Below are 57,671 nucleotides of genomic sequence, written 5' to 3'. Positions count from 1 at the left end.
GGCGAAACGGATCGCCGCGCGCTCGTCCTGCCCCTCCGCCAGCGCCAGCGCGAAGGCGCCGTGCCAGACATCGCCGGCGCCCAGCGTATCGACCGCCGCGACGGGAAAGGCGGGGATATGCGCGATCTTGCCATCCTCGACGAAGAGCACGCCCTCCTTGCCGAGCGTCACTGCAAGCCAAGTCTTGGCAAGCCAGGTCTTGGCAAGCCAGGTCTTGGCAAGCCAGGTCTTGGCAAGCCAAGTCTCGGCATTGCGGGCGATCTTGGCGAGGCCGAGACGCGGATCCTCCTCCTCCGACAATTCGCGCAGCGCCTGCGCGCTGAAGGCGACATGGCTCGCGGTCGCGACGAGATCGGGATGAGGCGGCTTGCGGTCGGCGTCGAGCACGCCTGGGAGGCCGGCCTTGCGCGCCAGGGCCAGGGCGGCGAGCGCCCCCTCGCCCCAACGCGTATCCGCCAGCACCGCGCCCGCCCCCTCCGGCAGGTTCCCAGGCAGCCAATCCGTCGTCACCGGCATGGCGGGGTCGGAATAGGAGATCACCATGCGCTCGCCTTCGGCATCGACCAGGATGGCGGAGACCGGCGAGCGCAGGCCCGGCGCGCGGAGGGAGAAGCTGGTGTCGACGCCCTCGCCTCTGAGCTCGGCGACGATCTGGTCCCCGGTCAGATCATCGGCGAGCCGCGTCGCCAGCCATGAACGGCCGCCGAGCCGCGCGATCGCGACCGAGGCATTGCCGGCGCAGCCGCCGCCGACCACGGCGAGATCGCGCGAGCGATATTTTTCGCCGCGCGTCGGCATGGTCTCGACGCTGTAGACATAATCGAGCGTGGCGATGCCGAGAGAGAAGACGCCGGTCATGAGCGAACCGGCGGGGTCTCCGGCCCGAAACGCAGCCCGTCGATATCGGTATGGATGAAGTCGTTGCCTTTATAGGCGAGCTTAAGCCCCGCCGTCCGGGCAGCGGCATAGGCGAAGCAATCGCCCATGTTGAGACGGGCGACGTGGCCGGTGAGATGATGGTAGCGGGCAGCGCAGGCATGGGCGGCCCTCATGGCCGGCTCGCCGATGTCAACGATCTCGCCCTTCACATCGCCGATGAAGTCCATAACGGTGGCAAAAGCCTCATCGAACGTCGCCCCGTGCCTCGCCAGCCGGGACGAAGCCTCAAATACCGCCAAAGCCGAGGATCTGATCCGCGCGGATACGATAATCGCTTCGAGAGCAGCGTCGCCCTCCTGCTCCTGGAGCAGAACAGCCAAAATCACCGAGGCATCAAGAAACATCAGGCATCGCCATATTCTCGGTCGAAGAACTCCTTGTGAGACAGTCCATCGCCCTTGAGGTCGAACTTCGCCAGACGGGCGCGCGCTTTCTCGGCAGCGTCGAAGACGAGTTTGCGCCTTTCGGCGCGCCGTTCCAGCTCAAGGCGCACGGCCAAGCCGATCGCGCCTTGAAGCGTCAGGCCATCCTGTTCGGCTAGTTCGCGGACGTCGCGATCGATCTGCGCATCTCTGATGAGAATTCCCATGCTCAGGTCCCCTGATATCAAGCTATGATATCAGGGCTTGATATCAGGGACAATCGCGCGCCTCACCAAGCCCCGGTGTTCGGCATGCTCGTCCAGGGCTCGGCCGGCGGCTTGGGATCGCCCTTCTGCAGGATCTCGATCGAGATGTTGTCGGGCGAGCGGATGAAGGCCATGTTGCCGTCGCGCGGCGGGCGGTTGATCGTGACGCCAGCCTTCATGAGCTTGTCGCAGGTGGCGTAGATATCGTCGACCTCATAGGCGAGGTGACCGAAATTGCGGCCGCCGGTATAGACTTCCGGATCCCAGTTATAAGTCAGTTCCAGCGTCGGACGGCCGCGGCTGCCCTGCTCTCTGACGGTCTCGACCTCGTCAGGCGCAGCCAGGAAGACCAGCGTGAAGCGACCTTTTTCGTTCTCGATACGGCGGGTCTCGACCAGCCCGAACTTGGTCACGTAGAAATCGAGCGCCGCGTCGAGATCGGTGACGCGGACCATGGTGTGGAGATAGCGCATCGTGGACTGCCTCTTGTTTCGATCATGGGCGGGTTGATCTCGATCTCGGATCGGGCCAAACCCTGCGCATTCCTAGAGCATGACACCAAAGAGTGGGAACCGGTTTTCGGACCAAGTCCTGCTTTGACCCCAAATCCTGCTCTGACCCTAGATGACGGCCCGATACGGGATTTGCCATGACGAGAACGGACGACGCAGACGAGCGGCCGGCGCCGACCGCCCTGCAGATCAGCGCGATCAAGCGCCGCGCGGCGATGCTGTCGGTGATGGCCACCATCCTGCTCACGGCCGCGAAGGTCGTGGCGGCGCTGATCTCGGGCTCGCTGGCCCTGCTGACCGACGCCCTCCAGGGCCTGGTCGATATCGGCTCGACCCTGTTCACCTGGTTTGCCGTCCATGCCGCCGACAAGCCGGCGGATGAGCAGCACCATTACGGCCATGGCAAGCTCGAGGCGCTGGCTGCGCTGGTCGAAACCGCGATCCTGTTCACGCTCGCCGGCGCCATCCTCTGGGAGGCCGGCTCGCGACTCTGGCTCGGCATCGCCGAATATGTCGCCGTCACGCCCGTGGTCATCGGCGTGATGCTGCTCTCGATGACGGTCGACGCTTTGCGCTGGCGCTCGCTGAGCCGCGTCGCCAAGGAGACCGGCAGCGAAGCGCTGGCCGGCGAGGCGACGCATTTCTCGGCGGATTTCGTCGGCTCCGCGCTGGTGCTGGCCGGCCTCATCGGCGTCTGGGCCGGCGCGCCGCGCGCCGACACGATCGCCGCCTTCGCGATTGCGGCCTTCACCGCCTTTTCCGCCTTCCGGCTCGGCCGGCGAACGCTGGACACCTTGATGGATGCCGCGCCGGAAGGCGTCGGCGAGCGCTTGAACAAGATCGCGGCCGCCGTGCCGGGCATCGTGGCGGTCGACTGGATCAGGGTCCGCCCGGCCGGCGGGCGAACCTATGGCGAGATCGGCATCCGCGTCTCCCGCACCTTGCCGCTCGACCGGGTCGTGGCGATCAAGCAGGCGCTGCTCGACGCTGTCGAGAAGGAGGAGCCCGGCGCCGAGATCACCATCGCCGCCAACCCGATCCAGGTCGATGACGAGACCGCGCTGGAGAAGGTGCTGCTGATCGCGCTCAAGCTCAAGATCCCGGTGCATCACGTCACCGTCCACACCATTGGCGGGCGGCTCTCGGTGAGCCTCGACATGGAGGTCGACGCCAAATTGCCGCTGGGCGAAGCGCATGACATCGCGACCCGGCTGGAGGCGGCGATCCGGGAGGAATTCGGCGGCGAAACCGAGGTCGAGACCCATATCGAGCCGATGGAGACCGGCGCGCCGGCAGGTCACAACGCTGCCTGGGAGACGGTCGAGGATATCGGCAAGGCCCTGGCGGGCGAAGCCTCAAAACTCGGCGGGCCCATCCACGACATTCACAGCGTCCGCGTGCGCCAGACTGAGAACGGGCTGGTGGTGAACTACCACTGCCGCGTCGACCCCGCGCTCGATGTCGCGGCCGTCCACGCCGCCGTCGACGCGATCGAACGCGCGGTCCGGATCGCCCGCCCGCAGGTCTGCCGGCTCGTCAGCCATGCGGAGCCAGCGCGCATGGCGACGACACCCGATCCGCTGCCCGGGTTGTGACCGCCGTTCACAGCTGATGCATTCCAGGTCCACGTCCCGGTGAGAGGTTGCGGCCGCCAAACGCTGTCGCTTCCGAACAGCTGGCATGACGAGGGACATCACTGATGAAGCCAGCCACTCTCGCGACCGCCGCCGTCGCATTCGCCCTGCTCGCCGGCCAAACCCTGTTTATGGGCCGGGCCGCCATGGCGCAGAGCGCCGATGACGCCAAATGGGTCGGCCAATGCCTGATCGACAATGCCGGCGGCGCGGCCGAGCCGATCGTGCGCAAATACTGCGTCTGCATGAACAACAAGATGAGCGACAACGAGACCCGCTCGATCACGCAATGGGAGAAGAGCAACCCGGCGGCGCGCGCCGCCTGCGACAAGGAAGCCGGCTGGCGCTGACGGCTTTCGGCACTGAGCGCTGGCGTTATTCTCGCCATCATAAGCGGCGTCGAACGCCGTCGGCCTCATCCGTCATGGTCGGGCTTGTCCCACGGCTGTCCGGTTCGCCGTGAGCGCCCGATCGAAAAGCTTCGTTCATTGAAGGCTTTTCCAGCGGGCGGGGACGAATGAGACAGGCGCGGGGAACCCTTCTCCCGTGTGGGAGAAGGGCAGGGATGAGGGCAGGCCAGACAACCAGATCGCGCAAGCCGCTCCGCATCGTCTCCTGCGCTTTCAGGATGAGCCGGCGCTGCGGCGCGGTCGCGCCTCAATAATCAGCGGCAGGCCCTCATCCCTGCCCTTCTCCCATCCGGGAGAAGGGTTCCCCGCGCTCTTCATCCGGCGCTTCGCGTCACCTCCGCCCGCGAGGGGAGAGCCGTGCATGATCCGCTCAGAGACCAAAACCTCAACCGGACAGCCGTGGGCTTGTCCCGACCATCCACGTCTTCGCGGGTCGAGGATCGTGTTCAAGACGTGGATGCTCGCCACAAGGGCGAGCATGACGACCAGGATGCCATTGCGAGGAGCGTGAGCAATGAGGCAATCCAGGAGGGCTCGCACAGACCTCTGGATTGCTTCGCTTACACTCGCAATGACGGATGATAGCAACGGTTTTCGGGACCTGCTCAGGCCGATGCTCCTAGCCTGCGGCGCGCGCGGACTTTCGAGCGGAGGAGGCTCGGGCTACACACGAGGCTCGAGAGTCGCTTCTGTCAGGTCAGTCCATGCGCGCCGAAGACACCCCCTTGATCCGCCTCGAGGACTATCGCCCCTCCGACTGGCTGATCGACACGGTCGATCTCGACATCAGCCTCGCCCCGCAGCAGACCCGCGTGCGCGCCTTGCTCGGCCTGCGGCCCAACCCGGCCGGCCAGCCGGGCGCGCCCCTGATCCTCGACGGCGACGAGCTGGCGCTGAGCGCGATCAAGCTGGACGGCGCGGTGCTCGATGCGAGCGCCTTCACCGCCGGCCCACAATCGCTGACCGTTCATGCACCGCCCCGACGCGGCTTCACCCTGACGATCGAGACCGTGCTCGATCCGTCCGCCAACACCAAATTGATGGGCCTCTACCGCTCGTCCAAGGTCTATTGCACGCAATGCGAGGCGGATGGCTTCCGCCGCATCACCTATTTCCTCGACCGGCCCGATGTGATGTCGGTCTATACGGTCAGGCTGGAGGCGGCGAAGGCCGAGGCGCCGGTGCTGCTCTCCAACGGCAACCGCGTCGCGACCGGCGAAGTGCCCGGCAGTGACCGGCATTTCGCCGTCTGGCACGACCCCCACCCCAAGCCCGCCTATCTCTTCGCCCTGGTTGGCGGTGCGCTCGACCATGTCCGCGAGGACTATGTCACCGCCGACGGCCAGCAGGTCGAGCTTGCGGTCTATGTCGAGCCCGGCAAGGCCGGCCGCGCCGGCTGGGCGCTGGATTCGCTGGTGCGCTGCATGCGCTGGGACGAGCGCGTCTTCGGCCGCAATTACGATCTCGACGTGTTCAACGTCGTCGCCGTGTCGGATTTCAACATGGGCGCGATGGAGAACAAGGGCCTCAACATCTTCAACGACAAATATGTGCTGGCCGATCCGCAGACCGCTACCGATGGCGACTATGCCTCGATCGAGGCGATCATCGCGCATGAGTATTTCCACAACTGGACCGGCAACCGCATCACCTGCCGCGACTGGTTCCAGCTCTGCCTGAAGGAAGGCCTCACCGTCTTCCGCGACCAGGAATTCTCCGCCGACGAGCGCTCGCGCCCGGTGAAGCGCATTGCCGATGTGCGCACGCTGCGCGCGACGCAATTCTCCGAGGACGCAGGCCCCCTCGCCCATCCGGTCAGGCCGCGCGCCTACAAGGAAATCAACAACTTCTACACGCCGACGGTCTATGAGAAGGGCGCGGAGGTGATCCGCATGCTCAAGGTCCTGATCGGCGCGGACGCCTTCAAGCGCGGCATGGACCTTTATTTCGAGCGCTGCGACGGCACAGCGGCGACGATCGAGGAGTTCCTGGCCTGCTTCGCCGAGACCTCGGGCAAGGACCTTTCCGATTTCGCGCGCTGGTACGAGCAGGCCGGCACACCCACCATCGTCGCCTCGGGCCGCTATGACGCGCGGGCGAAGCGCTACACGCTCGACCTTGCCCAGACGACCCCTCCGACGCCGGGCCAGGCGACGAAGCAGCCGGTGGTGCTGCCGGTCGCGCTCGGACTCGTCGGCCGGGATGGCGACCTGCCCCTGACGACCGGATCGGCCGCTTATGCCGGGGATGGGCTGATCGTGCTCGACCAGCCCTCGCTTTCGGTGGTCTTCAGCGATGTCGCGGAAGCGCCGATCCCCTCGCTGCTGCGCGGCTTCTCGGCGCCGGTGCGGCTCGAGCTCGATCTCTCCGATACGGACCTGCTGCGCCTGTTCTCGGCCGACAGCGATTCCTTCAATCGCTGGCAGGCGCTGCAGAGCGTGGCGACGCGGGCCCTGGTCGCGGCCGGGCGCCCCGGCACCGACCGCGCCATCCTCTTGGCGAAGGCCAACGAGATCGCAGATGCGCTCGACCGCTTCCTGCGCGAACAGGGGCTTGCCGATCCGGCCTTTGCCGCCCAGGTGCTGCGCCTGCCGGCCCCCGCCGACATCGCCCGCGAGATCGGCGGCGATGTCGATCCCGATGCGATCTATGGCGCCCATCGCAGCCTGTCGGGCGCGATCGGGCAGGTGCTGGAAGTGACGTTGGCCGGTCTGCGCGACACGCTTGCCACCAAGGCCGCCTACGCGCCCGACGCGGCCGCCGCCGGCCGCCGCGCCCTACGCAACGAGGCGCTCGGGCTGATCGCCATCGCCACTCCCGAGATGGGAGCCCGGCTGGTGGAGCAGCAGTTTTCGAGCGCCGACAACCTGACCGACCGACTGGCTGCGCTCGCGGCCATGACGCTGATCCCCGGCGAGGCGCGCGAGCGCTTGATCGGGCGCTTCGCCGCGCTCTATGCCGACGAGCCGCTGGTGCTCGACAAATGGCTGATGGCGCAGGCTCTGATCGCCGAACCGAATACGCTCGACCGCGTCAAGCGATTGATGCAGCACAAGGCCTTCTCGCTTAGCAACCCCAACCGCGTGCGCGCCCTGATCGGCGGCTTCGCGGCGAACCTGACCCAGTTCAACCGGGCCGACGGCGCGGGCTACGAATTCGTCGCCGACATGGTCATCGCGCTCGACCGGACCAACCCCCAGGTCGCCTCGCGCCTGCTCGGCTCGTTCAAGAGCTGGAGGATGCTCGAACCCATCCGCAAAGATCTCGCCCAGGCATCTCTGGCGCTGGTCGCGCGGACGCCAGGATTGTCGCGGGACGTCGCCGATATCGCCGAGCGCGCGCTCGCCTGAGCGACGCTGAGGGCTGGTCTGAACCGCGTTAAGGATTCGCTTGCCCGAAACGTTAACGTTTCATTACCCGCACAGGATTCATTGATTCGGTCACTACAACCATAGGGCGAATTCTGACGTTCCGATTCAACTCAAGGCTAGACAAACCGGCCCGCGCGGATTCAACTCAAAGTGATTCGAGGGGATGCGGCACGTCTCCCGATCTTACTGACGGTACCGATTATCCGAAGGGGGACGGGCATGACGCGTGCCAACGCGAGCTGCGCATCTATGCGCGCAGGCACGATTCTGGGGGTCGCCAGATCGCTGACGCATCCGCTCTATCAACGCTTCGAGAGCCTCGAACCGATCTTTCGTAAAGTCTTGCCGGCGCTCGTCGCTGTGTTCATGCTCATCCTGGGCGCCGGGGCGCTGGTTCAAACCTCGGCCATGCGAGATGACGCATTACTGGACGCTGCTGGTGACATCGACCTCGTCTCCGCGCTGATCGTGCGAGAACTTGAGGTCGCCGTTCAGACCGGTGCCTCCCCCTCATCTCTTCTTGCAACGCTGGCCGCCAAGCACCTCGCCCCCCACGGCCGCATCGTCCATGTCAGCACGGCCGACGGGCAGGTCATCGCCAGCGAGCCCGTCATCGGCCAGACCCAGCGCACGCTGGTCGACCTCCTCGGCCAGACCCAGCCGCTGACCGTGTTCGGCGACCGCGCCGGCGTGATGCGCATCACCCTGCCGGGCGCGACCGAGGTGTTCGCGACCGTCCGCAATCTTCCCGCCCCGCTCGGCCAGGTCGCGGTGATACAGCCCGTGTCCCGGGCGCTCGCCACCTGGCAGCAGCGCCGCAGTGCGCTGCTGGCGCTGATCGGCTCGGCCGCGCTCGTGCTCATCGCCATCACCCTCGCCTTCATCCTGCAATCGCGGCGAGCCTCGGCCGCCGACGAGGATTGCGACCGCGTGCGCCAGCGCATCGACTCCGCCTTGAACCGCGGCCATTGCGGCCTGTGGGACTGGGATCTGGCGCGCGGCCGGATCTACTGGTCGGATTCGATGTACGCCATGCTCGGCTATGACCGCTCCGGCGACTACATGTCCTTCGGCGAGGTCAGCGCCTTCATCCATCCCGACGATGTCGATCTCTACGCGCTCGCCGATGCGATCAGCCGCGGCGAAGCCGAACATCTCGACCAGGAGTTCCGCGTGCGCGGCGCCACCGGCGAATGGGTCTGGCTCAAGGCCCGCGCCGAGCTCGTGATCGACCGCCGGACCCATTCGCAGCATCTCGTCGGCATCGCCGTCGACATTTCCGAGCAGCGCAACATGGCCGAGCGCACGGCGACCGCCGATGCCCGCCTGCGCGACGCCGTCGAGGCGATCTCCGAGGCCTTCGTGCTCTGGGACGCCGATAACCGCCTCGTCCTGTGCAACGCCAAATACCAGCAGCTCCACCAGCTCCCCCCGGAACTGCTCCAGGTCGGCATCGGCCATGATCAATTGATGGCGCTGAGCGCCCAGCCCAATATCGACCGCGAGCCGGTGCGCACCATGCGCGGCACGGTCGGCTCCTCGTCCTATGAGGCGCGCCTGTCTGACGGCCGCTGGCTGCAGATCAACGGCCGCCGCACCAAGGATGGCGGCTCGGTCTCGGTCGGCACCGACATCACCAAGCTGAAGCAGCAGGAGGAGCGCCTGACCCAGTCGGAGCATCAGCTCCTGATGCATGTCACCGACCTCAAGGCCTCGCGCCAGAAACTGGAGGCGCAGGCGCAGCAGCTCGCCGACATGGCCGAACGCTATCTGGAGCAGAAGGCCGCGGCCGAGAGCGCCAACCGGGCCAAGTCGGAATTCCTGGCCAATATGAGCCATGAACTGCGCACGCCGCTCAACGCCATCATCGGCTTCTCCGAGATCATGGAGAACGGCCTGTTCGGCAGCCTCGGCTGCGACCGCTATATCGACTATGTCCGCGATATCCGCTCCAGCGGCGGCTATCTGCTCGGCGTCATCAACGACATCCTCGACATGGCCCGCATCGAGGCCGGCCGGATGCGGCTCGAGAAATCCGACGTCGCCGTGGGCCTGGTCATCGACGAAGCCATCCTCAAGGCGCGCGGCGAAATCGACCGCAAGCAGCTTGCCCTTCGCATCGAGGGGCCGCGCGACCTGCGCCTGGAGGCCGATCCGCACGCGCTCTACCAGATCCTCGGCAATCTCATCGACAACGCGGTCAAGTTCACGCCCGAAGGCGGGCAGGTCGCGGTGCGGCTGCGCCAGGTGCCGGGTGCGCTCAACATCTATATCGAGGACACCGGCATCGGCATTCCCAAGGAGAAGATCGACCGTATCGGACGGCCTTTCGAGCAGGTCGAGGGCGACCTCACCCGCAGCTATCAGGGCTCGGGGCTCGGCCTCGCCATCGCCCGATCGCTGGCCGAACTGCATGGCGGCTCGCTGCGCCTGCGCTCATCGATCGGCGCCGGCACCATCGTGATGGTGCATCTGCCGCTGGACGGCGGCACTGGGCGCATCACCGCCCAGGCGGCCTGAGCCCTCACCCGGCGCGGGCCGCGCCGAGCAGCTTCTGGAACAGGGCGCGGACGCCGGCGCGCATCTCGTCCAGCTCCACCCGCAGCACCTTGGCGTCCGGCCGGCCCACAGCCGTCGCAATCCGCTTCAGCACGCGCGGCGGCACCGCGGCGGGATCGAACGCCTCATCGACGGTGAAACGCTGCCAGAGCTGAACATCGCCGATCAGCCTGTGCGCCTCGATCAGGAAGGCCGCGTCAGCGGGCGACAGCAATCCAGCCTCCCGCGCCGCGGCAAAGACCGAGGCGGTATCGGGCGCGACCAGGCCAGGGTGGCGCGCGGCATGGGCCAGCACCAGGAACTGCGCCAGGAAATCCAGATCGGTCAGGCCCCCAGTCACGAGCTTCAGATCCCAGGGATCGCTCTCGCCCTTCTCCTTGGCGATCAGGGCGCGCATCTCCAGCACCGCAGCTGCGACCTTCGCCGGCTTGCGCTCGCGCCGCAGGATCTGGGCAATCGCTCCTTGCGCCCGGCGCGCCAGCCCGGCATCGCCGGCGACGACGCGAGCGCGCGTCAGCGCCATCTCCTCCCAGATCTCGGCCTCGCCGGTGTGATAGGCCTCGAAACCGGAGAACTGGGTCGCCGCCGGGCTTTTGTTGCCGGTCGGCCGCAGGCGCATATCGACCTGGTAGAGCCCGCCGCGCCGCGTCGGCACCGTCAGCGCCGCCACCAACCTCTGGGTGAAGCGGACATGCCAGGTGACGGGGTCGAGGCTCTTGGCGCCGTCGCTCGGGCCGGCGTCCTCCGGCCGGTCATAAAGCAGGATCAGGTCGAGATCGGAGGATGGCGTGAGTTCGCCCGCGCCGAGCCGGCCTAGCCCCAGCACCACCGTCTCCGCACCCGCAATGATGCCATGATCAGCGGCGAAGGCGGCCCGGGTATCGTCGAAGGCGACGCGCAAGCAGCCTTCGGCTACGGCACAATAGGCCTGGCCCGCCTGCTGGGCCCGGTAGACGCCCGAAATCAGGCGCGCGCCGACCAGGAAATTCTCCTGCCGCGCCGCATCGCGCAAGCGGTCGAGCCCGTCCTCGACGCTGGGCGGCGGATTGCCGACGACGGCCCTGATGCGCCCGGTCAAGGCATCGGTGTCGAGATTGGCCGAGGTGAAGGCCGGGTCGATGATGCCGTCGAGGACATGGGGATAGAGCGCCGCGACCTTGGCGAGCCTGGGCGCGCTGCCGAGGATGTCGGCGAAGATCGTCAGCAGCGAGGCATGCGAGCGCAGCAGCGTCAGCAATTCGACCGCAGCCGGCATGCGCACGAAGGCGTTGTCGAGATGGGCGAGCGCGCCGTCGGGGTCGACGGTGCGGCCGAGCGCCACCAGGAGCGCCGGCGTGAGTTCCGTCAGGACCTCGCGGGCGCGGGCGCTGGTCACCGCGGCGCGGCGGCCGAAATGCCAGCCACGCACCGTCTCGGCGGCAGTGCCGGGGTCGCGGAAGCCGAGCTTGCGCAGGGTCGCCAATGTATCCAGGTCGAGCTCGGTGCCGGTGAAGCTCAGCGTGCCCGCTTCGCTGGCCAGGCTCGGCCCCTCCTCGAAGAGCAGGGCGTAATGCCCCTCGACGCGCCTGGCATGCGCCGTCAGCGCCTTGCCGAAGGCCGCAGTCGAGGGATAGCCGCAGAAGCGCGCGAAGGCCTCCAGGTCGGCTTTCGCCTTGGGCAGGGTCTGCGTCTGCTCGTCATGGCGCATCTGCAGGCGATGTTCGATCACGCGCAGATAGCGATAGGATTCAGCCAGCTCGTCGCGCGCCTTGGGCGTGATCCAGCCTTCATGCGTCAGTTCGCCGAGCATCTCCAGCGTGCGCGGGCCGCGCAGGGCCGGACGCCGGCCACCGAAGACGAGCTGCTGCGTCTGCACGAAGAACTCGATCTCGCGGATGCCGCCGCGCCCGAGCTTCACATTATGGCCCTCGACGGCGATCGTCTCATGGCCCTTCACCGTCTGGATCTGGCGCTTCATCGCATGGATGTCAGCGATCGCGGCGAAGTCGAAATATTTGCGCCAGATGAAGGGGGCGAGATCGGCGAGGAAGCGCTTGCCCAGCGCGAGGTCGCCCGCGACCGGCCGCGCCTTGATCATGGCGGCGCGTTCCCAGTTCTGGCCGACGGTCTCGTAATAGGAATAGGCGCTGGGCAAGGCGACCGCGACATGGGTCGAGGCCGGATCGGGCCGCAGGCGCAGATCGACGCGGAAGACATAGCCGTCGGGCGTGCGCTCCTGGATGATGCGGGCGATGGCTTGCGTCAGCTTGACGAAGAAGCTCGACGGCTCGGCGACGCCTGCGGCCTCGGCGGCCGCGGGATCGAAGAAGACGACGATGTCGATGTCGGAGGAGTAGTTCAGCTCGCCAGCGCCATGCTTGCCGAGCGCGAGCACGACGAGGCCGCAGCCCGCGCCGGGATCGGCCGGATCGCGCAAGTGGATGCGGCCGAGATCGGCCGCCTGCCGCAGGACATGCTCGGTTGCCAGACGCACGGCGGCATCGGCCATCGCCGTCAGCGCGGCTGTGACCGTCTCGACATCCCAGACGCCGCCGATATCGGCGAGCGCGATCAGGAGCGCCATCGCCTGCCGGAAACGGCGTAGCGCGCGCATGAGTTCGGCCGTCTCGACGCCCGACGCGGCGATCGCCGCAATCTCGGCCAGAAGCGCGTCGCGCCGCGCCTCCGGCGCTGTCGTCAAGGCCAGGACAAGCCCAGCCGGATCGAGCCGCATGATCTGCGTCAGGAAGGGCGAATGCGCCAGGATGCCGGCGACGAGATCGACTGATGCCGGGTTGGCGGCGAAATGCTGCGTCAAGGCCTCAGCGGCGGCATCGTCGCGCAGGCGCTCGATCAGCTCGCGCGTCAGCAGCACCTCGCGGCGGGCTTTGGCCGGCAGCACAGGCGCGGCCTTCAGTCGATCGCAAAGCCGCCCGTCCATCGTCTCAGTCCCGCTGTTCCTGGAGCCTCCTGGTCATTCCCTGAGCCCTCATCCTGAGGAGCCATTCCGCGAGGAATGGCGTCTCGAAGGATGCTCCAGGAGGCTCCGGAACTATCTGGAGCATCCTTCGAGACGCCGCTGCGCGGCTCCTCAGGATGAGGGCTAGAGTTTCCAAACGGACTCAAGCCGATTGCAAGCCAGCAGGGTTCGGCTGCGCTGTCGAGGCCGGGAGCGCGCCGCCCTCATGCATGTCCACAGGCTTCGGCTGCGCTTGCGGCAGGGAGATCACGACGCGCAGGCCCGGCGCATTGTCCTCCAGCCTGAGCTGGCCGCCATGCAGCCTGACGACGCCAGCCGCCAGCGCCAGGCCGAGCCCGAAGCCCGGCTTGCTGCGGCTCTGGTCGAGCCTGACGAAGCGCTCCAGCACGCGGCCGCGATCGGCCTCCGGGACGCCCGGCCCGTGATCGGCGACGACGAGCTCGATCTCGGAGCCGACTGGGGCCGCCGAGACCACGACCGTCGCCTCGCCCCCCTCGACCGGCTGGCCGTATTTCAGGGCGTTGTCGATGAGATTGGCGAGCGCCTGGCCAAGCAGTTCGCGATTGCCGGAGACATGCAATTCCGGCGCGACTTCGGTGACCAGCGCGAGGCCTGCTTCCTCGGCCAGCGGCTCGTAAAGCTCCGCCATGCCGGAGACGATCTCGGAGAGGTCGAGCGTATCCATGCTGTCCTGGATGCGGCCGGTCTCGAGCCGCGCGATCATCAGAAGCGCATTGAAGACGCGGATCAGGTTGTCGGCCTCGTCGATCGAGCCGTCGAGCGCGGCGCGCAATTCGTCGGGGGATTTCGCCGTGCGCAGCGCCTCCTCGGCGCGGTTGCGCAGCCGGGTCAACGGCGTCTTCAGGTCATGGGCGATGTTGTCGGAGACCTGCTGCATGCCGGCCATCAATTCACCGATGCGGTCGAGCATGGCATTGAGGTTCAGCGCCAGACGGTCGAGCTCGTCTCCCGTGCCCGAGATCGACAACCGGCCCTTCAGATCGCCGGCCATGATCGACTGGGCCGTGTCGGTCATGCCGTCGACGCGCTTCAGCACACGGCGCGCCACGAACCAGCTCGCAAAGCAGCCGAGCACGAAGACCAGCAGCAGCGACCAGCCGGCCGCGCGCCTGATCACCACGCCGAGACGCTCGCGCTCCTCGACATCGCGCCCGACCAGCAGCCTGAACCCCGCCGGCAGCACGAAGACGCGCACGATCGCGCGGCTCGGCGTATCGACCGCATCGGCGGAGCGCGCGTATTCGATCTCGCTTTCGCCCGGCCGATCGAGCGCGCCCGGCGGCACGGCCTCGACATTGCCGGCGAGACGATCGCCCACCGGCGTGGTGACGAGGTAGAGCGAGGCGCCGGGCCCGCGCGAGCGCCGCTCGATGATGTTGACGAGCCGCCTGATGCCGCCCTGGCGCTGCTGCTCGGCCAGGCCCTGGATCTCGGCGTCGATGGTCGAGCGGATCTGGTCGTCGAGCAGGCGCTTGGCGTTCCAGGCGACATAGCCCAGCACGAAGCCGGCGAAGAGCGCGAAGATGACGAGATAGACCGCCGTCAGCTTGAAGGCAGTGGTGCGAAACAGGTTCGGCAAGAGATGCGTGGCCGCGGATTGCGTGGTCGTCTTGCGCGAAACGCTCTGCGCAGCCGCGCCCTGCCCGGCCGGATCAGCGCGCCGCGTCACGGACCATGTATCCCGCGCCGCGAATGGTGTGGATCATCGGGTGTTCAAAGCCCTTGTCGACCTTGGCGCGCAGGCGGCTGACATGCACGTCGATGACATTGGTCTGGGGGTCGAAATGATAGTCCCAGACATTCTCCAGCAGCATGGTACGCGTCACCACCTGCCCGGCATGCTTCATCAGATATTCGAGCAGGCGGAATTCGCGCGGCTGCAGCGGAATCTCCTCCTCGCCGCGCGCAACGCGATGGGCGAGCCGGTCGAGCGCGAGATCGCCGACGCGATAGGTCGTGGGCTCCGAGGCCGGCGCGGCGCGGCGGCGCGACAGCACCTCGACCCGCGCGAGCAGTTCGGAAAAAGCATAGGGTTTTGGCAGATAATCGTCGCCGCCGGCGCGCAAGCCCTTCACGCGGTCATCGACCTGCGCCAGCGCCGAGAGGATCAGCGCCGGGGTCACATCGTTCTGCTCGCGCAGCGAGCGGATCAATGACAAGCCGTCGAGACGCGGCAGCATGCGGTCGACCACCAGCACGTCATAGCCGCCGCCCTCCGCCATGGCGTAGCCCTCGAGCCCGTCGGCGGCATGGTCGGCGACATGGCCGGCCTCGCGGAAAGCCTTGGTCAGATAGGCCGCTGCCTCGGCATCATCTTCAACGATCAAGAGTCGCATGGGATAAGCCTATCCTACAAAACGCAAAAACGGCAGGCCGGACGATACGCATCCGGCCTGCCGCGGTGAAGGCTGGTCTCCCGGCGGGGGCGACAGGATACCGTGAGACCCGAGCCTGCCCCTAATTAGGCCGCCGGCTGGCGGCCAACCTCGAAGCTGAGCTGGCGCTCCTTGCCGTCACGCCAGACCGTGAGACTGGTCTTGGTGCCCGGCGCGAATTTGGCGATCCGGCGCGAGAGGTCACGCGCATCCTTCACCTGCTCGCCATTGACGGCGACGATGGTGTCTCCGCGCTTGACGCCGGCCTTCGCGGCCGGGCCGTTCTGCTCGGCGCTCGCGACCAGGGCGCCATGCGCCTCCTTGAGACCGATCGCGTCGGCGACTTCGCTGGTCACCGGCTGGATCTGCACGCCGATGAAGCCGCGTGCGACCGAGCCGTCCTTCTTCAGCGCATCGACGACCTGCTCGACGGTGGCGGAGGGAATGGCGAAGGCGATGCCGACGCTGCCGCCCGAGGGTGAGAAGATCGCGGTGTTGACGCCGACGACCTGACCCTGCTGGTTGAAGGTCGGGCCACCGGAATTGCCCTTGTTCACCGGCGCATCGATCTGCAGGTAATCGTCATAGGGGCCCGAGCCGATATCGCGTCCCTGCGCCGAGACGATGCCGGCGGTCACGGTGCCGCCGAGTCCGAAGGGGTTGCCGACAGCCAGCACCCAGTCGCCGATGCGCGGCTTGGCCGAGGCGAGCTGGACGTACTGGAAATTGCCGCCATCCTTGACCTTCAGCAGCGCGAGATCGGTGCGCGGATCGGTACCGACGACCTTGGCCTCGAGCGTCTTGCCGTCATCGGTGACGAGCTGGACCTCGACCGCGTTCTCGACGACGTGGTTGTTGGTCACGACATAGCCGTCCTGGCTGACGAAGAAGCCGGAGCCCTGGGCCATGCCCTGGCGCGGCTGCGGCCGGCCCTGGCGCGGGCCGTCTTGGCCGCCCTGGCCGTCCTGGCGGAAGAAGCGACGCAGTCCGGGCGGCAGGTCGTCCAGGCTGCCCTGGCCGTCCTCATCGGCGGCGGCGACGGTCTGGGTCTTGACGCGGACGGAGACGACGGCAGGCTTCACCTTCTCGACGATGTCGGCGAAGGAGGGGAGCTGCGTCTGGACGCCGGAGAGCTGAATCGGCTGGGCGAAAGCGCGGTGATCGAGCTTCAGCGCGCCATCGGCGATACCGGCGGCAAGGCCGATGCCGAGCGTGGCGGCGCCGGCGATCAGGACGCCGCGCTTCAGAATGGATTTTGAGGTGGTGGTCGTCATGGCGAAACCCTCGGTCAGATCGGCAGGGCCTTCCCTGTCTGTGCTAGGGACCATGACGGGCGCAGCCTTACCCGGATTTGGCGCGAAGATGACGATTTCGTAAGGTTGGGGCTGCGCCGCACGCTTGCACGCTTGACGGGCATTTATGTTGCGGAAACACTCTGTCCGCGAACCGATATTCGCGGGGGGATTGGCGATGAGCGTTCTCAGACATGCGGTCGCCGCCATGCTGCTGCTCGGCAGCAATGCAGCGCTGGCGCAGACCCTGACGGCCTATCAATCCGGGCTGCGGGTCGCCCAGGGGCGAGGATATACCAACGCCGGCTGCTATGCGCAGGTCTTCGCCAAACACGCCGTCGTCGTGGAGAAGGCCGATGGGCGGCGGAACTGGTACGCGGCCTCGACACCCGCTTATAACGCCGAGCAGCGCCAACGCTGCGGGATCGACCGGCTCGCCGATATCTCTGCCCGACGACAGGCGCGGCAAACCGCCGGATATTCCGCGACGAGAGCTGCCGCCCAAACTTATGCCGTCGGACTGAAGGTCGCGGGAGAACGGGGACATAGCGGCGCAAAAGCTGCGTGTTTCGCGCGTACCTATGCGACATTTGCCTCAAGCCGGCCATCTGCGAACGGCAGGGCGGCCTATGCCATCTCCGGCCAGCATGAAACGATCTATGCGGCGGAGCTCTTCAGCCAATGCGGCATCAGCCGCTGAGAGCGTTTTCGAGCGAAGTGGATACCGGTTCGCACGAAGAAAACCCGTTGAAACAAAGATGGGCTCGGGGAACCCTTCTCCCCATCAAAGTCGGCTGTTGCCGACTTTGACACATTGAGTTGCCCATCTCGGGCGAGCCCGAGATGGCTGGGAGAAGGGAAAAAGGGCGCGTCATTCTCGGGCGGAGCGAAGCGCAGAACCTCGAGAAACGGCGTGGTTCCGAGGACGAACGGTGAGCCCGGCTACTCGCCGTCCCGCTTCATCAGCGCCGCGATGCGCGCCTGCTCGTCCGGCGACAATGGCACAGCCGCCTCGCCCAGCGGTTTCATGCGCCGGCCGCTGCGCCAGATGAAGGCGAGGCCCAGCAGCAGGATCAGGAACGGCCCGGCCCAGAGCGCCACGGTCCGGATCGTGAAGGGCGGACGCAGCAGCACGAAATCGCCATAGCGCGCAACGACGAAGTCCTGCACCGCCGCGTCGCTGTCGCCGGCGACGAGCCGCTCGCGCACCAGGATGCGCAGATCGCGCGCCAGGGGCGCGTCGGAATCGTCGATCGACTGGTTCTGGCAGACGAGGCAGCGCAACCCGCCGGAAATCTCCCGGGCGCGGTGTTCGAGCGCAGCGTTCGGCAAAACCTCGTCGGGCTGGACGGCGCGACCGGGAGCGGCCCAGCCCAGGCAGAGCGCAACGATGACGAGGGCGCGCAGCATCGACCTCACTCCGCCGGTTGAGGCGCGGCGGGGACGGGCTTGGCGCGGGCAGGTTTGGCGCGGGCAGGTTTGGCGCGCTGCGGCGCCGCCAGCCGGAAGCGCCTGTCAGTCAGCGACAGCGCGCCGCCGAAGGCCATCACGATCGCGCCGATCCAGATCAGTAGGATCAACGGCTTGTCATAGAGCCTGACGGCGATGCCCCCATCGCTCTCCATCTCGCCGACATTGACATAGGCCTGGCTCAGCCCGTCGGTGCGGATGCCGGCCTCGGTCGTCGGCATGGCGCGGGCGGTGTAGACGCGCTTCATCGCCTCGACGGGCTTGAGCGGCTTGTCGCCGGAGAGGATGCGGAAACGCACCACATCCTCGCGGAAATTGGGGCCAGGGCGCGGGGTGATGCTTTCCAGCACCACGGTATAGCGGCCGCTGGTCAGGCTCTCGCCCGGCTTCAGGATGCCGATCGCCTCAGTGCTCCAGGCGGCGGCGGCGATGCCGATCACGCTCAGGCCCACGCCGGCATGGGCGAAGGCCGTGCCCCAGGCGGAGCGCGGCAGGCCCTTGGCCCGTGACAGAACGGCCCGCAGGCCGCTGGCGCGCGCGGCGATGCGCTCGCCGAGGTCGAAGATCGCGCCGGTGACCAGGAAGACGCCGAGCCCGATGCCGAGCGGCGCCAGCACCGGCCCACCGCGCATATAGGCGAGCACGCCCACCGCAACGAGGATGCCGAGCCCGAAGGCGGCAGCGCTGCGCTGCGCCGCGCCGAGCAGATTGCCGCGCTTCCAGGCAAGCGACTGGCCGAGCGGCAGGATCAGCAGCAGCGGCACCAAAAGCGGCACGAAGGTCGCGTTGAAGAAGGGCGGGCCGACCGAGATCTTGTCCCCGGTCAGCATCTCCAGCACCAACGGATAGAGCGTGCCGATGAAGACCGTGGCGCAGGAGGTCGCGATGAAGACGTTGTTGACGACCAGCGCCCCCTCGCGGGAGACCGGCGCGAACAGGCCGCCCTGCCTGAGCAAGGGCGCGCGCCAGGCGAAGAGCGCCAGCGAGCCGCCGACGAAGAAGATCAGGATCGCCAGGATGAAGAGCCCGCGCGCCGGGTCGCTGGCGAAGGAATGCACCGAGGTCAGCACGCCGGAGCGAACGATGAAGGTACCCAGCAGCGAGAGCGAGAAGGTCAGGATCGCGAGCAGGATCGTCCAGACCTTGAGCGCGTCGCGCTTCTCCATCACCACGGTGGAATGGATCAAGGCGGTGCCGGCGAGCCAGGGCATCAGCGAGGCGTTCTCGACCGGATCCCAGAACCACCAGCCGCCCCAGCCGAGCTCGTAATAGGCCCAATAGGAGCCCATCGCGATGCCCAGCGTCAGGAACACCCAGGCGAGCAGCGTCCAGGGCCGGACCGCGCGTGCCCAGACCGCGTCGATGCGCCCGTCGATCAGGGCCGCGACCGCGAAGGCATAGGTGATGGAGAAGCCGACATAGCCGACATAGAGCAGCGGCGGATGGATCGCGAGACCGAGATCCTGGAGGATCGGGTTGAGGTCCTGGCCCTCGCCCGGCACCGGGTCGAGCCGCCGGAAGGGGTTCGAGGTCAGAAGCGTGAAGGCGAGGAAGGCGACCGTGATCGTGCCTTGGGCGGCGAGCGTGCCGGCCCGCAAGCGCGCCGGCAGCGAATGGCGCGACAGCGCCACCAGCGCCCCGAACAGCGTCAGGATCAAGACCCAGAGCAGCATCGAGCCTTCGTGATTGCCCCAGGCCGAGGTCAGTTTGTAAATCAGCGGCTGGGCCGAATGCGAGTTCGAAGCGACGTTCTCGACCGAGAAGTCGGACCGGACATAGGACGCGATCAGGGCCGCGAAAGACAACGCGACCAGCAGGAAGCAGGTGATCGCCGCAGCGGTGCCGACCGAGGCCAGCGCCCGGTCATGGCGCGCCACGCCCCAGAGCGGCACCAGGGCCTGCACGACGGCGACGCCAAGCGCCAAGGCAAGCGCGAAATGGCCGATCTCGACGATCATGCGCGCCTCATTTGGTGACCGGGGATGGTGTGACGGGGGACGGGTTCGGGCTGGTCGCTCCGGGCTGCCAATGGCCCTGCTTCTTCAGCGCATCGGCGACCTCGCGCGGCATATAGGTCTCGTCATGCTTGGCGAGGACGGAGTCGGCGCGGAAGCGGCCCGCGCCCTCGAAGACGCCTTCGGTGACGACGCCCTGCCCTTCGCGGAAGAGATCGGGCAAGAGCCCCTGATAGGTCACGTTGAGCGTGGTCTTGCTGTCGGTGACCGCGAAGACGACGCGCTGACCCGGGCCACGCACGACCGAACCCGTCTCGACCAGCCCGCCGAGCCGCATGCGCGTGCCGGGCGCGAGCCCCTTCTCGACGATCTCGGTCGGTCCGTAGAAGAAGACGATGGTGTCGCGCATGGCGACGAGCACCAGCCCGGCGGCGAGGCAGAGCACGACGCCGGCGGCGGCGATCAGGGCCAAACGGCGCTGTTTGCGGGTCCAGCGGCGCTTGGCGGCAGCGGGACGTAACGGCTCGGCAGCGGTCATGGCGCCTGCTCCTTCAGCCCGAGTTCACCCGCCAGCTGGTCGAGCTGCACGAGTGCGGCGCTGTCCTGCGACAGCCGCGAACGCGCCGTCGCGACAGCCTCGCGCGCGGCAGCCTTCTCGCCGAGCACATTCTGCGAGCGGATCAATCTTTCCCATTCGGCCAGCGTGCCGCCGCCCGCCTTCAGGCGTTCGGCAAGCCCCTCGACCATGCCGCGGATCGCTGCCTGCTGATCGGCCGCCGGCAGCCTGGCGATCGCGGCCCGCGCAGCGTCTCCGTCGAGCGCCTGCAGCCTCTGGCGCACGGCCGAGACCCAGGGCGCGCCGGGCGGCGCATCCTTGAGCAGGCTTTCGAACGCGGCAATCGCGCCCCGGCTGTCGCCGTCCTGCTCCCTGGCGATGGCGAGAAAGAAGCGCGCGCGCGGATTGCCGGGCTCGCGCTTGAGCGCCTCGGCGAGGGTTTCGCGCGCTTCCGCCGTCACCACGCCGCCGGCCGTAAGGATCTGAGCCTCGCCGAGACCGGCGCGCATCTCCGCCCCGTCCTCGCCATTGCGGATAGCGGCGGCAAAGGCGCGCGCCGCATCTTCGGGGCGGCCCTGCCGCAGATAGACCGGCGCGAGCAGCGACCATCCGCGCCCATCCGCGGGATTGGCCGCCAGATGTGCCTCGATGCGGGCCAGCGACACCGCGAAATCCTGCTGCGACGGATCGCTCCGCAACCGCGCCGACAAAGGCTGGTCGGGGCGCGTGGGCGAGCCATAGGCGCCATAGACCAGCAATGCGAGCAGCGGCACGCAGGACAGGGCCAGCGCCGAGCTGGCGCGGCGGCGGCGCAAGGACGATTCCGTCTCGCCGGCCGGATCGCCCTCCTTGTCGGTCGCGCGCAGGAGACGCCGCGCGGCCTCGACACGAGCGGCTTCAGCCTCGGCCGGGCCGATCAACGTGCGACCGAGGTCGCGGTCGATCTCATCGAGCTGGGCGCGATAAAGGCTCGCGGCATCAGAGCCGTCGGCGAAAGCCGCGCCCTGGCCACGGCCGAGCGGCCAGAGCAGCGCGAAAACCGCCGCCCCCGTCATGACCGCGAAGATGATCCAGATCAGCATCAGGAACTCTTAGACAATCGCGGGCCGCGCTTCACGCACGAAGGTGGCGACAAAGGGTCACGCAGGCGCCTCGCCTCAAACGGCAATTCGTCTTAAACCGAAGGCAGAACGAGGCGCGCCCGCAGGCCGCCCAGCGGCGATTTCTGCAGCGAGAGGCCGCCGCCATAGAGCTTGGCCAGATCGGCGACGATCGACAGGCCCAGCCCCGAGCCTGGAATCGTCTCGTCGAGCCGCCGGCCGCGCTTCAGCACATCCGCCATGGCCTCGTTGGGCAAGCCCGGCCCATCATCGTCGATCAGGAGCGCGATGCGCTCAGACCCGACATCGGATGACGGCGCGAGGCTGACCTCGACGGTCGCGTCCGCCCATTTGAAGGCATTGTCGAGCAGGTTGCCCAGCATCTCCTCGAAATCCTGCTTCTCGCCGCGAAACCGGATTCCGGCCGGCACGCGATGCGAGCCCGTGATGCCGCGTCCCTGCGAGATCTTCGAGAAGGTGCGGATCAACGCATCGAGCGAGGGCGCGGTCTCGGTCACCCCGCCGAGCGCGCCCGACAGCGCGGCGGCCCGGGCGCGGTCGAGATAATACTGAACCTGGTCGCGCATGATCGCGGCCTGCGTCTTCACCATGTCGGGCAGCGCACCCTGCCCGGCCTCCGCCTCGTTCAGCATGACGCTGAGCGGGGTCTTCAGCGCATGCGCGAGATTGCCGACCTGGGTGCGCGCCCGCTCCAGGATTTCGCGATTGGCGTCGATGAGCTGGTTCAGTTCTCCCGCCAGGGGCGCGAGATCGGGCGGGTACTGCCCGGCAATGCGCGGCGCCTCGCCGGTCCGGACGGCCCCGACAGCGGCTCCCAGCCGCACCAGCGGCCGCAGGCCGAAGCGCACCTGGATGAGCGTCGAGGCGACGAGCGCAAGCCCGAGCAGGACGAAGGTCAGCGTCAGGGCAAAGCGGAAATCGCGGATATCGCCGTCGATCTCATCGGCGGGAGCCGCGACCGCCACGGTGAAGCGGCCATCCTCGCCGACATCGATCTCACGTTCGAGGACGCGCAAGGCGCGGTCGTCGGGCCCCGAAACATAGGTTTCGCGCAGGCCCCGCGCATTGGGCGTCAATTGCTGGTCAAGCAATTTCGGCAGCTGGCCGCCGACGAGCGAGCGCGAGCTGCGAATTGTCGGCTTCTCCCCGTCAAGCCGGATGATCTGCCAATACCAGCCCGACAAGGGCAGGTCGAAGCGCGGTTCGCCGAGATCGCCGATCGCCTGCCGCTCCGCTTCGGGCGGCGCGGCAAGATCGGCCACGAGCTCCTTGATGTAGACGCTGAGGCGCTCGTCGAAGCCGCGTTCGGCGGAACGGCGGTAGAAGGTCGTGAGGCCGATGCCCGCCAGCATCAGCACCAGCGCGCAGCAGATCGCCGCCGAAAGGAAGAGCCGCGCGCCAAGCGAATAGCGATGCGACTTCAACGGCATCGCGCGCGATCAGACCTTCTCGGGCGCGGCGGCGATGTAGCCGAGGCCCCGCACGGTCTCGATGACCTCGACGCCGAGCTTCTTGCGCAGGCGGCCGACGAAGACCTCGATCGTGTTCGAATCCCGGTCGAAATCCTGGTCGTAGAGATGCTCGACCAGCTCCGTGCGGGAGACGACGCGGCCCTGGTGATGCATCAGATAGGCGAGCAGGCGGTACTCATGCGAGGTCAGCTTGACCGGGTTGCCGTCGACGACGACGCGGCTGGCGCGCGTGTCGAGCCGCACCGGCCCGCAGATCAATTCGGCGGTCGCATGTCCAGCGGCGCGGCGCAGCAGGGCGCGCACGCGCGCCAGGAGCTCCTCGACATGGAAGGGTTTGACCACATAATCGTCGGCGCCGGCATCGAAGCCGGCGACCTTGTCGCTCCAGCGGTCGCGCGCCGTCAGGATCAGCACCGGCATCGCCTTGCCGGCGCGTCGCCAGCCCTGCAGCACGGCGACGCCATCGACCTTCGGCAGGCCGAGGTCGAGAATGACGGCGTCATAGGGTTCGGTCTCGCCGAGATAGAGCCCTTCCTCGCCGTCAAAAGCCTTGTCGACCGCATAGCCGGCATTCTCCAGCGCGGTAACGATCTGGCGGTTGAGGTCCTTGTCGTCCTCGACGACGAGCAGTCTCACGGTCGCGTACTCCTGGTTAGCAAGGATATCTGCCTCGTCGGCAATGATATCTGCCAGATTGGCGATGATATGTGGCCCGGCCGGGCCCGAATCGCGAGGCCTCGCGCTCAGCGTATGGTCGCAACCTTGCCAGATTGGCCCTCGAGCGTCACCCGGGCGACGCGCCCGTCGCGCTTCAGCGTCGTGATCACATAGACATATTCATCGCCCTGGCGGCAGAGCCGGATGCGCAAGACCTCGCCCGGCGCCGCATTACGGGCATGACGCGAGGCCTGTGCAGGCTGAATGACGCGCCCATCGGCGATGGCCTCGCGCATCTCCTCGGCGGAGAGGCATGAGATCGGCGTCGGGTCGTCGACCCGGACGATCGGCAGCGGGGCCGCGAGCAAAGCGAGAGCGAAGATGGGTTCAACGGGCATCATCGACATGCGCTAATCCCGGCCGACTGAACACACCATGAATACCATGGCGTGCATCGGCGCAGAGTATGTCACGCAATCGCCACCCGTCCACGTCCTTCATGGCTGCGCCCGATCACGGCGTTGACCCGGGCGATCACGAGCGCGACATCAGCCTGCGGCGAGACCTGCCATGATCGCTTCCGATTGCGGGTTCAAATTGGCCGGCGCCCGCGCTATCCAGCCCTCCCGATGAGTAAGGAGCGCGCCATGGGCCTCGGACGATTGATCGCAGCCTGCGGGCTGGCGCTGTCTGCGATGGCGGCGCCGCAAATGGCGGGCGCTGTGGTCGGCGGCCGCGATGGCGGCCCGGCCGCCGCATCGACCCTGATGGTCCTGAATGCGCGCGGCGGCGTCTGCTCGGGCATCGTCCTGTCGTCGCGCACCATCCTGACCGCGGCACATTGCGCCGATGGCGGCACGGATCTGCGCATTCACTGGAAAGAGGGCGGCAGCGACGAGCCCGTGCTGATCGCCCCAGTCAGCGTCGCCATCCACCCCGAATTCAATGGCGGGGCCGTCGCCAATCGCCGGCGCTCGATCGATCTCGTGCTGCTGCGTGTCCAGGTCGCGCTGCCGGCCCGCTTCGTCCCGGCCACGCTGGTCGATGGCGACCTGCCGCGCGCCGGCTCGCCTGTGTCGCTCGCCGGCTATGGCGTGACCCGCGAAGGCGAGGCCCGCACCACCGGAACCTATCGCTCGGCCGGGCTCGTCACTGTGGAGCCCTATGGTCCCGGCCATATCCTGATCTGGGCGGCCGACGCCAATGGCCTCGGCAAGAAGGCGGGCGCCGGCGCCTGCCAGGGCGATTCCGGCGGGCCGATGACATCAGCCGATGGCGGCGTCATCGCCGTCGCCAGCTGGTCGACCGGCCCCTCGGGCAAGAGTTGCGGCCTGTTGAGCCAGGGCGTTCTCGTCGCCCCGCAACGCGGCTGGATCGACAAGACCTTGTCGAACTGGGGCGAGAGCGCCAGCTGGACAACACGCCGCTGACGGGAGGGCCGGAGGCTGTTCGGGACTCCGGGGACGATTTGACGCTGGCGAGCAGCAACCCATACATTGAAGCCAGTTCCAAGCTTGGTCGCCATCATGACATTGCGCGCAATTGCACTTGCCACTGCACTCGTGGCGGCCCTCTTGGCCGCCGCCTCCCCCGCGCTCGCCGTGGTGGGTGGCACGACGTCGCGGGATGCCGGCGGCATGCGCGCCTCGACCTTGCGGATCGAAACCAGCCGGGGCGAACTCTGCTCCGGCGCGGCGATCGCGCCCGAGCTGGTCCTGACCGCCGCGCATTGCCTGATGGGCGGCGGCTCGGTCCGCGTCATCAGCCTCGATCCACGCTTTCGCACGCGCCGCCACCCCGTGATCGCCGTGCTGCCGCATCCGAGCTTCGTGCCGGGAACGACGCCGCGCACGCAGCCCGGCACCGATCTCGCGCTCCTGCGGCTGGCATCGCCGCTACCGCCCGATATCGAGCCGCTTTCGCTCGGCGGCGGCCTCTGGCAGGGTGAGGCCGTCACCATGGCGGGCTTCGGCCTCGCGATCGAGGACAACAAGGGCACGGCGCGGCGCCTGCGCGAGACGCCCCTGGTCAATGCCGGCAACTACACCACGGCCAACACCGTCAAGGTCGCGGTCGATACGCAGACCAAGGGCGAAAGCCCGGGCGCCGGGGCCTGCCGCGGCGATTCCGGCGGCCCCGTGCTGCGCGGTTCGTCCGCTTCGCGCGATCTCGTCGGCATCGTCAGCTGGTCGAGCGGCCCGCTCAACTCGCGGGCCAGGCGCATCTGCGGCGGCTTCACCGCGATCACGCCGATCAACGAGCATCGCTCCTGGATCACGGAAGCCAGCGCGCGCCTGCTCGCGCTCGGCGCCGGCGGGCGGCAAGAGGAACCACCGCAGCCGCCCGCCAGCTATAGCTGGTGGTTCTCGCGCTGATCCCGTTCCGCCCGCTGAGGGGCAAGCTGAATGGACATCGCGGCCTCATTCGGATTGCGGAGATAGGGAGGGATCGCGTCGGGCATGGGCGGCAACCGCCCTCGCCGAGCCCCTCTGCCATGCTCGGGCGGTCGCGAAGATCTGATTGCGAGCCTCGCATGAGACGGCGCCGGTTTATTGCACATCTCGGCGGCGCGGCGCCGGTGCCACGCGCGGCCTTGCGAGCCTTCCAGCTGCAGTGCAGCGTTTTCAGGGACGTCCTGCGGGCGATTTCGCCTCCGGGCTGAACTGGAAGCGCCGTCGTTTCGCGGCGATGCAGAATTTAGTCCGCTATGAGGGCTTAGCGGAGTTGACAGATCACCTCCCGGTAGATTTCTAGTGGCTGGAGCAGCTTAAAATAAGCACCCCCAAGCCCATACAACACGCATTCCCTTTCGGCATTTCGGCGTCTTACTGTTTTCTATCGTAACCCGTCGAGCTTCTGGATCGGGGCTGCGGCCGACTGTCACTTCGTTCATGACGCGATGGGACGCCGATGCCACTCAAATCAAAAGAATTCTCCGGCGATCCGCGGTTGGAGGCCTGCGCGGTCTCCGATCCCAGCCATGTGACGCCAGGCACCATCGGCGATTTCGTCGGCAAGATTCAGCAGGCGCTGATCCGGCTCGGCGCAGGGGACATCGCAGCGGACGAATTGTCCAAGATGCGCTACGGACCATCGACGGCCGCCAGCGTGCGGAGTTTCAAGACAGCGCGCCGCATCCTGAATTACGCCGGGCGGATCGACGATATCGTCGGCAAGAAGACAATCGCCGCACTCGACCAAGAGCTGGCATCGATTGGCCCTCCGCCTCCGCCTCCGCCTCCACCTCCACCTCCACCATCCGGGCCGCCAAGGGTATTCGTCGTCCATGACGTGCGTCTGTTCGGCTGGAAGCCGCTTGGCGACGTGCTTGAGGTCAACGGCGACACGCCGCTGCAATGGATGATCGACAATGTCATCAAGCGGGGCGATGAGGCCGGCGGCAATCTTACGCTGAAAATCATGTCGCACGGCCTGCCCGGCTTCGTGCAATGCTGCAGGGGCGCGTTTCAACATCCGACATTGCCGGAGCGGATTGTCGATCCCGCAAAGGGCAACCTCTATATCGGCCCCGGAAAAGGCGGGATCTGCCGGACCGATCTGGCGCAGCTCGAGCAACTGCGTGGCAAGGTCAAGCGCATCGAATTCCATAGCTGCCTGGTGGCGCGCATCGGGGCGTGTTTCGAGGCCAATGGCCACGTCAGCTATGACGGCAACGAATTCTGCTACCAACTCGCGCAGCGTACCGGCGCCGAAGTCGTCGCCTCCATCCATCTGCAATTTTATTGGACGGGAACACAGCCCGCCGGCATGCATTTCGGCAGCTGGAACGGCCTCAGATTCACCTGGGGACCTGCCGGCAACATCATTGAGACAAAGCAGTTTCCATATAAGGAACTGACCGGCCCGCCGCCGCCTGGAACGCCAGCCACCTGAGCGGTAATTATGCGAGGCCCCAAAAGGCCATCACCATTGGCCTCGCCCCCTGCCCCGCTCGCCTCGCGCCCTACCCCGGATTGCGCAGATAGCTGAGGATCTCGTCGGGCAGGGCGTAGTCGATCTCGCGGCGAACGCTCCAGAACTCCGAGCGCGGCCGGTCCGCTTTTTTGGACAGGCAGGCTTGCGCGCATCATCCGGCGCTGAGCGATGACGTTATCCTCCGCCGTCATTCCCGGGCGATCCGAAGGATCGAGCCCGGAATGACGGCGGAGCCTCAGGATGAGAGCTTAAGTCTCGAACCCGCCGCTCAAGCCTGTTCCTTCTCCACCCATTTGATCGTCGCGGCCGGCACATATTGCTCCATGCGGTCGAGCAGGGTCGCCGGCTCGGTATCGGTCAGCGCCATGGCGCGATGGGTCGGCTTCAGGAAGCCGGCATCGACGGTGTTGTCGAGGAAGGCCGCGAGCGGGTCGTAGAAGCCCGCGACATTGAGGAAAGCGAGCGGCTTGGAATGGATCCCGAGCTGCCCCCAGGTCCAAATCTCGAACAACTCCTCAAACGTGCCGATGCCGCCAGGCATGGCGATGAAGCCGTCCGAGAGCTCGGCCATCCGCGCCTTGCGGATATGCATGGTCTCGACGACTTCGAGCCGCGTCAGGCCGTGATGCCCGACCTCCTTTTCGCGCAGCGCGCGGGGAATGACACCATGAACCTCGCCGCCAGCCTCGAGCGCGGCATTGGCGACGATGCCCATCAATCCCACCGCGCCGCCGCCATAGACCAGGACGAGGCCGCGCCGGGCGATCTCGGCGCCCATGGCGCGGGCGCCCGCCGCATAGACGGGCTCATTGCCGGGATTGGACCCGCAGAAGACGCAAACCGATTTCATGAACCCAATGCCTGCAAGATGCGCGCCCAGGAGCGCTGTCCCTTATGGAAGGATGAGAGGTCGTATTTTTCGTTGGGCGAATGCACCCGGTCGTCATCGAGGCCGAAGCCGACGAGCAGCGTGTCCATGCCGAGCAGGCGCTTGAAATCGCCGACCACCGGCACCGAGCCGCCCGAGCCGATCGTCACCGCCTTGCGGCCCCATTCCTCGGTCAGGGCCGCACGCGCTTTGGTCAGCGCCGGTGAATCGGCGGGCACCGCGATTGCGGGCGAGGCGCTGTAGACGATGAACTCGGCCGAGATGTCGTCGGGCAATTGCGCGCGGACATAGGCCTGGAAGGCGGCGGCGATCTTGTCGGGGTCCTGCTTGCCGACGAGACGGAAGGAGACCTTGGCCGAGGCCTTGGCGGCGATCACCGTCTTGGTGCCCTCGCCGGTATAGCCGCCCCAGATGCCGTTGACGTCGCAGGTCGGGCGCGACTGGATCTGCTCGATCAGCATGCGGCCCTTCTCGCCGATCGAATGCTTCAGGCCGACCTGGCCGAGGAACTCCTCTTCCGTCAGCCCCAGATCGGCCCAATCGGCCTTCTGCGAATTCGACGGCTCCTCGACGCCTTCATAGAAGCCGGGAACCGTGATGCGGCCGGTCTCGTCATGCAGGCTGGCTATGATGCGCGAAAGCACATGCACCGGATTGGCGGCCGCGCCGCCGAACAGGCCCGAATGCAGGTCGCGATCGGCGCAGCTGATCGTGACCTCCTGATAGACCATGCCGCGCAGCGAGGCGGTGATCGCCGGCGTGTCGCGGTCCCACATGCCGGTGTCGCAGACCAGCGCGATGTCGGCCTTGAGCTTGTCGGCATTCTCACGGACGAAGGCCGGCAGGTTGACCGAGCCGGATTCCTCCTCGCCCTCGACCAGGATGGTGACGCCGACAGGCAGATCGCCCGTCTCGGCGATGGTGGCGCGCATCGCCTCGACGAAGGTCATGACCTGGCCCTTGTCGTCGCAGGCGCCGCGCGCGACGATGACCTTGCGGCCGGGCGCGATCTCCTTGACCACCGGCTTGAACGGCTCGGTATCCCAGAGATTCAGCGGATCGACCGGCTGCACGTCGTAATGGCCGTAGAACAGCACATGCGGGGCGCCGGGCTTGGGCCGGTGCGCCAGCACGACAGGCTGGCCGGGCGTCTCGCCGAGCGAAGCCTTGAAGCCGAGCGATTCCAGATCCGCCCGCAGCCACTCCGCGGCGCGACGGCTATCGGGCCAGTAGGCGGAATCCGTCGAGATCGAGGGGATTTCGAGCCAGGACGACAACCGCGCGAGCGAGGCTTCGAGATCGGCATCGAGACGGGAGAGAACGGCAGGAAGCTTGGACATGGCGCTCAACTGGTCTGGGGCCCTCGTCATCCGAGAGCCGATTCAGGTCGCGCCATCATGACAAGGCTTGAGGGCTGCGTCAGCCACCTAGTGAACATGACGCCCCTGCTCCGCAACCGCTGGTAACTGCCGCAGCACTCATCCTGGGGAGCCACTCCTGGACCTCTACAGGCAGCGCGCGGGGAACCCCTCTCCTGTAAGGAGAGGGGCAGGGGTGAGGTGTAGGCCCCTGGACCAGTTGGGTGGAAACTTTGCCGTCATTGCGAGCGTAGCGAAGCAATCCAGGGGGCGTAGAGCGAGCCCTTCTGGATTGCTTCGCTGCGCTCGCAATGACGGTGGAGCAACGGTGAGGTCGCAGCCAAAGCGTCAAACGGCCGACCCCTCACCTTGCCCTCTCCCTACGGGAGAGGGTTCCCCGCGCTGGCTGGACTTCGGGCTTCTCTCCGCCCTACCGCTTCCCGCCCATCATGCTGCCGAGCACCCCGCGCAGGATCGCGGTGCCGACCTGCCGGCCGATCGAGGTCGCGGCCGAGCGGGCCGCCGAGGTGATGATCTTCTCGGTCATGCTCTGCGGCAGGGCGCCGCCACGGCTGCCGGGACCGGTCTTGGGACGCGGCGCGTTCGAGCCGCCACCGAACCAGCCGCCGATCGTGTCCATGATGCCGCCGCCACCCGTGGTCGAGGCTTCGACCGGCGAACCGTCGGGCTGCAGGTTCTTGCGCCGCATCAGCTCCTCATAAGCCGAGTCGGCGTCGATCATGGTGTCGTATTTGCCCTTGAAGCCCGAGGCGTTCATCGCCTGCTGGCGCTCCTGCACGCTGCACGGACCGACCTGCGCCATGGGCGGGGCGATCAGCGTGCGCTCGACCATGGTCGGCGTGCCCTTGCCCTCCAGCGTCGAGGTCAGCGCCTCGCCGACGGCAAGCTGGGTGATTGCCTCCTCGGTCTTGAATTTTGGGTTCTGGCGGAAGGTTTCGGCCGCGGCACGCACCGCCTTCTGGTCGCGCGGGGTGAAGGCGCGCAAGGCGTGCTGGACGCGGTTGCCGAGCTGGGCCAGCACCGTATCGGGGATATCGAGCGGGTTCTGGGTGACGAAATAGACGCCGACACCCTTCGAGCGGATCAGCCTGACCACCTGCTCGACCGCCGTCAGCAAGGCCTTTGGCGCGCCGTTGAACAGCAGATGCGCCTCGTCGAAGAAGAAGACCAGCTTGGGCTTATCGAGATCGCCGACCTCGGGAAGCTGCTCGAACAGTTCTGAGAGCAGCCAGAGCAGGAAGGTGGCGTAGAGCCTGGGGTTGGCCATCAGCTTGTCGGCCGCCATGATGTTGACGATGCCGCGGCCGTCGCGGTCGGTCTTCATCAGGTCGTTGATGTCGAGCGCCGGCTCGCCGAAGAACAGATCGCCCTTCTGGTTCTCCAGCACCAGCAATTGGCGCTGGATCGTGCCGACCGACTGGGCGGTGACATTGCCGTATTTCGTCGTCAGATCGGAGGCATTCTCGGCGATGAAGGAGAGGATCGCGCGCAGATCCTTGAGATCGAGCAGGAGCAGCTTCTGCTCGTCGGCGATGCGGAAGGCGATGTTGAGCACGCCCTCCTGGGTGTCGTTGAGGTCGAGCAGCCGCGCCAGCAAGAGCGGGCCCATCTCGGAAATGGTGGCGCGGACGGGGTGGCCCTGCTCGCCGAAAACGTCCCAGAACACGGTGGTGAACTGGTCGGGCTCGTATGTCACGCCGATTTCCGCGGCGCGCTTGACGAAGGCCGGCTGGGAGCTGCCGGGCGCCGCGATCCCTGACAGATCGCCCTTGATGTCGGCGGCGAAGACCGGCACGCCGTTGCGGGCAAAGCCTTCCGCCATCACCTGCAGCGTCACGGTCTTGCCCGTGCCGGTCGCGCCCGTCACCAGCCCATGGCGGTTGGCGAGCTTGAGCAAGAGGTTTTCGGCCTTCCAGCTCTTGCCGATCAGGATCGCGCCATCCTCCACCACGAGATCTGCTTTCGCCATGCTGTCCGCCTGTTGTGTTATCGAAAAGTCAGGGCAAGGGTGTAGCGAAACGCGCCAGCCGGCGGAAGCCTCAGGGGAATCGCATTTGGATTTTTGAGCCCTCATCCTGAGGAGCCGCGGCATGCGGCGTCTCGAAGGATGCTCCAGTTTGCTCCGGAAACGCCTTTTGGAGCATCCTTCGAGCCGCAGTTCTGCGGAAGCGCTGCTCGGGATGAGGGCTGTTGGGTCACATGCGATCGCTCTGACGGAAGCCCCCGCCCGCTTGATTAGATCGTTAATATGTGAACTATCGCGCAGCCGCGCCGTGCCAACAGAATTTGCCGCCAGAATTTCACGTCACCCCAAATTTCGTACCGCCAAGGACAGGGACAAGACCATGGACGAACTGATCTCCCGCATCATCGCGGCCTCCGGCCTCGATGAGAGCCTCGCCCGCAAGGCGCTCGGCATCATTCTCGCCTTCCTGCAGAAGGAAGGCCCGCCGGCCGAGATCGGCCAGCTGATGACCTCCCTGCCCGGCGCGCAGGAGCTCGCCGATGCCGAAGGCGGCGCCAAGGGCGGGCTGATGGGCATGGTCGGCGGCCTGATGGGCGGTGGCGGCGGCGTCATGGCGCTCGGCGGCCAATTGATGGGCGCCGGCCTCTCGATGGGCCAGATCCAGTCGGTCTCGAAGGAGATGTTCGCGGTCGGCCGCGAGAAGGCGGGCGAGGACACGATGGGCGCAATCGTCGGCGCCATTCCGGGGCTCGGCCAGTTCGTCTGAGCGACGCCCGGGAAACACCCAAGCGAAGCCGCCCGGAATGGGCGGCTTTTTTGTTGGGCGGTGGGCGTTAAGGGGCCGGCGCGGCCAGTGTCTCAGTTTGTGGCAAGCCGGCATTGAGGATTGAAGGATACAGTCCCTCACATCAGAGGGAATGCAGCATGGCCCAACGATCAAAGTCCGACGACCGCAAGGCGCGCAACGCTGCCGAAGTTCAGCTTTTCGTCCAGCGTGCCGGACGCAAAACGCGAGCCGGCGGCCTTGATCCAAACGACCGCAACGTCGATCACCGCGTCGCAGAAGCGGTCAGGCGGATGAAACCGGACCAACTCGACGCGCTCCTGCGCGACGGCGAGGACGAGTAGCCGCAAATGGGTCGGAAGCAGATGCTAACCCTGATCACCAATCGGCCGCTCTTCGTGCTGAACATAAAAACCACTGCGTGCTAAATCCAATTGGCGGGAGGCGGCGGTAATGCTCGATGCGTTGGAGGTCGACGACGACGATTCCGTCTCGATCGTCGAGGAAGTAGAAAAGGCATTCGGCATCACGCTCAGTGATGCCGAAGCGACAGCCTGCAATACGGTTGGAGATTTATTCGCACTAGTTTGCACAAAAGTGCCAACTGTCAGCGGCAGTGATCAGTTGCCTTGTCTTACAGCATCCGCCTTCAGAGCAATTCGTCGAGCAATCCGATTTCGGAAACCGACAAGTCAGATTCGACCAGACACCCGCTTAGATAGCGTCATCGACGGGGACGATCATCGAGCTTGGCGTGACTATCTCACGAGCCACACCGGCTTGCGCCTTCCCGTCCCGTCGCTTCAGAAATCTAGTATCTTGTTCGCGGGGTTCGTCATTATTTCGGGAAGCGCGATTCTAGTGATGGGCCTATCGGTTCCGAAGCTGTTTTTGGCAGGGGTGATTGGGCTGTCCGCAGCCTTAGCGATCCAATACCGATACGGCCGACGGACTTGGAGCGAATTCGATACAATCGGTGATCTCGCGCGAGAGGCATCGGCGTTAAGCATTGCCCAGGCCATCAGGGCTAACGGCTCGGTCCGTAAGGTCGAGGCATGGAGTGCACTTGTCGCTCTTGTCGCCCCGTTCTCGCAGCGAAATGGTGACATTGGCACGCGAACAAGGTTCTTCACAGAGCGTCGTTAAAAGCGACTTTGGGTCGAAGCTTCCGTTAATGCCAACGAAATTAGCTTCTACTATGAGGCGAATGACGATTCTGGGGAAGCGCAGCCGTGATTATTCGGGCAGCCAAGATCTTTCTGACACTAGGTAGTGAACTCATTGCAATGCCCATCTTTTTGGGGCCGTTCATGCTGGTTCCCAGCTGGGTGTCATATACCCTTTACGTCATTGGCGCCCTTTTGATTGGCTGCTACTATCTAATCAGGAAAAATTTTTCGGAAGTTCGATTGAAGGAAATTCGTATCCAAGATGAGATCAAGGCTTTTTATGGACTTTATCCGTGGAGAGCAGCAGGAACAGGAATACTAATCGCATTTGGAATTTTTGTCGTCATTAGCGACGATTACATTGATTGGACCGCCGCCCAAGCGTTCTCTATTGGCATATCATTATGGGCGGTCCCACACCTGATAGGCGAGATTTTCTTCGGTGGTCGGCGCATGCCGCCAGCCTAAGCCCGCTATGGGTCGAGAGCCGACCGTCCCGCCAGGTCGCTGGCTGCTCTCAAGCGTCCGTTGGCGCCCTGTCGATACCGCCTATAGCGTTTCGGCATTGAGGTTGAAACGGCCTAGTCATTCCGGGCGGAGCGAAGCGCAGGCCCGGGATCCATTCCTGAGCCTTGCCGATCAGCGCTCCGGCATGGATCCCGGATCGGCGCCGCTGAAGCGGCTTGTCCGGGATGACACGCCCTGTGATGCGATCGGATTGCAGCCCGACCTAATACAGACGGCCTTCAGCGCTGAGAGATGGGTTATCCTCTGCGGTCATTCCGGGACATGGCGCAGCCATGGGCCCGGAACCCAGAACCGATGCGTGTCGTCGTGAAGCGAGCCGGCGATCCGTGCCTTCCCAAACAGTGACATCGGTTCTGGGTTCCGGGCTCGATCCTTCGGATCGCCCCGGAATGACGGCGGAGGCTCGACCATAAGTCGATCTCAAAACCCGTCGACCTCACCCGTCATGGTCGGGCTTGTCCCACGGCTGTCCACGTCTTCGCTGGTCGAGACCTGCGTTCAAGACGTGCATGCTCGCCACAAGGGCGAGCATGACGACGAGGATGACACTCCGGGCACAGCCGCGCAGCCCGGGGATGACACGCCCGGTGATGCAATCTGATTACAGCCTGCTCTCAAGCCCCAATCGACCTGAAGATCAGCGCGGCATTGATCCCGCCGAAGGCGAAGGAATTCGACATCGCGGCCGGAACCGGCATCGCCCGGCCCTGATTGGGCAGGCAGTCGAAGTCGCATTCAGGGTCGGGAGCGTCGAAATTGGCGGTTGGCGGAACCATCGAGTTCTCGATCGCCATGATCGTCGCAATCGCCTCAAAAGCGCCGGCCGCGCCCAGCGCATGGCCGGTCACGCCCTTGGTCGAGGAGACCGGCGGCAGCGGCTGATCGCCGAAGAGGCGCTTCAGGGCCAGCGTCTCCGTGCGGTCATTGGCGCGGGTGCCGGTGCCATGGGCGTTGACATAAGCGAGATCGCCCGCGCTCAGCCCGGCGTCCGTCAGAGCCAGGCTCATGGCGCGCACCATGCCGTCGGCATTGGGCGCGACGATGTCGCCCGCATCGGCGCTGAAGCCGAAGCCCGCCGCCTCGACCGTGGGCTCAAGGCCGCGGCTGCGTGCATGCGCCTCGGTCTCCAGCACGATGACGCCTGCGCCTTCGGACAGCATGAGGCCGTCGCGCCCCGCAGCAAAAGGCCGGCAGAGGCTGCGCGACATGATCTTCATGGCGTCCCAGGCGATCAGGGTTCCAGCCGAGAGCGGAGCCTCCGTGCCGCCGGCGATGACGATGTCGGCGAGGCCGGCGCGCAGAAACTGCATGGCGATGCCGATGGCGTGGCTCGCGGAGGCGCAGGCGCTCGAGGTCACGAAGCAGGGGCCGGTCGCGCCCGACATGATCGAAACCCAGCTCGCCGAGGAGCTGACCATGACCTTGGGCACGGTCATCGGATGCGGGCGCTTGTTCAGGTGGTAGAGCCTCGAATACTGGTCGTCGACGCTGCATTGCCCGCCGGCGGAGTTGCCGAGGATGACGCCGACGCGCTCGGGGCGCGGCAGGCCGTTTCCCAGCCCGGCGGCAACAAGCGCCTGGCGCGCCGCCGCGACGGCAAACAGGGCGTTGCGGTCGCAGGCCGAGCGTGGGAGTTCCAGCCCCGCCATGAAGTCTTCGCCCGCGACTTCCGCCACGCGGATGCCCTTGCCCGGCAAGGCCGACGCCTCCCCCACGCTCCCGCGCCCCGCCAGCAGAGCCTGCCAGAAGCTGTCAGTGTCGCAACCGATAGGTGAGACGACGCCGAGGCCGGAGACGACGATCCGCGTCGTCCCGCCTGCTTTCATGCCGCCGCCTGCTTTCATGCCGCCCGCTTTTTGGCCACGAGCTTGCCGACTTCGTCGCAAAGCTCGCCGATCGTCTTCACATCGTTGATGTTGTTGTTGGCGTTGTAGTCGATCTCGATGTTGAAATGGTCTTCGAGCTTGAAGATGATCTCGACGAAATCATAGGAGTTGAAGCCGGTATCCTCGAGCAGGGTCTCGGGCCCCCAGGCAACGGGCGCAAGCTTGCCCCGGCCGCGCGATGCGTTCTCCGCAATGACCTGCTTGAGCATCTCGATGAGGACATCGACCGTGACCGCTGGCACCTCACTTGTCATGGTCTTAGTGCTTTCCCCATCCGAAACAGCTTAGTCGCACATTTGCTTGAGTCCGCCGGGGCCGTAAACCGTTTATCGGTTCAACGCGCAACCGGTGCGGCGTATGTGATCAGGCCTGGGACACACCAGCCCTCATCCTGTGATGCTTCTCCGCAATGAAGCCAATGATTTCGACGGCTCTGTTTTGACCTTTTATGCGCCGTCATCCTGGGCGAAGCGAAGCTTCGGGGTCCGAAACGTGTCATGGTCGGGCTTGACCCGAGGCTGTCCGGTTGGGGTTTTGGCCCGTGAGCGGATTATGCACGGCTCTCCCCTCATGGGCGAGATGAAGCGAAATGCCGGATGAAGGGCGCGGGGAACCCTTCTCCCGGGTGGGAGAAGGGCAGGGATGAGGGCCCGCCGCTGATTGTTGAGGGCGCGACCACGCCGCAGCCCGGCTTCATCCTGAAGGCGCAGGAGACGATGCGGAGCCGCTTGCGCGATCTGGTTGTCTGGCCTGCCCTCACCCCTGCCCCTCTCCCATCCGGGAGAGGGGTTCCCCGCGCCTGTCTCATTCGTCACCGCCCACTGGAAAGCCTGCGACGAACGGAGCTTTTCGATCGAGCGCTCGCGGCGAACCGGACAGCAGCGGGACAAGCCCGACCATGACGGCAAAGAACAACGCCGTCGCTCAACGCTGAAGGCCGTCAGAGTCAAACAGTCTCTACGCGATCGGCCCGAACGAATCGTCGAGGTAATACCATTGCGCGAGATGGCGCAGGATGATCGGCTCGATCCGGCTGTTGATGAAGGCGACATCGGCGAGCGCATCATCGCCATCGGGATCCATGAAAAACGGTTCCTCGAAATGCAGCCGGAAGCGGACGCCCTCCAAGCGCTCGCAATAGACCACGACGAGCTGTGCGCCGGTGCGCCGGGCGAGCTTGGCCACCAGCGCAAGATTGCCCTTGATGTGAGGCGGGCGCCCGAACAGCGGCGCCATCATCGTGCCGCCGCGCTTTTCGTCCGGGAAGATGGCGAGGACGCCGTTACCCTTCAGGATGGACAGCGCCTGCAGCGCACCAATCCGGTCGGGGGAAAGCACCTTGACATTGAGGCCGCTGCGCGTCGCATCGGCGATGTCGCGATGGGCCGCATTCTCCGGAACCTCGGAGATCGAGGCGATCGAAACGCCGATCTTCTGCATCGCCGCCGCCATCACCTCCCAATTGCCGAGATGCAGGCACAGCGCGATGGTCGGGATCTTGCCGAGATTGGCGCGGGGGGCCTCGATACCGACGAGCTCCATCCGCCTGGCGGAGGTCAAACGATGGACGATGGAGAACTCGGCCATCAATCGCCCGACATTGTCGACGAAGCGCCAGACCAGCGCCTCGACGTCCGCCTCGGGCATGGCCGGAAAATGCTGCCGGATATTGGCGCGGGCCTTGCGGGCGACATCCGGGTCGATGAAGCGGATCTTGAGCCAGGCCAGGCGGGCGCCGAGATTCGAGACGAACCCAATCGGCAAGTGCCGCATGGCGTGATGCAGCACGCGCTCCAGGGTCTGCATGGGTGACGATCCATACCAGAGGGTCTGTCGGGCAGAACGCTCGACGATGCGGGCGGGCAAGCCACCCTTCGGACGCAGTGTCGACCGGCAGGCCCGCTCGAGCCTATAGCCTCATCGGGGCGACGCTTCAAAGCGCTGGACGCATATCGGCAGGGACAGTGGCGCTTCGCCCAGACCGGAGTTCACGGCCGAGCGTCGCATCGTTGCGGCCAAGGCCGATCGACCCCCTATGGCGCCGCGCACATGCAGTTTGCTGCGGGTATAGCGGGGCCGAATTTGTCGACGACCGGCCTCCTCGTCATCTGAATAAAGCCGGCCGCACCATGTCAAACAGCCCGAGAGCCGGATGATCTCATCTGAGATCATCCGGCTCTCGTCAAAGAGTTAGAGCAGGATCAATGCGAAAAACCGGTTCCCACTTTTTCGCATCCTGCTCTAGCGCTCCCGCACGACGCGAAAGCCGTTGGTCTGGAAGCGCACATCAAAATCATATTTGAAGCGCGAGGCCGAACGGACATATTGCGGCTCGCTGCTGAAGGAGCCGCCGCGCAGGACGCGTTCCTTGCAGCCCGGCTTCACCCAGGCCGAGCCATTGGCGGGCGCGGATCTGTAGCTGTCGTTCCAGCAATCCTCCACCCATTCCGCCAGGTTTCCCGACATGTCATGGAGGCCGAAATCATTGGGCGGATAGCTTGCGACCGCAACCGCAGCTGTCGAGCGCGCGCCATCGCAGCCCGAACAGTTGGCGCGCCCCTTTTCCATCGCCTTGCCCCAGAAATAGCTCGTGGCCCGGCCGGCGCGCGCGGCATATTCCCACTCGGCCTCGGTCGGCAGCCGATAGCTCTGGCCGGTCGTTTTCGACAGCCAGGCGACATATTGCTGCGTGTCCTCCCAGCTCAGATTGCCCACCGGCCGCTTGCCCCGGCCGGCGCCGCGATCATCCGGCGAGAAGGCGCAGCCCTTGGCCGCGACACAGGCATCCCATTCATCATAGGTCACCTCGGTGCGGCCAATATAAAACGGCTTCCTGATGGTGACGGTGTGGACCGGCGCCTCGAAGCGAAACGGTTCTGCCGATCCCATGGCGAAAGCGCCCGCTGCAATCGGAATCATCGGTGGGCACTCCGCGCAATCCTGCAAGGGAGCGTTGGCAGGTGCGACCGGCGCAGGGGGCGGCGCAGCAGGGGGCGGCGCCTTGCCACTCAAGCGCTCGATCCGGGCACGGGCCTCCGCCGCATAGAGCCCGTTTGGCCAGGCATCGAGATAGATCCGAAAATCGCCGAGATCTGTCTTGTCCTTGATCGAGTTCCAGTAGCGGGTCTCGAGGCTGCCCGCATCAGCGGCCGGCGCGGCCGGGGCCGCTTGAGCCAGAACGATCGCGCCGGGAGGGCGCGGCGCCGATGACCCGGCGGAAGCCGGATGCGGCAAGAGCCAGACAATGAGGCCCAATGCGACAGCCATGAGCCTGGATGCACGCGTCAGATACGGAAAGCCGGAGCCCAGGATCACATTCAATTCAGCTGCCATGGACTACCATCGTCTGCGAAATACCGGGAGCGGGGCAAGATTCTAAAGATCTTACAATCATCGGATCAGAGTTACTCGCGCCGCGCCGAAGTTTTTCGACATCCACTCCTGTCTCTCCCGCGCCTGTCCTGCCCGCACCTGTCTTGCCCGCACCTGTCTACCAGCGCCGCTGCCTGTGCGGCCGCACCACCCTCACTTCGATCCGCTGTGACATGACCGGCGGATCATGCGGGATATGGTCTTGATCGCCCAGCACGAGCTGCAGCGTGTGCCGGCCGGGCGTTAGCGTGATCTTCTTCTCAGTCTCACCGCGGCCGAAATGGAGATGGTTCGGATCGCTGGCGATGGGCTCACCCAAAGCGGGAGCGGGCCGGTCGATGATGAGATGGTGATGCCCGGTGCCGGCCTTGACGACACCTGCCGGGGCGACACCCATATTGCGCAGCCCAAACCGGACCGTCAGGTTTTGCGGGACGACCGAGCCGTTGGAAAGGCCGATGAAATAGACCTCCGCATCCGGCAGCGACGCCGTGCGCCCGGGCGCGGTGGCCTTGTCGGACACCGTCACGTGGATCACCGCGGACATGATCGGAGGATTATGCGGCACATGGTCTTGGTCGCCGAGCAGCAGCTGCAGCGTATGCGGGCCCGGAGCGAGGACAAGCTCGGCTTCCGTCTGGCCGCGACCGAAGTGCAGATGGCCGGGATCGCTCGGAATCGGCTCGCCTAACGGCGGCACCGGGCTGTCGATCAGAAGGTGATGATGGCCTGAATTCGCTTTTGCCACCGCCGCCGCAACAACGTCCAAATTGGATGCGCCGAACTTGATGGTGAGCTTCGGCGGAATGACGGCGCCATCCCTGAGATCCGTGAAAAAAACCGTGGCATCAGGCCGGATCGGCGTGCGCGGTGTCTGCGCCGGGGCGAGCGCGGGCGTCAGGAGCAGGATCGAACAGACTGCCAAGGCCCGCAAGGCATAACGATCCAGCATGATCCAGCTCCTTCGCAACCAGCTCGTCACAGGAGTAGCAGAACAGGAGTAGCAAAACGGCCCTGGAAAGGCAAAAAACCTCCGCTCTGGCGATGTCATGGGCAAAGCCGGGCCGGAGCACGGCCGGCGTCGCGCTGTGGCAGCGGCTTAGAAACCTTTTGCTCCCCGCCCGCGCACTTCGTTCGACAGAGGCTCGGCCCCACCTTGTCGCCATCCGCCGGGGATGGAGAGGCACTGACCGGCATCGTGTCCATGAGGGGCTCTCATCACCCTTTGGCAAGATCGGCAAGAGCGGTCTTGGCGTCGCGCGTTCTGACCCTGATCGTAGGTAAGACGCTATGCTGCCCGCCGAACCCGTGCGAGAGAAGCGACGACGCAAGGTCGCCCCAATCTCGACAGTAGGCTGTACGCATCGGTCGCTTCGAACGAGGCGAAATCCTTCGCCGCGCTACTACCGGAGAAGATTGACCGCCCTAGTGGCGCATCAAAACTGCGGAATTGTCGGGCGGCGCAAATGCGCCAACTGCAGACAACGGGCAATGGCCCGCAACCAGACGATCCTGATCGCAACATCTGGTATCTATCGGCCATCGATCTCGGTCGAGGCGACATAGGCGGCAGCGTACACAAGCGCTTCGTCCAGCCGCGCTCGCGAGGTCGCCGCCAAGCGCTCCACGCCCAGTAGACGCGCGAGAGCCAACGCGCAATCGTCTGCCTGAAGCAGGGCCGGCTGGTTGACGACAAGGCTGGCGAGCTCGGCAAGCGGAATGTCCGCGATCCCTCGACGCGCCTCGGCATCGATCGGCGCGCGATAAGCAACGATCGGTTCAACCGTGCCAGGCTTCCAAAGAAACTCGCCACTGGCTTCGCTGGTGCGTTCGACATCCCGCAGATGCAGCTGGATGCGTTCGCGGATCTTGCTGCCGGTGCGCAGCCAGCCATGAGCGCGGGCGATGCGCTGCGCCAGCACCTCCTCGCGCAGCGGGGCCTCGGCGTCCATGACGGCATCCACCATCGCGCGCAGGGTGGCGCAGTAGCTGAACTCATGAAACTGGTCGGGCTCGGCGCGGAAGCGCGCGAGGTCCGCCAGACAGTAGCGGAGCGCCTCGGCGCTGCCGGGCGGCGTGCCCGGTCCGGGGCCGGCGGCAGACAGCCTCATCGGCTCTTTCGCCGGTGCCGCCATGAGATCGACGGCCGGGACCACGCTCGCCTCGGTCGTCTGTGACATCGAATCCTCTCGGCGACCATCATCACGCGCGATCGTGTCTGTCGCCGTTGGAGCAGGCTCGACCTCGTCGCCGAGCTCCCAACGGACGGTCTGATCCGGAGCTGTTTCGATGTCCGTCGCGCGGCTGTCGGCCAGCAGTGCCGTCAGCGCCTCGTGGAGACGAACGGCAGCGCCCTTGGCATCGAACCACCAATCGGTCGACCAGACGCGGAGGATGTTCCAGCCGAGCCCGCGCAGAACCTGCTCGCGCACCTTGTCGCGATCGCGCGCCGTGGCCGAGCTGTGATAGGTCGCGCCATCGCATTCGACGCCCGCCAGATACGCTCCGGCGTGATAGGGATGCTTCACGCCGATGTCGATCCGGAAGCCGGATATGCCGACTTGGGGGACAAGGTACCAGCCGAGGCGAGTTAGCTCTGCCGCGACGGCCTCCTCGAAGGGCGATTCAAGAGCCCCGACTGAACCCTCGTCCTGCGCCGGCAGGGCGATCGCGCCGCGAACGGCGAAGTCGAGGAAGGTCTTGAGATGCTGAACGCCGATCGCCTTGGTGCGGCCGATGTCGATATCGTCGGTGCCGAAGCCGGAGAACACCACGAGTTCCTGCCGGGCGCGGGTCACCGCCACGTTGAGGCGCCGCTCGCCGCCGTCGCGATTGAGCGCGCCGAAATCCATCGTGCGCTTGCCTGCGGCGTCCTTCGAGAAGGTGATCGAGAACAGGATCACGTCGCGCTCGTCGCCCTGCACGTTCTCCAGGTTCTTGACGATGCACGGCTCGATGCGGTCCTCGGAGAAGAACCATTCGAGCGCGGAATCCGTACGGCGTGCTTCGTCGAGAAGGTCCTGGATCAGCGCCTGTTGCTGGGCGTTGAAGGTGATGACGCCGAGCGTCGGGCGGCTCGCCTCCGGCAGCGCCAGCCACCCGCGCATGCGCCTGACCGCGTCTTCGGTCAGCGCACGAGCCTCGGTGCGGTTGGTGCGGCTCTTGCCGCGATCGTAGACGCCGTCGACCCGAACCAGCCTGACCGCCTTGTCCTCGACCGCCGGTGCGGGGAAGGTGATCAGCCGGTTTTGGTAGTAGTGGGCATTGGAGAACGCGATCAACGATTCGTTGCGGCTGCGATAGTGCCAGCGCAGATCGCGCACCGGGATTCCGGCGGCCTTAGCTTCGTCCAGAATGCTTTCGAGGTCCCGCTCATGCTCTGCGATCTCCTCCTCGTCCTCGTTGCGGCCGAAGAAGTTGGTCGGCGGCAGCTGGCGCGGATCGCCGACGATGATCGTCTGCTGCGCCCGGGCGATCGCGCCGACGGCGTCCCAGGTGGTGATTTGCGAGGCCTCGTCGAAGATCACGACGTCGAACAGCGCCTGATTGGGCGGGAAATACTGCGCGATCGACAAAGGCGACATCAGCATGCAGGGCGCGAGCTTGCCGAAGCTGCCCGGCATGGCGCCGATCATGTCGCGGATCGAGCGGCTCGGCCGCTGCAGCTCCATCTGATGGCGCAGCAGCCCGAGCTCCGAGTTGCGCGGCACGCTCTGAACGGAGGGCAAGCCATGCGCCAGGGCGCCGATTACGCGTGCGGTCGCCTTGGCTCGGACGAGATCGTCGATCTCCCGGAACTCCTCCACGGCATGTTCATGCTGGAAGCGGCGGAAATCGCGCAGGGTCGCTTCCGCGTCGAGCGCCTGCGGCAGCCACCAGCGTGCATAGGCGAGATCGAAGGTGGCCCGCGCCTCATGGGGCGCCAGCGCGCCGCTCTCCAGATCGGCGATCAGAGGCCCCAGCCCCTGCTGCTCTCCCTGCGCTCTGACCCTGCACCAGCTCGTCCAGTCGCGCAGCAATTGCCGAGTGTTCGCGAGTTCATGCGCCACAACCGTGAGATCGGACAGCAACGTCTCGCTTTCCGAGCGTGACGGATCCGTTCCGGCTGCCTCGGCAAAATGCGCTCTCGCCGTCGCGTAACCGGCGAAGGCCTCGCTATAGGCCGCAGCTGCCTGCCAGATCGGCTCGGCATCCGCGCCCGGTATGAGGACGGGAGCGATCGCCTTGACCACCGCACGGATATCCTCGGCGACCCGTCCGAGCCGCAGGAGGCTGTCCCGTAACTTCGTCGCGCCGGCCAGATGGCGGTCGATCGCCGAGACATCGGTGTCGAGGCCGGAAAATGCGAGCGGCTTGCCGGCAAGCCCGTTGCTCTCGACGGAAGCGCGCAGCGCCTGCAGCCGGCGCAGGACGGGCAGATCCTTGGCAGGGGCGGACTGGCCGGCAGCAGCATAGCCTTGCAGCAGCTTGCCCACCCGCCGGCGCCCCAGCCAATTGCGCGGCCAGATGGCGGCTTGCGCCTCGCGCCAGTCCCGTTCCAGCTCGTCGACGGGAATCCGGACGACGGAGTCCCGGCTGAACGTTGCTGAGAGCTCCGTTTCAGTCGCGCGATAGGAGCTGATCGAGCCTTCGAGTTCCGCGAGCGCCTGTCTCAGTTGCGCGAAGCCGGGATCGAAGGTGATGCGGTAGTCCTGGCCGGCGCTCTGGTGCAGGGTGACGGCCACGAGTGCGAGGCGCTCCAGTTCGGCGTTCGCGGCATCGCTGCGCGCCGCCAAACCGAGATGGGGGAGAAACGCCGCGAGCGCCGCGCCGAGGATCGTTACCTGTCCCGCTAGACCGCGCGCGGTCGCCAGAAGACGCTCCTGCCAGGCCGAGGACCATTCGGGCGCATCGACGCAGGCGAGGACCGGCGCACGCTCGACGGCTGCGAATACACGGCCGATCTCCTCGGCCAGATCGCCGAGCCCGCGCCGGGCGGCATCGTCATGGAGATCGCGATGCGACCAGGACAGTTCGGGAGCGTGACGATCCCGGCCCAGCAGGGAGATGCCAAGTGCGGCATAGGCGCTCAGCCCATTGGCATGGCGCCGGTGGAGCGCCTCGACATAAGCGTTCAGGACATCTCGCCGCACTTTCAGCCGATGGTTGACCTCGACCCAGTCGGAGGACGAGGCGGCGCGCCCCTTCTCCCACGAGGTGCGCAACTGCGCGAGGAACGATTTGCGGTCCGCCTTGTTCGAATGCAGCTCCAGGCAATGGTCGCCCAGTCCGCGCCCTTTCAGGCGGCGATGGACGACGTTCAGTGCCGCGGTCTTCTCCGCCACGAAGAGCACGGTCTTGCCGTTCGCCAGGCAGTTCGCGATCATGTTGGCGATCGTCTGGCTCTTGCCCGTGCCGGGTGGGCCGATGATGACGAAATCGCGTCCCTCGGCCGCGGCGACGCTGGCGGCGATCTGCGAGGAGTCGGCCGGCAGCACCGAGACGATGTCGGCGGGCGCATAGCGGCGGTCGAGCTCGCGCTCTTCGACGAAGCCCTCGTCGGTTGCGGCGAACGCCTGCTCCGGCGTATCGATCAGGTGCCGCACGACCCGGTTCTGCCGCAGCGCGTCGGTCCGTTCGACGAGATCCTTCCACATCAGATATTTCGCAAAGGAGAAGGTCGAGAGCGCCGCGTCGTCGATTACCTCCATGCCGGGTACGTCGCGCACCGCCTGGCGCATTGCGCCGAGCAGGCGCGGCACGTCGATCCCATTCTCGTCCTGCGGCAGTTCGCCTGCGAATTGCGGCAAGGACAGATCGAACTCACGCTCCAGAAACTGCAGCAGCGTCGCGTTGAAGCGCGGCTCGTCCTCGTGAAAGCGCAGCGTGAATTGTGAGCTGGCACTGAGCCGGTCGAGTTTGACCGGCAGCAAAAGGAGCGGCGCCCGGTAGCTGCGCTCGTCGCTCGGCTTACGTTTCCAACGCAAGAACCCGACGGCAAGAAAAAGCGTGTTGGCGCCGCCCTCGGCGAAATCGTTGCGTACCTGACGATGCAGCTCAATCAGCCGCGCGTCGAGATTCTTGGCGTCTAGCAGCGATGCGAGTTCGCCCCGCGCCAGCGCGTCCGCCGCAAAACCGCGATGCAGGTCCTGGCCGCGGACTTCCCGGTAGAGTGCCTCGTCGCGCTGCCCAAGCGGGTTATGCTCTGGCAGCGAGATCAGCCGCATCGCGGCTCCCTCCGAGAGCCTGTCCTCGAGATATGCGATGTCGGTGCACAGGAAGGGGATCGTCTTCTTCGAGTCGGGGAAGTTAAGCAGCCGGTTGCGCAGCGTCAGATCCAGCAGCTTCTTTTGCCAGCGGTCGATGCGCCCGGCCGCCGTGGTGGGCTTCAGCTCGGCGACCTCCGCCGGCAGGGGGGAGAGTTCCGCCGCAACCGGGAGCGACAATGCGATGTCTCCGTCCTCTTTCTCGTCCGAGACGGCGGCCGGCGCATGGGAAGCAAGCGGCGTGATGCCGCCGCTGCGCGACCTGTGCAAGTCGATCGCCGCCTCGAAGCCCGCGGCTTGCGCTTCTTCGAGGCGAGGCTCGAGCAGCCGGCGGGCATGATCGAGCGTCGCAACCGGTCGATGCGTCACGCCAGTGGTCTCGAAGACGACGAACTCGCGGGCCGCAATGGCCTTGCGGACCTCTGTCAGGTCGTTCTCCACCGCATTCAGGAACGTCCGCTTCGTCAGCCACACGCCGATGGCGGCGTGATCCTTGAAGAGCAGCACGGCGGCATTCAGCCCGCAGCCCTCGAGCGCGGCGGCGAAGAGCAGGGAGCTGTCGAGGCAGGTCGCCAGCCTATCCTGGGCAATGGTCGCAGGGCGACGGACCTTCTGGCCACGCTGTTCGAAACTGGCCGGAGGCTCCGCGTAGTGCAGCTTCATCGCCGCGATGGCAGAGTAGACCGCCGATGTCAGCAGCAGGCTCCGCCGCGGGTCACCGGATTGGTAGCCGTCGAGACCTGGGGAGTGGCCATGCGCCGTCAGCGCCTCGGCCGTGGCGCGCAGGATCTTCGCGACGGCTGGGTCGTTGGGAAGGACGAAAGCCGGCAGCAACTGCGCCATGTCGGCGACGCCGCCCCATTCGTCCCGCGCGAGAAGCCGCACTGGAAACCTAATCTCCGCCAGGCACTCATCCCGTGCGTAGAGGCGGAACGTGATCTCGCCGCGTTCGGCCTCGTTGAGACCGGCAAGGTAACCGGCATCGAGGTCGATCCGCCGGTCGCTGATAGTGATGCGATCGCCCGGCGCTAGGCGATCGAGCGTCCAGAGCTTCGGTCGAAGAAAGGCCGGCGTCGATACCATCGCCAGGCGGCACTGCTCGAAGTGCCTGTCGGTCCGGTTGACGATCGCCAACGATCGCAGCACTGGAATAGCGTTCTGATAAGACGCGTAAGTGAAACTTCTGGCGACCTCAGCATCAATTACAACCGATGGCGGCGCCTCGACGCCACTCGCGTACCCTTGTTCTCGTTTCAGCATGTCGCTCCCCAACGAGTTCAGGATAGAACCTGCAGTTGTGGCACGCCAAGCGGATATATTTCTCCGTCGGAGCCATCATCGCGACGACCAACTGCCGCGGTGCGTCAAAGCGTTACCCCTGGGCGTCGCCCGGATCCCAAACCAAACTGTCCTAAAGCTGACCTTCCCGGAGTCCGGAAGAGGCCAAGAACCGCCGACCCCTCAGGTCCCCGAGCTCACCCCGCCACCCCACTCCACCGCATTCACGCACGCTGTCTGCGACGAACTAGGCATGGCGGTGCGCCTCTCCCCATGGCAATCAGCGCTTCGCGATTGCACAATGGTGGGGCAGAGGGAGCACAAGCGCAGATGAACGCGGCCGCATCGCCAGACCTTCCCCTATCGTCAGATCTGCCTTCACTGTCAGACCTGCCTTTCATGAACGCCTTTCCGTCGCCCTCCCTGGAGCAATGGCGGGGCGCTGTCGACAAGGTCCTGAAGGGTGCGGATTTCGAGAAGCGGCTGGTCGGCCGCAGCGCCGACGGCATCCGCATCGAGCCGCTCTACGCCGCTGCCAGCCCGACGCAGCGACCGCTGCGGGCCGAGGCGGGCCGCTGGCATGTCGCGGCCCGTGTCGACCATCCCGAACCGGCGCAGGCGCAGGCGCTCGCCTTGGCCGACCTCGAAGGCGGTGCGGATTCGCTGGCACTGTCTTTCGTCGGCGCGCGCGCGGCGCGCGGCCACGGGCTCGTCGCGGGCGATGTCGCTGCGCTTGATGCAGCGCTTGACGGCGTCATGCTGGAGCTGATCCGCTTGCGGCTCGACCCGGCCCCGCAGGGCCGCGTCAATGCGCTCATGCTGGCGGCACTGTTCGAGAAACGCGGCATCGCGCCCGATAGCGGTACTGTCGATTTCGGGCTCGACCCGATCGGGCTGCTGGCGAGCGAAGGCGTCTTCGCCGCGTCCTGGCCCGAAATCGGCCGCCGGCTGGCGCAGACGATCCGGGCGCTGAGTGAGCGCGGTTTCAAGGGGCCGTTCCTCACCGCCGATGTCCGGCCTTATCACGAGGCCGGCGCGAGCGAGGCGCAGGAGCTCGGCGCTGCGCTCGCCACGGCGGTCACCTATCTGCGCGCGCTCGAAGCGCAAGGCATGGCGCTGGATGAGGCGCGCGACGCGATCTCCTTCGTCCTCGTCGCTGATACTGACGAGTTCATGACGATCGCAAAATTCCGCGCCGCCCGTCTGCTCTGGGAGCACGTGCAGACGGCCTGCGGGCTCGCACCAAAGCCGATGGTCCTGCATGCCGAGACCGCCTGGCGCTCGCTGACCATGCGTGACCCCTGGGTCAATATGCTGCGCGGCACGATCGCGACCTTCTCGGCCGGGATCGGCGGCGCGGATAGCCTTACCGTCCTGCCCTTCACGGCGGCACTCGGCCTGCCCGACGCTTTTGCCCGCCGCATCGCGCGCAACACCCAGCTCGTGCTACTCGAAGAGGCCAATCTCTGGCGCGTTGCCGACCCTGCAGCCGGCGCCGGCAGTTTCGAGAGCCTGACGCAGGCGCTCTGCGAGCAGGGCTGGAGCAAGTTCCAGGATCTGGAGCGCGAGGCCAAGGGCGGCCTGCCGGGCATCGTCTCGGCCTTGACGAACGGCCATGTTCAGGCCGGCCTTGCCCGCCAGAGAGAGGCGCGCGCCAAGGCGATCGCCACCCGCCGCGAGCCGATCACCGGCACGAGCGAATTCGCCAATCTGAAAGAGGCCCCCGTCAGCGTGCTCGATGTCGCGCCCGGCGCGCGCCGTGCAGCTCGCCCCTCCGCGACCAAGGCGAGCACCCAGGACCAGGGCGACCTCATCGCTCAACTGGCGCAAGGCGCAACACGCGACCAGGCATTGAGCGCGCCGGAGGATGCCTTGAGGGCAGAGCCCCTGCCCTCGCACCGCCTGGCCGAGGCGTTCGAGGCCCTGCGCGACAAGGCCGATGCCTTCAGCGAGCGCCCTACCGTCTTCCTGGCGACGCTGGGGCCGATCGCCGATTTCACGGCGCGTGCCGGCTTCGCCCGCAATCTGTTCGAAACCGGAGGGCTGGCGGCGCCCAGCGATGACGGCTTCGCCAAGGACGGCGCAACCGATCTTGCGGCCCTCCTTGCGGCCTATCAAGCTTCGGGCGCGCACCTCGCCTGCCTCTGCGGCTCGGATGACGGCTATGCGGCGGAGGCAACCGCAGCGGCCACGGCGCTCAAGCAAGCCGGCGCGACGATCTGGCTCGCCGGCCGGCCGGGCGAGAGCGCGGCCGCGCTCCAGGCAGCCGGCGTCAGCGCATTCATCTACGCCGGCTGCGATGTCGTGGCCTTGCTCGAAAGCGCGCTTGCCATCTCGGCATTGCCCGATTAGCGCTTTTTTGCTATGAACCTTGGACAGCAATGGGTGGTTCAAGCGTTGAACCACATTGTCGAACAGGAGCTCGCGGCTCTACCTCCCGATATCCGGGCGCGCTTTGCGCGCTTCACTCAAGTGATCCGGGAAGACGGCCTTCATGCCTTGCCGTTCGGATGGGTCAAGCCGCTGGGCGACAAACTTTGGGAGCTGCGGCTGACCGGTCGCGATGGCATTGCACGAGCAATCTATATCGCCGCGAGCGGGCGGCGCGTCGTTATCGTGCGGGCCTTCATCAAGAAAACCGAGAAGACGCCAAAACGCGAACTCGATCTGGCCCGCGAACGCGCGAAGGAGGTGACATGAGAGATATTCGCGAATGGGTCGCCGAACAAATGCAGGACCCCGAGTTCAAGCGCGAATATGACGCGCTCGAAGAGGAATTCGCCCTGCTGACCTCCTTGATCCGCGCCCGCACCAAGGCCGGGTTGACGCAGGAAGAGCTCGCCCAGCGCATGGGCACGACGCAATCCGTGATCGCGCGGCTCGAAAGCGGCCGGGGCAAGCCCTCGACCCGAACGCTGGAGCGCTACGCCCGGGCCACGGGCACCAAACTCAGGATCACATTGGAAGCCGCCGAGTGAGCACACCGCCCCCCATCGCCCTCACGATCGCCGGCTCCGATTCCAGCGGCGGCGCCGGCATCCAGGCCGATCTCAAGACCTTCGCGGCCCATCAGGTCTATGGCGCCAGCGTCATCGTCGCGCTGACCGCGCAGAACACGACAGGCGTCCGCGCGATCCACGCCGTGCCGGCCGATTTCGTCGCCCAGCAGCTCGATGCGGTGTTCGAGGATCTCGATGTCGCCGCCGTCAAGATCGGCATGCTGGCGACGGCGGAATTGATCGAAACCGTCGCTGCCGGCCTGATCCGCCACAAGGCCCGCAACATCGTGCTCGACCCGGTGATGGTCGCGGCGTCGGGCGCGAAACTGCTGCAGGACAACGCCGTCGACGCGATCCGCCGCCATCTCTTCCCGCTGGCGACGCTGATCACGCCGAACCTGCCCGAGGCCGCCACACTGCTGCACACCGGCATCGCCGAGACCGAGGCGGCGATCGACGAGCAGGCCGGCAAGCTCGCCGCGCTTGGAGCCGCGAACGTCCTGATCAAGGGCGGGCATGGCGCGGGCGACGTCAGCAGCGACCTCTTGCTGCTCTCCGGCGGCGCGCGCCAGCGCTTCAACGCGCCGCGCCTGGCGACGCGCAACACCCATGGCACGGGCTGCACCTTGTCATCGGCGATCGCGGCGGGCCTCGCCAAGGGGCTCGCTTTGCCCGAGGCCGTCGGCCAGGCGAAGAGCTATATCTCGGCGGCTATCGCCGCCGCCGATCAGGTTCAGGTTGGCCACGGCCACGGACCGGTGCATCATTTCCACCATTGGTGGGATCAATCCGACGGGAGACAGCCATGACCGCGATCCCAGAGACCGCGATCCCGGATTTCACGACGCTGGCCTTCACTGAGGCCGCCGCCTCTCCAGCCGCCGCAGCCACGACCGGCGCTGACTGGCTGACGCCGGAGGGCATTCCGGTGAAGCCGGTCTACGGGCCGCAGGATCGCGACGGCCTGCCCTTCGTCGACACGCTTCCAGGCATCGCGCCTTATCTGCGCGGGCCGTATCCGACGATGTATGTCAACCAGCCCTGGACGATCCGGCAATATGCCGGCTTCTCCACGGCCGAGGATTCCAACGCCTTCTACCGGCGCAACCTCGCCGCCGGGCAGAAGGGCCTCTCGGTCGCCTTCGATCTCGCCACCCATCGCGGCTATGATTCAGACCATCCCCGCGTCGGCGGCGATGTCGGCATGGCCGGCGTCGCGATCGACTCGATCTACGACATGCGCACGCTGTTCTCCGGCATCCCGCTCGACCAGATGAGCGTGTCGATGACAATGAACGGCGCGGTCCTGCCGGTGCTGGCGCTCTATATCGTCGCGGCCGAGGAACAGGGCGTTCCGGCGGCCAAGCTTTCGGGGACCATCCAGAACGACATCCTCAAGGAGTTCATGGTCCGCAACACCTATATCTACCCGCCCACGCCCTCGATGCGGATCATCGGCGACATCTTCTCCTATACGTCGCAGAACATGCCGAAGTTCAATTCGATCTCGATCTCCGGCTATCACATGCAGGAGGCGGGAGCGACGCAGGATCTCGAGCTCGCCTACACGCTCGCCGACGGCGTCGAATATATCCGCGCCGGCCAGCGCGCCGGGCTTGGCGTCGATGTCTTCGCGCCGCGGCTGTCCTTCTTCTGGGCCATCGGCATGAACTTCTTCATGGAGGTGGCGAAGCTGCGCGCCGGCCGCCTGATCTGGGCGAAGCTGGTCAAGGATTTCGGCGCGCAGAGCGAAAAATCCCTGCCGCTTCGCACCCATTGCCAGACCTCGGGCTGGTCTCTGACGGCGCAGGACGTCTTCAACAATGTGCCGCGCACCGTGATCGAGGCGATGGCGGCAACCCAGGGCCACACCCAGTCGCTGCACACCAATGCGCTCGACGAGGCGCTGGCGCTGCCGACCGACTTCTCCGCCCGCATCGCCCGCAACACCCAGATCCTGCTGCAGCAGGAGAGCGGCACGAGCCGCATCATCGACCCCTGGGGCGGCTCCTATTATGTCGAGCGCCTCACGGCCGAGCTTGCTGCGAAAGCCTGGGCGCATATCCAGGAGGTCGAGGCGCTCGGCGGCATGGCCAAGGCGATCGAGGCCGGCATCCCGAAGCTGCGCATCGAGGAGGCCGCCGCCAAGACGCAGGCGCGCATCGATGGCGGCCAGCAGGCGATCATCGGCGTCAACATGTTCAAGCCTGAGAACGAGGCCATGATCGACGTGCTCAAGGTCGACAATGCCTCGGTGCGCAAGCAGCAGCTCGACAAGCTCCGCCGGCTCAAGGCCGAGCGCGTCGAGGCCGACGTTCAGGCTGCCCTGACCGCGCTGACCAATGGCGCCAGGGGCGACGCCAATTTGCTCGACCTTGCGGTCAAGGCGGCGCGGGCGAAAGCCACCGTCGGCGAGATCTCGATGGCGATGGAGCAGGTTTTCGGGCGCCACCGCGCCGAAATCAAATCGATCTCGGGCGTCTACAAGCGGGAGGTCGGCACCATGAACCCAGCCGTGACGCGCGTGCAGATGATGACTGAAGCCTTCGAGGAGGCCGATGGCCGCCGGCCGCGCATCCTCGTCGCCAAGATGGGGCAGGACGGGCATGACCGCGGCCAGAAGGTCATCGCCTCGGCCTTCGCCGATCTCGGATTCGACGTCGATATCGGGCCGCTCTTCGCCACCCCCGACGAGGCGGCGCGCCAGGCGGTCGAGAACGACGTCCACATCGTCGGCGTCTCCTCGCTCGCGGCGGGGCATCTCACCCTGGTGCCGGAGCTGAAAAGCGCGCTCGCCAAGGCCGGCAGGCCCGACATCATGATCGTCGTCGGCGGTGTGATCCCGTCGCAGGATTTCGAGGCGCTGTACGAGGCCGGCGCGAGCGCGATCTTCCCGCCGGGAACAGTGATCGCCGACGCGGCCGAGAAGCTGCTCGACAATCTCAATCAGCGGCTGGGCTACGCGCAAAAATCAGCCGCCGAGTAATCCCGGCGGCTGGACATCGGTCGCGAAGTCGGGCGAGCGGTCAGTTATGCCCGTCCGTTCCCTGCCCCCTGGGAGAGGTCTCGTAAGTCTGCCCGCCCGGCAATTGGCCGCCCGGCGGCGTGTAGAAGCTACGCCCGTTCGGCAGAACCCCGGCGCGGCCGAGCCCGTTGGGACCGGCAGGCACGTTGTAACCTCGCCCATAGGCTGGCCGCTGCGGGCGATAGGCGCGTTCGCGATAATGACGGCGCTGGCCGTAATAGGGGCGATCATAGTCGCGCCACTGAGCCTGAGCCGAACTCGGCGCAGCCACGCCGCCCAGGCCGACGAAGCCTACGCCGAGAACCAGCGTCGTCGCGGCTGCGATGAGGGTCTTGCGGATCATGATCGTGGTCCTCGTTTCCATCATAGAAACCTCCCGCTCAGCTCTTTTGTTCCATTTGGCGAAACATGCCGCAACCATGCCAAGCGGCAGGCGCAAGCGCGCCTGCCGCCTGATGCCTTGCGTCAGCGCCAGCCGTAACCATAGGGCGGCGGCGGTGCGCGGAAGCCTTGACCTTCATATTGATGGCGCCAATGGCGCCGGCCCCAAAAGCCGTAAACGACGGGCGGCGCCGGGCGCCAACCATACTCCGCACGTTCGTAGCCGCGCTCATAGCGACCATCGAAGGCGCTCGCGGATGTGATCGGCGCGAAGCTCGCAACAGCCAGCGCCGCAGCGCCAATGGCGAGGGTGGAGAGGCCGGCGAATGTACGGAACATGGTCCCTGTCCTGTCTGACGGCGAAGGACACTCCCTCGCCTGACACGGACAGTCGCATGTCAGGGCTGAACGGGACTTGAGGCCGCCATTCACCTGCTATTTATCCGCGTTGGCAATCTGGAGTTCTTTCCATTCACGCTGACCCGTCATTGCGAGCGCAGCGAAGCAATCCAGGGAGGCGTGGAGCAAGCCCTTCTGGATTGCTTCGTCGCTTTGCTCCTCGCAATGACGTTTCAAGTCGCGTGGGAAACGCCCTACCCCCCGGCCATCCGCTCGCGCTTCAGCAGGAGCGAGGCTGCGACCACGGCAATGGCGACCGCGCCAATCATCAAGGTGCAGGCGGCGTTGATCTCGGGGGAAACGCCGAGCCGCACCGCCGAATAAAGCCGCATCGGCAGGGTCGTCGCGCCCGGCCCGGTGGTGAAGCTCGCGATCACGAGGTCGTCGAGCGAAAGCGTGAAGGCGAGCATCCAGGCCGCCGCGACCGCCGGCCAGATCAAGGGCAAGGTCACGGTCCAGAAGGTTATCAGCGGCGTCGCGCCCAGATCCTGCGCCGCCTCCTCGAGCGAGCGATCGAAACCGACGAGCCGCGCCTGGATGACGATGCAGGCGAAGCCGAGGCTGAAGGTCGCGTGGGCGATCGTCACGGTCCAGAAGCCGCGCTCGACATCGGCCGCGACGAAGAGCAGGAGCAGGGACAGCCCGGTGATGACCTCCGGCATGACCAGCGGCGCCAGCACCATGCCGGAGAACAGGGTCCGGCCGCTGAACCGGCCATGGCGCGCCAGCGCCAGCGCCGCAAGCGTGCCCAGCACTGTGGCCAGCGTCGCCGAGACGCAGGCCAGTCGCAGGCTCAGCCAGGCGGCGTCGAGCAGCGGCTGATTATGCATGAGCGCGCCATACCAATGCGTCGAGAACCCGCCCCAGACGGTGACGAGACGCGAGGCATTGAAGGAATAGGCGATGAGCGCCAGGATCGGCAGATAGAGGAAGGCGAAACCGACGACGAGCGCCAGGATGAGGCCGGGCCCGAGCCGTTTCATGCCGCCCCTTCCCGCGCCAGGCGCGCGCGCTGGAGCAGCGCCAGCGGCAGGACCAGCAGGACGAGGAGCACGACCGCCACCGCCGAGGCAAGCGGCCAGTCGCGGTTGGAGAAGAACTCCGTCCACAAAGCCTTGCCGATCATGATGGTGTCGGGCCCGCCCAGCAGATCGGGAATGACGAATTCGCCGACCGCCGGAATGAAGACGAGCGCGCAGCCGGCGAGCACGCCGGGGATGGAGAGCGGCAAGGTCACGGTCAGGAAGGCCATCCACGGCCTGGCGCCGAGATCGGCGGCGGCCTCGAGCAGGGAGCGATCGAGCTTTTCAAGCGCGGCAAACAGCGGCAGCACCATGAAGGGCAGATAGGAATAGACCATGCCGATCAGCACGGCGGCCTCGGTGTTCAGGAGCCTGAGCGGCTCCTGCGTGAGGCCAAGGCCGATCAACGCCGCATCCAGCAAGCCATCGGGCCGCAGGATGCCGATCCAGGCGTAGACGCGGATCAGGAAGGAGGTCCAGAACGGCAGGATGACGAGAACGAGCAAGGCGCCTCGCCAGCTTTTGGGAGCGGACGCCATCGCATAGGCAAGCGGATAGCCGATGGCGAGCGCAAGTAAGGTCGTCAGGCCGGCGATGCGCAAGGAATAGAGATAGCTCTGCCAGTAGAGCGCGTCATCGGCGAGCAGGCGGAAATTGTCGAGATCGAGCGCCGCCAGAAACTCTCCGATCGCGGCAAAATTTGCGACATCAAGGCTTGCGAAATGCGGTGCATAAGGCGGCAGCGCCGTATCGGCATGCGAGAACGCCATGCGCAGCACGATGGCGAAGGGCACAAGGAAAAAGGCGAGCAGCCAGAGATAGGGCACCGCGACGACAAGGCGGGCGCGCAGCGGGCGGGAGACGGCGCTCATGACACCAGCCCCTCTCTACAGCCCCCATGCGCTGCTTGCCGCGGAACGCGCGGGGAACCCTCTCCCGTAGGGAGAGGGCAGGGTGAGGGGTCGGCCGTTGGACGCTTTGGCTGTGTCCCAACCGCCGCTCCATCGTCATTGCGAGCGCAGCGAAGCAATCCAAAAGGTCTCGCTCTACGTCCCCTGGATTGCTTCGCGGAGCTCGCAATGACGGCAAGACCGTCACGCCACCGGTCTAGGGGCCGACACCTCACCCCTGCCCCTCTCCTTACAGGAGAGGGGTTCCCCGCGCGCTTGCCGGTAAAGTTGCGCGTCGAAAAACGCATAGAAATGCTCATTGCGCCAGCGCCAGCCCGGCTTCGACGTCCCAGGACAGCCAGACCGCATCGTCCCAGGCGAAGGGCCGCTCGATCCGCCTTGTGCGGTTGGCCAGCGCGACCTTCAACAGCGTGCCGCCTTCGCCGCCGACCATGACCTGGATCATGGTGACGTCGCCGAGATAGCCGATGTCCCAGATCTCGCCCCTGACCTTGTTGAGGCCCTGCGCCGGTTCGTCATGGCTGAGCGCGATCTTCTCCGGCCGCAAGCCGACGAGCAGCGCCTCGCCCGGCGCAAAGCGGGGCGCATCCTCATCCAGTTCGAGCAGGCCAGCGACCGCGCTCTCGACCCTGACGAGATCGCCCTCGACGGCTGAGACGCGCCCCTCCAGGATATTGATGTCGCCGACGAACTCGGCGACGTAGCGATTGACCGGAGCCTCGTAGATCACATCCGGCGGCCCGATCTGGACCAGACGGCCATGGTCCATCACCGCCATGCGGTCGGCCATCGTCATCGCCTCGTCCTGATCATGAGTGACGACCATGAAGGCCGTGCCGAGCGTGCTCTGCAGATCCATCAATTCGAACTGCGTCGCCTCGCGCAGTTTGCGGTCGAGCGCCGCCATGGGCTCATCGAGCAGCAGGAGTTTGGGCCGCTTGGCGAGCGAACGGGCGAGGGCTACGCGCTGGCGTTGCCCGCCGGAGAGCTGGTCGGGCCGGCGCGCGCCGAGCCCTTCGAGCTTCACCAGCGCCAGCATCTCGGTGACGCGGCGGGCGATCTCGGGCTTGGCCAGGCCCTCACGCTTCAGCCCATAGCCGATATTCTCGGCAACGCTGAGATGCGGGAACAGCGCATAGGACTGGAACATCATGTTGACCGGGCGCAGATGCGGCGGGACAGTGGTGATGTCGACGCCGTCGAGCAGGATCTCGCCGGAATCGGGCCGCTCGAACCCCGCCAGCATCCGCATCAATGTGGTCTTGCCGCAGCCGGAGGGGCCGAGCAGGGCAAAGAACTCGCGCGGATAGAGCGAGAGCGACAAGCCATCGACCGCCGTCACCGCGCCGAAGCGCTTGGTGACATTGCGGAACTCGACCAGCGGGCGCGCCTGCGGGTCGTTCCAGGGCTGGAAGGCGCGGCGCACGCTGCCGGGCGAGGCCTTGCGCATGAGAGCCGCCCCCTGCCCCATCGCCCCGCTCACTTGCCCGTCTTGACGCGGGTCCAGAGCCGGTTGACCAGCTTTTGCGACTTCTGGTCGTAGGGCGTGATCGTATAGAGCCGTGCCATCA

The 57,671-nt window shown here is 66.2% G+C and carries 46 protein-coding genes and 1 pseudogene (2 of these 47 only partly in view); 16 read left to right on the top strand and 31 right to left on the bottom strand.

Annotation, left to right across the window (positions count from 1 at the left end; all coding sequences use genetic code 11):
• From BMZ97_RS26075 to BMZ97_RS26060, 4 genes are all read right to left on the bottom strand, one after another.
• Positions 1-858, bottom strand: the 5' portion of a protein-coding gene (locus tag BMZ97_RS26075) for a PfkB family carbohydrate kinase (protein ID WP_092176798.1). Its footprint begins 96 nt before the window's first position; only the first 858 of its 954 coding nucleotides appear in the window; it begins with the start codon at positions 856-858; its stop codon lies beyond the left edge, outside the window.
• Positions 855-1,283, bottom strand: coding sequence for a type II toxin-antitoxin system VapC family toxin (locus tag BMZ97_RS26070; protein ID WP_092176795.1), 429 nt, complete (start codon positions 1,281-1,283; stop codon positions 855-857). Before BMZ97_RS26070 ends, BMZ97_RS26075 begins: the two co-directional genes overlap by 4 nt.
• Positions 1,283-1,528 (bottom strand): type II toxin-antitoxin system VapB family antitoxin, encoded by a 246-nt coding sequence (locus tag BMZ97_RS26065; RefSeq protein ID WP_092176793.1) that lies wholly within the window; start codon positions 1,526-1,528, stop codon positions 1,283-1,285. Before BMZ97_RS26065 ends, BMZ97_RS26070 begins: the two co-directional genes overlap by 1 nt.
• 62 nt (positions 1,529-1,590) lie before the next feature.
• Positions 1,591-2,040 carry a VOC family protein gene (locus BMZ97_RS26060; protein ID WP_092176790.1) on the bottom strand — a complete coding sequence of 150 codons (450 nt, stop codon included), beginning with the start codon at positions 2,038-2,040 and terminating at the stop codon, positions 1,591-1,593.
• 176 nt (positions 2,041-2,216) lie between these two features.
• On the opposite strand from BMZ97_RS26060, the gene BMZ97_RS26055 reads away from it, so the two are divergent.
• The 4 genes from BMZ97_RS26055 (at position 2,217) to BMZ97_RS26035 (ending at position 10,014) form a co-directional block, all read left to right on the top strand.
• Complete coding sequence (locus BMZ97_RS26055; protein ID WP_092176787.1) at positions 2,217-3,674, top strand: cation-efflux pump; 1,458 nt, start codon at positions 2,217-2,219, stop codon at positions 3,672-3,674.
• Positions 3,675-3,778: 104 nt separating this feature from the next.
• On the top strand, positions 3,779-4,063 hold the full coding sequence (locus BMZ97_RS26050; protein ID WP_092176785.1) for a hypothetical protein: 285 nt from the start codon (positions 3,779-3,781) through the stop codon (positions 4,061-4,063).
• Positions 4,064-4,827: 764 nt separating this feature from the next.
• Complete coding sequence (gene pepN / locus BMZ97_RS26040; protein WP_092176779.1) at positions 4,828-7,473, top strand: aminopeptidase N; 2,646 nt, start codon at positions 4,828-4,830, stop codon at positions 7,471-7,473.
• Between the two features lie 240 nt (positions 7,474-7,713).
• The gene (locus BMZ97_RS26035; RefSeq protein ID WP_092176776.1) at positions 7,714-10,014 is read left to right on the top strand and encodes a PAS domain-containing sensor histidine kinase; all 2,301 of its coding nucleotides are present in this window, start codon (positions 7,714-7,716) and stop codon (positions 10,012-10,014) included.
• Between the two features lie 4 nt (positions 10,015-10,018).
• Here the strand turns inward: BMZ97_RS26035 and BMZ97_RS26030 are convergent, their stop codons facing one another.
• The 4 genes and pseudogenes from BMZ97_RS26030 to BMZ97_RS26015 form a co-directional block, all read right to left on the bottom strand.
• Positions 10,019-12,973 (bottom strand): bifunctional [glutamine synthetase] adenylyltransferase/[glutamine synthetase]-adenylyl-L-tyrosine phosphorylase, encoded by a 2,955-nt coding sequence (locus BMZ97_RS26030; protein WP_092176774.1) that lies wholly within the window; start codon positions 12,971-12,973, stop codon positions 10,019-10,021.
• Positions 12,974-13,154: 181 nt separating this feature from the next.
• Entirely contained in the window at positions 13,155-14,612 is a 1,458-nt protein-coding gene (locus tag BMZ97_RS26025; protein ID WP_092176862.1) for a sensor histidine kinase, read from the bottom strand.
• Positions 14,613-14,685: 73 nt separating this feature from the next.
• Complete coding sequence (locus BMZ97_RS26020) at positions 14,686-15,369, bottom strand: response regulator transcription factor (protein WP_092176771.1); 684 nt, start codon at positions 15,367-15,369, stop codon at positions 14,686-14,688.
• A 164-nt stretch (positions 15,370-15,533) separates the two neighbouring features.
• Positions 15,534-16,682, bottom strand: a pseudogene (locus BMZ97_RS26015) (trypsin-like peptidase domain-containing protein); the annotation flags it as partial.
• A 196-nt stretch (positions 16,683-16,878) separates the two neighbouring features.
• Here BMZ97_RS26015 and BMZ97_RS26010 point away from each other — a divergent pair.
• Entirely contained in the window at positions 16,879-17,400 is a 522-nt protein-coding gene (locus tag BMZ97_RS26010) for a hypothetical protein (protein WP_139221343.1), read from the top strand.
• Between the two features lie 242 nt (positions 17,401-17,642).
• On the opposite strand, the gene BMZ97_RS26005 is transcribed toward BMZ97_RS26010, so the two are convergent.
• The 7 genes from BMZ97_RS26005 to BMZ97_RS25975 all read right to left on the bottom strand — a co-directional run bounded on the left by BMZ97_RS26005 (position 17,643) and on the right by BMZ97_RS25975 (position 24,338).
• A complete protein-coding gene (locus BMZ97_RS26005) occupies positions 17,643-18,110 on the bottom strand; it encodes a cytochrome c-type biogenesis protein (protein WP_092176763.1) in 468 nt (155 codons plus the stop codon).
• 5 nt (positions 18,111-18,115) lie between these two features.
• Positions 18,116-20,128, bottom strand: a complete 2,013-nt coding sequence (locus BMZ97_RS26000; RefSeq protein ID WP_092176760.1) for a heme lyase CcmF/NrfE family subunit — start codon at positions 20,126-20,128, stop codon at positions 18,116-18,118.
• 7 nt (positions 20,129-20,135) lie between these two features.
• Positions 20,136-20,663 carry a cytochrome c maturation protein CcmE gene (ccmE, locus tag BMZ97_RS25995; protein WP_092176758.1) on the bottom strand — a complete coding sequence of 176 codons (528 nt, stop codon included), beginning with the start codon at positions 20,661-20,663 and terminating at the stop codon, positions 20,136-20,138.
• Complete coding sequence (gene ccmI, locus BMZ97_RS25990) at positions 20,660-21,763, bottom strand: c-type cytochrome biogenesis protein CcmI (protein ID WP_092176755.1); 1,104 nt, start codon at positions 21,761-21,763, stop codon at positions 20,660-20,662. Before ccmI ends, ccmE begins: the two co-directional genes overlap by 4 nt.
• Positions 21,764-21,855: 92 nt before the next feature.
• Positions 21,856-23,232 (bottom strand): ATP-binding protein, encoded by a 1,377-nt coding sequence (locus tag BMZ97_RS25985; protein WP_092176753.1) that lies wholly within the window; start codon positions 23,230-23,232, stop codon positions 21,856-21,858.
• A 9-nt stretch (positions 23,233-23,241) separates the two neighbouring features.
• Positions 23,242-23,910 (bottom strand): response regulator transcription factor, encoded by a 669-nt coding sequence (locus BMZ97_RS25980; protein ID WP_092176750.1) that lies wholly within the window; start codon positions 23,908-23,910, stop codon positions 23,242-23,244.
• 107 nt (positions 23,911-24,017) lie between these two features.
• The gene (locus tag BMZ97_RS25975) at positions 24,018-24,338 is read right to left on the bottom strand and encodes a PepSY domain-containing protein (protein ID WP_092176748.1); all 321 of its coding nucleotides are present in this window, start codon (positions 24,336-24,338) and stop codon (positions 24,018-24,020) included.
• 240 nt (positions 24,339-24,578) lie between these two features.
• Here BMZ97_RS25975 and BMZ97_RS25970 point away from each other — a divergent pair, with 240 nt between their 5' ends.
• From BMZ97_RS25970 to BMZ97_RS25960, 3 genes are all read left to right on the top strand, one after another.
• Positions 24,579-25,361 carry a S1 family peptidase gene (locus tag BMZ97_RS25970; protein ID WP_175525746.1) on the top strand — a complete coding sequence of 261 codons (783 nt, stop codon included), beginning with the start codon at positions 24,579-24,581 and terminating at the stop codon, positions 25,359-25,361.
• A 96-nt stretch (positions 25,362-25,457) separates the two neighbouring features.
• Complete coding sequence (locus BMZ97_RS25965; protein ID WP_092176858.1) at positions 25,458-26,306, top strand: S1 family peptidase; 849 nt, start codon at positions 25,458-25,460, stop codon at positions 26,304-26,306.
• A gap of 694 nt (positions 26,307-27,000) precedes the next feature.
• Entirely contained in the window at positions 27,001-27,825 is an 825-nt protein-coding gene (locus BMZ97_RS25960; RefSeq protein WP_139221342.1) for a hypothetical protein, read from the top strand.
• 310 nt (positions 27,826-28,135) lie between these two features.
• On the opposite strand, the gene BMZ97_RS25955 is transcribed toward BMZ97_RS25960, so the two are convergent.
• The 3 genes from BMZ97_RS25955 to BMZ97_RS25945 all read right to left on the bottom strand — a co-directional run bounded on the left by BMZ97_RS25955 (position 28,136) and on the right by BMZ97_RS25945 (position 32,104).
• Positions 28,136-28,717, bottom strand: a complete 582-nt coding sequence (locus BMZ97_RS25955) for an LOG family protein (RefSeq protein WP_092176740.1) — start codon at positions 28,715-28,717, stop codon at positions 28,136-28,138.
• Positions 28,714-30,096, bottom strand: a complete 1,383-nt coding sequence (locus tag BMZ97_RS25950) for a dipeptidase (protein ID WP_092176737.1) — start codon at positions 30,094-30,096, stop codon at positions 28,714-28,716. The genes BMZ97_RS25955 and BMZ97_RS25950 overlap by 4 nt, the downstream gene beginning before the upstream one ends.
• Positions 30,097-30,544: 448 nt before the next feature.
• Positions 30,545-32,104, bottom strand: coding sequence for a helicase HerA-like domain-containing protein (locus BMZ97_RS25945; protein WP_092176734.1), 1,560 nt, complete (start codon positions 32,102-32,104; stop codon positions 30,545-30,547).
• A gap of 376 nt (positions 32,105-32,480) precedes the next feature.
• Between BMZ97_RS25945 and BMZ97_RS25940 the strand changes: the two genes are divergently transcribed.
• Positions 32,481-32,867, top strand: a complete 387-nt coding sequence (locus tag BMZ97_RS25940; protein ID WP_092176732.1) for a hypothetical protein — start codon at positions 32,481-32,483, stop codon at positions 32,865-32,867.
• A 170-nt stretch (positions 32,868-33,037) separates the two neighbouring features.
• Here BMZ97_RS25940 and BMZ97_RS31390 read toward each other — a convergent pair whose 3' ends face one another.
• Positions 33,038-33,193: a hypothetical protein gene (locus BMZ97_RS31390; protein ID WP_175525745.1), complete on the bottom strand. Its 156-nt coding sequence runs from the start codon at positions 33,191-33,193 to the stop codon at positions 33,038-33,040.
• A gap of 145 nt (positions 33,194-33,338) precedes the next feature.
• Between BMZ97_RS31390 and BMZ97_RS25930 the strand changes: the two genes are divergently transcribed.
• Together BMZ97_RS25930 and BMZ97_RS25925 are read left to right on the top strand one after the other, a co-directional pair.
• Positions 33,339-34,031: an acyl carrier protein gene (locus BMZ97_RS25930; RefSeq protein WP_092176727.1), complete on the top strand. Its 693-nt coding sequence runs from the start codon at positions 33,339-33,341 to the stop codon at positions 34,029-34,031.
• Between the two features lie 86 nt (positions 34,032-34,117).
• Entirely contained in the window at positions 34,118-34,522 is a 405-nt protein-coding gene (locus BMZ97_RS25925; RefSeq protein WP_139221339.1) for a hypothetical protein, read from the top strand.
• A gap of 674 nt (positions 34,523-35,196) precedes the next feature.
• Here the strand turns inward: BMZ97_RS25925 and BMZ97_RS25920 are convergent.
• From BMZ97_RS25920 to BMZ97_RS25895, 6 genes are all read right to left on the bottom strand, one after another.
• Positions 35,197-36,408 (bottom strand): beta-ketoacyl-[acyl-carrier-protein] synthase family protein, encoded by a 1,212-nt coding sequence (locus tag BMZ97_RS25920; protein ID WP_092176855.1) that lies wholly within the window; start codon positions 36,406-36,408, stop codon positions 35,197-35,199.
• Positions 36,409-36,422: 14 nt separating this feature from the next.
• Positions 36,423-36,722, bottom strand: a complete 300-nt coding sequence (locus tag BMZ97_RS25915) for an acyl carrier protein (RefSeq protein ID WP_139221338.1) — start codon at positions 36,720-36,722, stop codon at positions 36,423-36,425.
• Positions 36,723-37,425: 703 nt separating this feature from the next.
• Positions 37,426-38,274, bottom strand: coding sequence for a lysophospholipid acyltransferase family protein (locus tag BMZ97_RS25910; RefSeq protein WP_092176719.1), 849 nt, complete (start codon positions 38,272-38,274; stop codon positions 37,426-37,428).
• Between the two features lie 435 nt (positions 38,275-38,709).
• Positions 38,710-39,801, bottom strand: a complete 1,092-nt coding sequence (locus BMZ97_RS25905; protein ID WP_210188333.1) for a formylglycine-generating enzyme family protein — start codon at positions 39,799-39,801, stop codon at positions 38,710-38,712.
• Between the two features lie 157 nt (positions 39,802-39,958).
• Positions 39,959-40,891: a DUF4399 domain-containing protein gene (locus BMZ97_RS25900; RefSeq protein ID WP_244546600.1), complete on the bottom strand. Its 933-nt coding sequence runs from the start codon at positions 40,889-40,891 to the stop codon at positions 39,959-39,961.
• Positions 40,892-41,372: 481 nt separating this feature from the next.
• Positions 41,373-47,345, bottom strand: a complete 5,973-nt coding sequence (locus BMZ97_RS25895) for a DUF3320 domain-containing protein (protein ID WP_092176716.1) — start codon at positions 47,343-47,345, stop codon at positions 41,373-41,375.
• A 417-nt stretch (positions 47,346-47,762) separates the two neighbouring features.
• On the opposite strand from BMZ97_RS25895, the gene BMZ97_RS25890 reads away from it, so the two are divergent.
• Genes BMZ97_RS25890 through scpA form a run of 5 tightly spaced genes read left to right on the top strand, consistent with a single transcriptional unit; the run spans position 47,763 to position 53,348 of the window.
• On the top strand, positions 47,763-49,715 hold the full coding sequence (locus BMZ97_RS25890) for a methylmalonyl-CoA mutase subunit beta (protein ID WP_092176714.1): 1,953 nt from the start codon (positions 47,763-47,765) through the stop codon (positions 49,713-49,715).
• Between the two features lie 12 nt (positions 49,716-49,727).
• Positions 49,728-50,063 carry a type II toxin-antitoxin system RelE/ParE family toxin gene (locus BMZ97_RS25885; RefSeq protein WP_092176711.1) on the top strand — a complete coding sequence of 112 codons (336 nt, stop codon included), beginning with the start codon at positions 49,728-49,730 and terminating at the stop codon, positions 50,061-50,063.
• Positions 50,060-50,341: a helix-turn-helix domain-containing protein gene (locus tag BMZ97_RS25880; protein WP_092176709.1), complete on the top strand. Its 282-nt coding sequence runs from the start codon at positions 50,060-50,062 to the stop codon at positions 50,339-50,341. Before BMZ97_RS25885 ends, BMZ97_RS25880 begins: the two co-directional genes overlap by 4 nt.
• Positions 50,338-51,171 carry a bifunctional hydroxymethylpyrimidine kinase/phosphomethylpyrimidine kinase gene (gene thiD / locus BMZ97_RS25875; protein ID WP_092176706.1) on the top strand — a complete coding sequence of 278 codons (834 nt, stop codon included), beginning with the start codon at positions 50,338-50,340 and terminating at the stop codon, positions 51,169-51,171. The genes BMZ97_RS25880 and thiD overlap by 4 nt, the downstream gene beginning before the upstream one ends.
• Complete coding sequence (gene scpA, locus BMZ97_RS25870; RefSeq protein WP_092176703.1) at positions 51,168-53,348, top strand: methylmalonyl-CoA mutase; 2,181 nt, start codon at positions 51,168-51,170, stop codon at positions 53,346-53,348. The genes thiD and scpA overlap by 4 nt, the downstream gene beginning before the upstream one ends.
• Before the next feature lie 40 nt (positions 53,349-53,388).
• Here scpA and BMZ97_RS25865 read toward each other — a convergent pair whose 3' ends face one another.
• The 6 genes from BMZ97_RS25865 to BMZ97_RS25840 all read right to left on the bottom strand — a co-directional run.
• Positions 53,389-53,751: a hypothetical protein gene (locus tag BMZ97_RS25865; protein WP_139221337.1), complete on the bottom strand. Its 363-nt coding sequence runs from the start codon at positions 53,749-53,751 to the stop codon at positions 53,389-53,391.
• Between the two features lie 101 nt (positions 53,752-53,852).
• A complete protein-coding gene (locus BMZ97_RS25860; RefSeq protein WP_092176698.1) occupies positions 53,853-54,107 on the bottom strand; it encodes a hypothetical protein in 255 nt (84 codons plus the stop codon).
• A gap of 254 nt (positions 54,108-54,361) precedes the next feature.
• Positions 54,362-55,150: an ABC transporter permease gene (locus BMZ97_RS25855; RefSeq protein WP_092176695.1), complete on the bottom strand. Its 789-nt coding sequence runs from the start codon at positions 55,148-55,150 to the stop codon at positions 54,362-54,364.
• Positions 55,147-56,061, bottom strand: a complete 915-nt coding sequence (locus BMZ97_RS25850) for an ABC transporter permease (protein ID WP_092176693.1) — start codon at positions 56,059-56,061, stop codon at positions 55,147-55,149. Before BMZ97_RS25850 ends, BMZ97_RS25855 begins: the two co-directional genes overlap by 4 nt.
• Positions 56,062-56,395: 334 nt before the next feature.
• On the bottom strand, positions 56,396-57,550 hold the full coding sequence (locus tag BMZ97_RS25845) for an ABC transporter ATP-binding protein (RefSeq protein ID WP_092176846.1): 1,155 nt from the start codon (positions 57,548-57,550) through the stop codon (positions 56,396-56,398).
• 29 nt (positions 57,551-57,579) lie between these two features.
• A protein-coding gene (locus BMZ97_RS25840; RefSeq protein ID WP_244546599.1) for a polyamine ABC transporter substrate-binding protein crosses the window boundary here: on the bottom strand, positions 57,580-57,671 show its 3' portion. Its footprint extends 976 nt past the window's final position; the window shows 92 of its 1,068 coding nt (coding positions 977-1,068); its start codon lies beyond the right edge, outside the window; its stop codon occupies positions 57,580-57,582.

The organism is Allobosea sp. OK403, from assembly GCF_900113835.1.
GTDB lineage: Bacteria > Pseudomonadota > Alphaproteobacteria > Rhizobiales > Beijerinckiaceae > Allobosea.
This window is presented reverse-complemented; position numbering and strand designations above follow the sequence as displayed.

Excerpts from the sequence above, each read along its gene's own strand:
- BMZ97_RS25860 (WP_092176698.1), bottom strand. The coding sequence starts at position 54,107 with ATGTTCCGTACATTCGCCGGCCTCTCCACCCTCGCCATTGGCGCTGCG.
- BMZ97_RS25885 (WP_092176711.1), top strand. The coding sequence starts at position 49,728 with ATGAACCTTGGACAGCAATGGGTGGTTCAAGCGTTGAACCACATTGTC.
- BMZ97_RS25915 (WP_139221338.1), bottom strand. The coding sequence starts at position 36,722 with ATGACAAGTGAGGTGCCAGCGGTCACGGTCGATGTCCTCATCGAGATG.
- ccmE (WP_092176758.1), bottom strand. The coding sequence starts at position 20,663 with ATGACCGCTGCCGAGCCGTTACGTCCCGCTGCCGCCAAGCGCCGCTGG.
- BMZ97_RS26000 (WP_092176760.1), bottom strand. The coding sequence starts at position 20,128 with ATGATCGTCGAGATCGGCCATTTCGCGCTTGCCTTGGCGCTTGGCGTC.
- BMZ97_RS25970 (WP_175525746.1), top strand. The coding sequence starts at position 24,579 with ATGGGCCTCGGACGATTGATCGCAGCCTGCGGGCTGGCGCTGTCTGCG.
- scpA (WP_092176703.1), top strand. The coding sequence starts at position 51,168 with ATGACCGCGATCCCAGAGACCGCGATCCCGGATTTCACGACGCTGGCC.
- BMZ97_RS25940 (WP_092176732.1), top strand. The coding sequence starts at position 32,481 with ATGGACGAACTGATCTCCCGCATCATCGCGGCCTCCGGCCTCGATGAG.
- BMZ97_RS26055 (WP_092176787.1), top strand. The coding sequence starts at position 2,217 with ATGACGAGAACGGACGACGCAGACGAGCGGCCGGCGCCGACCGCCCTG.
- BMZ97_RS25865 (WP_139221337.1), bottom strand. The coding sequence starts at position 53,751 with ATGGAAACGAGGACCACGATCATGATCCGCAAGACCCTCATCGCAGCC.
- BMZ97_RS25975 (WP_092176748.1), bottom strand. The coding sequence starts at position 24,338 with ATGTCGATGATGCCCGTTGAACCCATCTTCGCTCTCGCTTTGCTCGCG.
- BMZ97_RS25955 (WP_092176740.1), bottom strand. The coding sequence starts at position 28,717 with ATGAAATCGGTTTGCGTCTTCTGCGGGTCCAATCCCGGCAATGAGCCC.
- BMZ97_RS26020 (WP_092176771.1), bottom strand. The coding sequence starts at position 15,369 with ATGCGACTCTTGATCGTTGAAGATGATGCCGAGGCAGCGGCCTATCTG.
- BMZ97_RS25905 (WP_210188333.1), bottom strand. The coding sequence starts at position 39,801 with ATGGCAGCTGAATTGAATGTGATCCTGGGCTCCGGCTTTCCGTATCTG.
- BMZ97_RS25900 (WP_244546600.1), bottom strand. The coding sequence starts at position 40,891 with ATGACATCGCCAGAGCGGAGGTTTTTTGCCTTTCCAGGGCCGTTTTGC.
- BMZ97_RS26050 (WP_092176785.1), top strand. The coding sequence starts at position 3,779 with ATGAAGCCAGCCACTCTCGCGACCGCCGCCGTCGCATTCGCCCTGCTC.
- BMZ97_RS25965 (WP_092176858.1), top strand. The coding sequence starts at position 25,458 with ATGACATTGCGCGCAATTGCACTTGCCACTGCACTCGTGGCGGCCCTC.
- ccmI (WP_092176755.1), bottom strand. The coding sequence starts at position 21,763 with ATGCTGATCTGGATCATCTTCGCGGTCATGACGGGGGCGGCGGTTTTC.
- BMZ97_RS25880 (WP_092176709.1), top strand. The coding sequence starts at position 50,060 with ATGAGAGATATTCGCGAATGGGTCGCCGAACAAATGCAGGACCCCGAG.
- pepN (WP_092176779.1), top strand. The coding sequence starts at position 4,828 with ATGCGCGCCGAAGACACCCCCTTGATCCGCCTCGAGGACTATCGCCCC.
- BMZ97_RS26030 (WP_092176774.1), bottom strand. The coding sequence starts at position 12,973 with ATGGACGGGCGGCTTTGCGATCGACTGAAGGCCGCGCCTGTGCTGCCG.
- BMZ97_RS25920 (WP_092176855.1), bottom strand. The coding sequence starts at position 36,408 with ATGAAAGCAGGCGGGACGACGCGGATCGTCGTCTCCGGCCTCGGCGTC.
- BMZ97_RS26070 (WP_092176795.1), bottom strand. The coding sequence starts at position 1,283 with ATGTTTCTTGATGCCTCGGTGATTTTGGCTGTTCTGCTCCAGGAGCAG.
- BMZ97_RS25950 (WP_092176737.1), bottom strand. The coding sequence starts at position 30,096 with ATGTCCAAGCTTCCTGCCGTTCTCTCCCGTCTCGATGCCGATCTCGAA.
- BMZ97_RS25945 (WP_092176734.1), bottom strand. The coding sequence starts at position 32,104 with ATGGCGAAAGCAGATCTCGTGGTGGAGGATGGCGCGATCCTGATCGGC.
- BMZ97_RS25850 (WP_092176693.1), bottom strand. The coding sequence starts at position 56,061 with ATGAGCGCCGTCTCCCGCCCGCTGCGCGCCCGCCTTGTCGTCGCGGTG.
- BMZ97_RS25985 (WP_092176753.1), bottom strand. The coding sequence starts at position 23,232 with ATGCCGTTGAAGTCGCATCGCTATTCGCTTGGCGCGCGGCTCTTCCTT.
- BMZ97_RS25895 (WP_092176716.1), bottom strand. The coding sequence starts at position 47,345 with ATGCTGAAACGAGAACAAGGGTACGCGAGTGGCGTCGAGGCGCCGCCA.
- BMZ97_RS25930 (WP_092176727.1), top strand. The coding sequence starts at position 33,339 with ATGCTCGATGCGTTGGAGGTCGACGACGACGATTCCGTCTCGATCGTC.
- BMZ97_RS25890 (WP_092176714.1), top strand. The coding sequence starts at position 47,763 with ATGAACGCCTTTCCGTCGCCCTCCCTGGAGCAATGGCGGGGCGCTGTC.
- BMZ97_RS26065 (WP_092176793.1), bottom strand. The coding sequence starts at position 1,528 with ATGGGAATTCTCATCAGAGATGCGCAGATCGATCGCGACGTCCGCGAA.
- BMZ97_RS25910 (WP_092176719.1), bottom strand. The coding sequence starts at position 38,274 with ATGCAGACCCTGGAGCGCGTGCTGCATCACGCCATGCGGCACTTGCCG.
- BMZ97_RS26010 (WP_139221343.1), top strand. The coding sequence starts at position 16,879 with ATGAGCGTTCTCAGACATGCGGTCGCCGCCATGCTGCTGCTCGGCAGC.
- BMZ97_RS25845 (WP_092176846.1), bottom strand. The coding sequence starts at position 57,550 with ATGCGCAAGGCCTCGCCCGGCAGCGTGCGCCGCGCCTTCCAGCCCTGG.
- BMZ97_RS26060 (WP_092176790.1), bottom strand. The coding sequence starts at position 2,040 with ATGCGCTATCTCCACACCATGGTCCGCGTCACCGATCTCGACGCGGCG.
- BMZ97_RS26005 (WP_092176763.1), bottom strand. The coding sequence starts at position 18,110 with ATGCTGCGCGCCCTCGTCATCGTTGCGCTCTGCCTGGGCTGGGCCGCT.
- BMZ97_RS26035 (WP_092176776.1), top strand. The coding sequence starts at position 7,714 with ATGACGCGTGCCAACGCGAGCTGCGCATCTATGCGCGCAGGCACGATT.
- BMZ97_RS25855 (WP_092176695.1), bottom strand. The coding sequence starts at position 55,150 with ATGAAACGGCTCGGGCCCGGCCTCATCCTGGCGCTCGTCGTCGGTTTC.